46 protein-coding genes, 1 tRNA gene and 1 other annotated feature (1 of these 48 running past the window's edge) are annotated in these 57671 nt (G+C 36.7%); of the genes, 7 read left to right on the plus strand and 40 right to left on the minus strand.

What is annotated here, in order from left to right:
• The 10 genes from RTW14_RS04120 to RTW14_RS04165 all read right to left on the minus strand — a co-directional run.
• Positions 1-4633: DUF6531 domain-containing protein (locus RTW14_RS04120; protein ID WP_312648431.1), on the minus strand; the 4633-nt coding region annotated here is incomplete at its 3' end.
• Between the two features lie 51 nt (positions 4634-4684).
• Positions 4685-6706 (minus strand): S-layer homology domain-containing protein, encoded by a 2022-nt coding sequence (locus RTW14_RS04125; protein WP_312648432.1) that lies wholly within the window; start codon positions 6704-6706, stop codon positions 4685-4687.
• A gap of 137 nt (positions 6707-6843) precedes the next feature.
• Positions 6844-7539, minus strand: coding sequence for a hypothetical protein (locus RTW14_RS04130; protein ID WP_312648433.1), 696 nt, complete (start codon positions 7537-7539; stop codon positions 6844-6846).
• Between the two features lie 85 nt (positions 7540-7624).
• On the minus strand, positions 7625-8626 hold the full coding sequence (locus tag RTW14_RS04135; RefSeq protein ID WP_312648434.1) for an AIR synthase family protein: 1002 nt from the start codon (positions 8624-8626) through the stop codon (positions 7625-7627).
• A complete protein-coding gene (ligA, locus tag RTW14_RS04140; RefSeq protein ID WP_312648435.1) occupies positions 8619-10616 on the minus strand; it encodes an NAD-dependent DNA ligase LigA in 1998 nt (665 codons plus the stop codon). The genes RTW14_RS04135 and ligA overlap by 8 nt, the downstream gene beginning before the upstream one ends.
• 17 nt (positions 10617-10633) lie before the next feature.
• A complete protein-coding gene (locus RTW14_RS04145; protein WP_312648436.1) occupies positions 10634-12964 on the minus strand; it encodes an ATP-dependent helicase in 2331 nt (776 codons plus the stop codon).
• 176 nt (positions 12965-13140) lie between these two features.
• The gene (locus tag RTW14_RS04150; RefSeq protein WP_312648437.1) at positions 13141-14628 is read right to left on the minus strand and encodes a sigma-54 interaction domain-containing protein; all 1488 of its coding nucleotides are present in this window, start codon (positions 14626-14628) and stop codon (positions 13141-13143) included.
• A gap of 14 nt (positions 14629-14642) precedes the next feature.
• Positions 14643-16064, minus strand: a complete 1422-nt coding sequence (locus tag RTW14_RS04155; protein ID WP_312648438.1) for an MFS transporter — start codon at positions 16062-16064, stop codon at positions 14643-14645.
• Between the two features lie 47 nt (positions 16065-16111).
• The gene (locus RTW14_RS04160) at positions 16112-17230 is read right to left on the minus strand and encodes an alanine dehydrogenase (protein WP_312648439.1); all 1119 of its coding nucleotides are present in this window, start codon (positions 17228-17230) and stop codon (positions 16112-16114) included.
• A 53-nt stretch (positions 17231-17283) separates the two neighbouring features.
• The gene (locus tag RTW14_RS04165) at positions 17284-18690 is read right to left on the minus strand and encodes a Na+/H+ antiporter NhaC family protein (protein ID WP_312648440.1); all 1407 of its coding nucleotides are present in this window, start codon (positions 18688-18690) and stop codon (positions 17284-17286) included.
• A gap of 377 nt (positions 18691-19067) precedes the next feature.
• On the opposite strand from RTW14_RS04165, the gene RTW14_RS04170 reads away from it, so the two are divergent.
• Entirely contained in the window at positions 19068-19193 is a 126-nt protein-coding gene (locus tag RTW14_RS04170) for a hypothetical protein (protein WP_312648441.1), read from the plus strand.
• Positions 19194-19256: 63 nt separating this feature from the next.
• Here the strand turns inward: RTW14_RS04170 and RTW14_RS04175 are convergent, their stop codons facing one another.
• The 4 genes from RTW14_RS04175 to RTW14_RS04190 are packed head-to-tail and all read right to left on the minus strand — an operon-like array spanning position 19257 to position 24556.
• On the minus strand, positions 19257-21176 hold the full coding sequence (locus RTW14_RS04175; protein ID WP_312648442.1) for a Xaa-Pro dipeptidyl-peptidase: 1920 nt from the start codon (positions 21174-21176) through the stop codon (positions 19257-19259).
• Positions 21176-22426 carry an MFS transporter gene (locus RTW14_RS04180; protein ID WP_312648443.1) on the minus strand — a complete coding sequence of 417 codons (1251 nt, stop codon included), beginning with the start codon at positions 22424-22426 and terminating at the stop codon, positions 21176-21178. The genes RTW14_RS04175 and RTW14_RS04180 overlap by 1 nt, the downstream gene beginning before the upstream one ends.
• A 21-nt stretch (positions 22427-22447) precedes the next feature.
• Positions 22448-23971 (minus strand): carboxypeptidase M32, encoded by a 1524-nt coding sequence (locus RTW14_RS04185; protein ID WP_312648444.1) that lies wholly within the window; start codon positions 23969-23971, stop codon positions 22448-22450.
• A 33-nt stretch (positions 23972-24004) separates the two neighbouring features.
• Positions 24005-24556, minus strand: a complete 552-nt coding sequence (locus RTW14_RS04190) for a LuxR C-terminal-related transcriptional regulator (RefSeq protein ID WP_312648445.1) — start codon at positions 24554-24556, stop codon at positions 24005-24007.
• A gap of 218 nt (positions 24557-24774) precedes the next feature.
• Between RTW14_RS04190 and RTW14_RS04195 the strand changes: the two genes are divergently transcribed.
• The 4 genes from RTW14_RS04195 (at position 24775) to bioD (ending at position 28163) form a co-directional block, all read left to right on the plus strand.
• Positions 24775-25638, plus strand: coding sequence for a YitT family protein (locus tag RTW14_RS04195; protein ID WP_312648446.1), 864 nt, complete (start codon positions 24775-24777; stop codon positions 25636-25638).
• A 209-nt stretch (positions 25639-25847) separates the two neighbouring features.
• Positions 25848-26438 (plus strand): biotin transporter BioY, encoded by a 591-nt coding sequence (locus RTW14_RS04200; protein ID WP_331654395.1) that lies wholly within the window; start codon positions 25848-25850, stop codon positions 26436-26438.
• 2 nt (positions 26439-26440) lie between these two features.
• The gene (gene bioB / locus RTW14_RS04205; RefSeq protein ID WP_312648447.1) at positions 26441-27418 is read left to right on the plus strand and encodes a biotin synthase BioB; all 978 of its coding nucleotides are present in this window, start codon (positions 26441-26443) and stop codon (positions 27416-27418) included.
• Between the two features lie 46 nt (positions 27419-27464).
• Positions 27465-28163 carry a dethiobiotin synthase gene (gene bioD, locus RTW14_RS04210; RefSeq protein ID WP_312648448.1) on the plus strand — a complete coding sequence of 233 codons (699 nt, stop codon included), beginning with the start codon at positions 27465-27467 and terminating at the stop codon, positions 28161-28163.
• Positions 28164-28166: 3 nt separating this feature from the next.
• On the opposite strand, the gene RTW14_RS04215 is transcribed toward bioD, so the two are convergent.
• The 24 genes from RTW14_RS04215 to RTW14_RS04330 form a co-directional block, all read right to left on the minus strand.
• Entirely contained in the window at positions 28167-29087 is a 921-nt protein-coding gene (locus RTW14_RS04215; RefSeq protein ID WP_312648449.1) for a pseudouridine-5'-phosphate glycosidase, read from the minus strand.
• A 36-nt stretch (positions 29088-29123) separates the two neighbouring features.
• Entirely contained in the window at positions 29124-29684 is a 561-nt protein-coding gene (gene yfcE, locus RTW14_RS04220; protein ID WP_312648450.1) for a phosphodiesterase, read from the minus strand.
• A 303-nt stretch (positions 29685-29987) separates the two neighbouring features.
• A complete protein-coding gene (gene tuf / locus RTW14_RS04225; protein WP_312648451.1) occupies positions 29988-31181 on the minus strand; it encodes an elongation factor Tu in 1194 nt (397 codons plus the stop codon).
• A gap of 29 nt (positions 31182-31210) precedes the next feature.
• A complete protein-coding gene (gene fusA, locus RTW14_RS04230; RefSeq protein WP_312648452.1) occupies positions 31211-33274 on the minus strand; it encodes an elongation factor G in 2064 nt (687 codons plus the stop codon).
• Positions 33275-33322: 48 nt separating this feature from the next.
• Complete coding sequence (gene rpsG / locus RTW14_RS04235; protein ID WP_312648453.1) at positions 33323-33793, minus strand: 30S ribosomal protein S7; 471 nt, start codon at positions 33791-33793, stop codon at positions 33323-33325.
• Positions 33794-33995: 202 nt separating this feature from the next.
• Entirely contained in the window at positions 33996-34418 is a 423-nt protein-coding gene (gene rpsL / locus RTW14_RS04240) for a 30S ribosomal protein S12 (RefSeq protein WP_312648454.1), read from the minus strand.
• 177 nt (positions 34419-34595) lie between these two features.
• Positions 34596-38252, minus strand: coding sequence for a DNA-directed RNA polymerase subunit beta' (gene rpoC, locus RTW14_RS04245; RefSeq protein ID WP_312648455.1), 3657 nt, complete (start codon positions 38250-38252; stop codon positions 34596-34598).
• A gap of 17 nt (positions 38253-38269) precedes the next feature.
• Positions 38270-41965 (minus strand): DNA-directed RNA polymerase subunit beta, encoded by a 3696-nt coding sequence (gene rpoB / locus RTW14_RS04250; RefSeq protein WP_312648456.1) that lies wholly within the window; start codon positions 41963-41965, stop codon positions 38270-38272.
• Positions 41966-42297: 332 nt separating this feature from the next.
• Positions 42298-42666, minus strand: coding sequence for a 50S ribosomal protein L7/L12 (rplL, locus tag RTW14_RS04255; protein ID WP_312648457.1), 369 nt, complete (start codon positions 42664-42666; stop codon positions 42298-42300).
• A 173-nt stretch (positions 42667-42839) separates the two neighbouring features.
• On the minus strand, positions 42840-43337 hold the full coding sequence (rplJ, locus tag RTW14_RS04260) for a 50S ribosomal protein L10 (protein ID WP_312648458.1): 498 nt from the start codon (positions 43335-43337) through the stop codon (positions 42840-42842).
• 52 nt (positions 43338-43389) lie between these two features.
• Positions 43390-43507, minus strand: a sequence feature (ribosomal protein L10 leader region).
• 14 nt (positions 43508-43521) lie between these two features.
• Positions 43522-44220: a 50S ribosomal protein L1 gene (rplA, locus tag RTW14_RS04265; RefSeq protein WP_312648459.1), complete on the minus strand. Its 699-nt coding sequence runs from the start codon at positions 44218-44220 to the stop codon at positions 43522-43524.
• A 67-nt stretch (positions 44221-44287) separates the two neighbouring features.
• Entirely contained in the window at positions 44288-44713 is a 426-nt protein-coding gene (gene rplK, locus RTW14_RS04270; RefSeq protein ID WP_312648460.1) for a 50S ribosomal protein L11, read from the minus strand.
• An 18-nt stretch (positions 44714-44731) separates the two neighbouring features.
• Positions 44732-45286: a transcription termination/antitermination protein NusG gene (nusG, locus tag RTW14_RS04275; RefSeq protein ID WP_312648769.1), complete on the minus strand. Its 555-nt coding sequence runs from the start codon at positions 45284-45286 to the stop codon at positions 44732-44734.
• 124 nt (positions 45287-45410) lie between these two features.
• Positions 45411-45653, minus strand: coding sequence for a preprotein translocase subunit SecE (gene secE, locus RTW14_RS04280; RefSeq protein ID WP_312648461.1), 243 nt, complete (start codon positions 45651-45653; stop codon positions 45411-45413).
• A gap of 12 nt (positions 45654-45665) precedes the next feature.
• Positions 45666-45827, minus strand: coding sequence for a 50S ribosomal protein L33 (gene rpmG, locus RTW14_RS04285; protein ID WP_162362592.1), 162 nt, complete (start codon positions 45825-45827; stop codon positions 45666-45668).
• Between the two features lie 303 nt (positions 45828-46130).
• Positions 46131-47183, minus strand: a complete 1053-nt coding sequence (locus tag RTW14_RS04290; protein WP_312648462.1) for a DUF4179 domain-containing protein — start codon at positions 47181-47183, stop codon at positions 46131-46133.
• A complete protein-coding gene (locus RTW14_RS04295; protein ID WP_312648463.1) occupies positions 47180-47740 on the minus strand; it encodes a sigma-70 family RNA polymerase sigma factor in 561 nt (186 codons plus the stop codon). The genes RTW14_RS04290 and RTW14_RS04295 overlap by 4 nt, the downstream gene beginning before the upstream one ends.
• 178 nt (positions 47741-47918) lie before the next feature.
• The gene (locus RTW14_RS04300; RefSeq protein WP_312648464.1) at positions 47919-48422 is read right to left on the minus strand and encodes a PaaI family thioesterase; all 504 of its coding nucleotides are present in this window, start codon (positions 48420-48422) and stop codon (positions 47919-47921) included.
• A 136-nt stretch (positions 48423-48558) separates the two neighbouring features.
• A complete protein-coding gene (locus RTW14_RS04305) occupies positions 48559-49701 on the minus strand; it encodes a DHHW family protein (protein ID WP_312648465.1) in 1143 nt (380 codons plus the stop codon).
• A 12-nt stretch (positions 49702-49713) separates the two neighbouring features.
• Positions 49714-51162, minus strand: coding sequence for an MBOAT family O-acyltransferase (locus RTW14_RS04310; RefSeq protein ID WP_312648466.1), 1449 nt, complete (start codon positions 51160-51162; stop codon positions 49714-49716).
• Between the two features lie 7 nt (positions 51163-51169).
• Positions 51170-51673, minus strand: coding sequence for a DUF4358 domain-containing protein (locus RTW14_RS04315; protein ID WP_312648467.1), 504 nt, complete (start codon positions 51671-51673; stop codon positions 51170-51172).
• A 21-nt stretch (positions 51674-51694) separates the two neighbouring features.
• Positions 51695-52618 (minus strand): GDSL-type esterase/lipase family protein, encoded by a 924-nt coding sequence (locus tag RTW14_RS04320; RefSeq protein ID WP_312648468.1) that lies wholly within the window; start codon positions 52616-52618, stop codon positions 51695-51697.
• Positions 52619-52766: 148 nt separating this feature from the next.
• The gene (gene tuf / locus RTW14_RS04325; RefSeq protein WP_312648451.1) at positions 52767-53960 is read right to left on the minus strand and encodes an elongation factor Tu; all 1194 of its coding nucleotides are present in this window, start codon (positions 53958-53960) and stop codon (positions 52767-52769) included.
• A gap of 61 nt (positions 53961-54021) precedes the next feature.
• Positions 54022-54098, minus strand: a tRNA-Thr gene (locus RTW14_RS04330).
• A gap of 328 nt (positions 54099-54426) precedes the next feature.
• Between RTW14_RS04330 and RTW14_RS04335 the strand changes: the two genes are divergently transcribed.
• Positions 54427-55587, plus strand: a complete 1161-nt coding sequence (locus RTW14_RS04335) for a tyrosine-type recombinase/integrase (protein WP_312648469.1) — start codon at positions 54427-54429, stop codon at positions 55585-55587.
• 185 nt (positions 55588-55772) lie between these two features.
• Positions 55773-56414, plus strand: a complete 642-nt coding sequence (locus RTW14_RS04340; RefSeq protein WP_312648470.1) for an HD-GYP domain-containing protein — start codon at positions 55773-55775, stop codon at positions 56412-56414.
• A gap of 88 nt (positions 56415-56502) precedes the next feature.
• On the opposite strand, the gene RTW14_RS04345 is transcribed toward RTW14_RS04340, so the two are convergent.
• Positions 56503-56766: a hypothetical protein gene (locus RTW14_RS04345; RefSeq protein WP_312648471.1), complete on the minus strand. Its 264-nt coding sequence runs from the start codon at positions 56764-56766 to the stop codon at positions 56503-56505.
• 4 nt (positions 56767-56770) lie between these two features.
• Positions 56771-57671 carry the 3' portion of a hypothetical protein gene (locus tag RTW14_RS04350; RefSeq protein WP_312648472.1) on the minus strand. The gene runs 194 nt beyond the window's last position, so only the last 901 of its 1095 coding nucleotides appear in the window; its start codon lies beyond the right edge, outside the window; it ends in the stop codon at positions 56771-56773.

Consider the following 57671-nt stretch of genomic DNA (forward strand, 5'->3'; position numbering starts at 1 on the left):
GCTCGCTCTTCAGGTTGCCGTTATCATCATACCCATAGATAATCTCTCTTCTTGTAGAGTTGTCCGCCTTAACTTCTTTTTGCTGAACCAATACCCCGGCAGCGTTGTAATCGTACTCCGTGGTGGAGCCGTCGCTATGCTGCTCCTTGATGAGCCGTTCTTCTGCATCACGGGTGTAGATAATCCCTTTTCCGTCGTGATCAGTAAGGGTTTTCGGCTGTCCAAGGATATCATAGGTGGTTGCGACTGTCTTCCCTTCAGGATAGGTGATGGAAGTCCTGTTTCCTGCAGCATCATAAGTATAGCCTGTAGTTCTTCCATTTCCGTCAGTAACTAACGTGGTTCTGTAAAGCGCATCATAAGCAAAGGTTACTGTACCTGCACTGTTCTTTGCAGTCAATAGGTTTCCAACGGGATCATAAGTGAATTCTGCCTTACCGTCTACATCAGTCCTCTCAATGAGACGGTAAAGTTTATCATATTCAAAGGAGGTTTCCTTTTTATTCTCATCGATTTTTGTAAGGACATTGCCCTCCTTGTCGTAGGTATACTCGGTTACAAATCCAAGTGGCGATACTTCTTGCAGGCGGTTTCCTTCTGGATCAAGAGTATACCTTGTGGTCGCTCGCCGACCTCCTGCCGCATCAATATTCATTTCAGATAGATTTCCGAATGCGTCATAGGCGTATCCCTTGACGCTGCCGTTTGGATTGGTCTCTGAAACAATCCGGTTCAGACCATCGTAAGCGTAGGTAGTTACTTTCTTGTTCCTGTCAGTGTAGGAGATCTTGTTTCCTGCAAGATCATAACCATATTCAAAGCTATGATTAAGCTCGTTAGTTTCCTTGACAAGTCGGTTCATGGAATCGTAGGCAAAGTATTTCTTTTCATTATTCCGATTCGTACTCTTTATTACATTTCCGTTGGAATCAAATACATAAGACGTCTCGTTCCCAAAAGCATCGGTCTCTAACGTGGCATGACCCCCATCGTCATAAGTATAGCTTGTCACCGTCCCCAGTTTGTCTGTCTTTGTGAGTATGTTTCCCACAGCATCATAGGTATAGGTTAACACTCCCCCCACCGAATCGGTTTCCGTAAGCATTCTTCCATTCTTGTCAAAAGCATAGGAAGTGCTGTGCCCCGATTCATCTGTTTTGGCAACGGTTCTTCCCAGAGCATCATAAACGTAGGAATATCCTCCCTCCAGAGCGTTCTTTTTTGTCAGTATTCGATAGTTGTCATCATAGGTGTAGGAAGTCACATTTCCTTCTCTATCAATATATTTGGTCGTCATTCCTACCTTGTTGTATTCAAAACCTGCCGGGTTTCCATGGGAATCACGAGTCTTTAAAACACGGTTTAAAAGGTCATATTCGTTTTCCTCTACCAAGGTTCCATCAATGTACTTCTTTGCCAGATTTCCAAGTGCGTCATAAGTGTAACTTGTCTCAATTCCTTCACCGTCTGTCATGGTGCTTGTTCTTCCAAGGGAATCATAGGTATATTCTGTCTTGTTTCCAAGCTGATCCACTATGCTTTCCGGTTTTCCAGTTGATGTGTAGGTATAGGAAATCAGGCCTCCGTCAGCATAGGTCACGGAAGCAGTCTGGTTGTTCTGATCATAGGTGAAGGTCGTTACATTGTTTTTGGGATCAGTCTGTGTTAGACGATTTCCCATAAGGTCATAGGTGAAGCTGGTCTTGCCGTTTAGTTCGTCGTAACTTTCTATGAGATTTGAAATTGCATCGTAAACATATGTCTTTGCCTTACCGTTGGCATTGATTTCTTTCACCTTTCGGCTTAGGGCATCGTAAACATATGTGGTCGTGCTCCCTTCCGGATCAGTCATGGTCAGCATGTTACCCACTGCATCATAGGTATATGAAGTGATTCCACCTGCCGGATTAGTTACGGTCTTTATCCTGCCTGCCCTGTCATAGTCGTAGGAGGTTGCGTTTCCTTCTCCGTCTGTCTCTGTCAGCACTCGGTTCAGCCTGTCGTAGGTACTTGACGTGACGTTCCCCTCCGCGTCGGTGGTGGAAAGCAGATTACTGTTCGGGTCATAGGCATACCTTGTTATCCCGCCTTCTGCATCGGTCACGGTTACATTACGACCCAAACCATCATAGCTATAGCTTGTGACTCCTCCATTGGCATCGGTAATTTCTTTAATGCGTCCCATGGAATCGTATTGATTTATGGTCTCATTTCCATCAGCATCAGTGGTCTTTTCAAGGCGGCCGAGGGTATCGTAGGAATACTTTGTAGTATTGCCCTCCGCATCTGTTTCAGAGACAACCTTGCCTTCATTATCATATTCGAAGCTTCTACTGTTTCCAAGTGGATCAGTTACTCTTTCCAGCAATCCGTCGCTATCATAAGAATATGTGGTGACATTACCATTGGCATCGGTATTTGTCAGTGGCTGTCCGTTGGTTCCGTAGGTAATGGAGGTAACCCCTCCCTTTGGATCGGTGGTGCTCTCGGTAAAGCCATTCTTATTGTAGGTGTAGCTTATCACGTTTAAAAGGGCATCGGTCACGGATAATAACTTTCCTGCAGGAGAATAGGAATAAGCCGTTTTGCTTCCAATGGGGTCTGTTACAGCTGTGATTCTTCCCACGTCATCATATTCATAGGTGAATACGCTGTTCTCAGGATCTGTGACGGAAAGCATATGACCCGCGCTGTCGTAGGTGTACGAGGTTGTATTTCCATATGGGCCAGTCTCCGATGTTAAAAGACCGTTTCCGTCATAGCTGTAGCTAGTGGTATTACCGTTCTTGTCAGTATAGCTTTGCAGCCGACCAGCATTATAGCTGTAGATTTCCGTTTCACCTTCCTGGTCAGTTACTGTTTCAATCAGATTATCTCCACTGTATTCAATACTTTCTTCGCTGCCGTCGGGATAATTAGTCTTTGTAATGCTTCCACTGCTATTGACAACATTATGTGTTGAATTGCCTTGATTGTCTGTATATGAACTGGGTATGAAGCCCCCATATTCTCCATTTGTTGTTCCGTCTTCATCAACTATTTTTATCAGCTGACGATACTGGTTGTAATAGTATTTGGTTTCTCTTCCCTGCGGATTAATGTAGGTATTGATAAGATTTTCATCATCGTATGAGAAAGAAGCCCTTGTTTCCACATCTGCGTTGATGAATACCTGTTCTGTAACCCTTCCCTTGCTGTCATAAGTATTTCTTAAATATTCGTCACCTTCAAAATCCCTGACAGCAGCAAGATATCCATTAGAGTCATAAGAATAGCTAAGACTGTCGCCATCAGGGTTGGTAACGGATGTAAGGTTATCTCCGTTATACCCATAGTTCACGCTTCTTCCCGCGCTGTCAGTAACTTTCGATATATGCCCCCCATCCCAAGTAAATGTCAGGTTTCCTGCAAGTCCAGATACAGTTTCAAGCTTATTGCCTGAATAGGTAAGAGTATATATTGTCTGTCCTGTTTCATTTCGGATTTCGCTAAGTTTTCCGGAAGAATCAAACTCATACTCGTCTCCCCGTTTATACTTCAATTTCCATCCGCCAGTTGAAGTATCCCAAAGTTCAAATTCGTCATTTTCTACTGCATAATAATCCTTTGTTTCAAAATCTCTCAATTTTAAAAAGAGCAGTTTTTCTCCTCCTGGAAGGTAGATGTTTATAAAGCCTTTTTTCTCCGTTAAAGAATAGTCGAAGCTATGGGTAAAGCCTTTTCCAAGGGAATCACTAAATCCTCTTGAGTTGTATGCCCGCTTTAATGTCAAGGGGTATTGCCCCTCAAGCCTCAGATCCGTATAGGCAAAAATGAAGCTGCCGTCAATCATGGCTACAGGATCGTTCTCACATACATTAAGATACTTGGCCATCTCTTCTCTTGTAGTATAGGTACTGTACAATCTGTCAAAGTTGATAAAATTGGAAACTTCCGCCATCTGCTCTGTCATTAATTCATGGGAAAAACCTCCTACAAGAGAAAGAACATCGTCCCAAAGCCCCGCTTCTGCTAAAATCGTACTATAATCGAAATTAACATCAGTTTTTGCCGTAAACTGCCTTGGCCAGCCGTACTCTTCGCCGTGTACGTGGTTTCCTTCCGAATCCGTTGAACAATCAGAATTTTTTTCTGGGCATCCCTGTGGTTGAATGGAAATTGTCAGAGCATACTGATCAGTTTCTGGATTTGCACCTACCACAGGCTTTCCGTCAATACTGCCTGTCCATTCCAAAATGTAATATCCGTCGCCCTTCTCTACATCTGGTTTAATGGTCAGCTCAATCCCCGTATCCTCCAGATTATTGCCTTCCGCCGCGATTCCTGCGGTATGGCTTGTATCGGACGAAGCGGGAATCGTATAGGTCTGTTCTGGGATATGTGCAGGCACATCCCCATCATAGCCAATAAATTGTCTTTCCTTAACCAGCCATCCGAAATGCTCGTTGCCTACAAGCACTTCAATATTCACCGGCTGCGTGTATTGAATGCCGAATCTGATTTCAACCTTATGATTTGGATTAAAGGTACCGTCCTCCAGTTCCAGAGCACTTGCCGTACATGGTACAATACCAACCACAAGACAGACCAACAGCAGAATTGATATAAATCTATTCCAAATATGCTTTTTCATATTTTGTTTCTCCATTTCCGTGTTTTTTTATTTGTTAATATTTCTCTTCGTTCAGTGCTGATGCATAAGCCCAGCCTCAAGAATCTGAAGATATGCCCAATAGCTTTTATCAATATCCTTATACGGATTTGTAGCCGTCTTAAGCGCTTCACAGGTTTCGGGATTTCTTCCCATCATCCGGTTAATCATAGTTACCGCTTCTGCTCTGCTTACACTCTTTCCTGGTCTGAAGTTGTTGTCTTCATAGCCTGTAACAAGACCTAGAGCCACCGCCTTGGCCACATATTCTGTATACCATTCATTCACGCCTACGTCAGAAAAGGCAAGTTTTGCTTCTGGTGCAGTTATGCCTCCGCTTTCCGCGATTCGGACAAGGCAGGCTGCTAGTTCTGCACGGTTCATAGACCTACCTGGGCGGAAAGTTTTATCCTCATAACCCTTCAGGTAGGAAAGGTCGTTTGTCTTTTGTATATATCTGTATGACCAGCGGCCCAGTTCCACATCAGTATAGTTCATGGCAACTGCTGCTGCCGATGTTGTCTCTGCTTCTTTTTTAAATGCCGTAACAATCATCTTTGCGATTTCTTCTCTTGTCACATTGTTTCCCGGACAGAATGTTCCGTCTTCATAACCGTTAACATAGGGTTCATGGGTTACAGCGGGCTCCGTGGTCACAGAACCTCCCCCTCCTCCAAAACCACCGCCTCCACTGCTAATCTCGTCGGTTGTCAGCACCATGGAAACCTTGGAATAGTCAGAGCCTATATTATCCTTGATCATGATTACCACCTGAAGGTTATCGCTTTGAGGAACAAGGGTATTTGCCAGAACATAGATTCCTTTTTCATCTGAGGTCAGTGTCACCTTTCCCGATGTATCATTCAGAAGTGACGCGGTATAGCATTTAGTGTTAAGAATCGGTTTTCCCATGGTTGTTCCTGTTGTGAGAAGCTTGTTTTTTAGAAGTGGATATACATTGACCGCTGACGTAGAAGTAATCCTTACAGGAGATGAACCAATCAATTGATACTGAGCGGTCGTCACACCATCACAGAAATTCCCTTGATTGTTTGCGATTCCTTTGAGAACATTTCCCGTCAGGTAATTGTTTTCCATATATACTTCATGGATTGTCGCAAGCTGGGCGGAAACAACTCCACGAAGACGGTTGTTGGACAAATCGATTGCAGAAAGACTTGTAAGGCTGTCAAGTGATGTGGGGATTGTTCCCTCAAGATAATTCCTCCCAAGAGAAAGAAGTTGGAGCTTTGACAAACTTGAAATACCAGTAGGAATTTCTCCTGTGAAATCATTATCTGCCAAATCAAGGATCTGCAGGTTTGTCAATGTAAAGACACTCGGTGGTATTGTCCCAGTCATATTGCATCCCCACATGGAAAGAGTTTTCAGATTTGTAAGAGCAGAAAAATCCAACATCGCTCCGGCTGTCCAGCCGTTATCCGATAGGTTAAGGTATGTAAGCGAGGTCATCTGATTAAGCGTCGCAGGAATTGGTCCGGAAAGTTTGTTTCCCGAAACGTCAAGAGCAGATATCATTGTATTCGCAAGAATAGTGTTCGGAATCACTCCAGTAAAGTTGTTTCCAGAAAGACTCAGTACCTTCAGGGACGGCATGGTCCCAAAACTTGATGGAATTGCGTTCTGATAGCTGTTGCCAGTAAGATCAATATTAGAAATCTTGGTTAGGGTAAAAAGTTCACTGGGAATATTCCCTGAAAGCTTGTTTCCGGATAGGAACAGGTTTTGCAGATTAATCAATTGTCCAATTGCACGGGGAATTCTTCCAGTGATTCCAGCATCCTTCAGCCCAATGGATGTTATATTCTTAAAGTCAGCGTTGCTCGTGACAGTATCCAGTGTCTTCTGCTCCTGATTCAGAATCCGTTCTATTTCATTGATAAACCACTGCTGCCCGTCACACAGGCTGATAAAGGTTTGCGCATAAGCCGTCCTTGGGTGGGGTGTGAAACTGCTGTCTGCTTGGACGCTAATTGGTAAAATAAGCTGCACGGAAAGTGCAATTAGTATAAGAAAACTTGTTACTCGTTTCATGAAATGCCTCCTCATATTACAGTAAGTATTGCTTTATTTTTAAAAACTTCTTTTCTCGAATTATAATTTACTCTTAATTACAAAAAAAAGCCGAGAGTTTTTTCCTCCCAGCTTATATCATATTATTTTATTCTACATTAGACCAAAGCATTAAAATAACTTCCAGACGATTTTCTGTTAGTAGTGCTTGAAGAACCCGACCCCAATACAAGTAAATTTTCTTTTAACTTCTTTTTAACATTTTCTTCAATATCTGAACTTAATTTTGTCACTTTATCTGCAAAAGAGTCTTTTCCATTAAATACTTTTTTCAAATTTTCTAAAGAAGCTGCATTCATTTCCTTCTTATTCATGGTTAGGCTTCCATCTGTCAACACTGTTATTCCCGCGTTTTTAAGTGCATCTTTATTATCTTCTGCGTATTTTTTAAGTTCTGAACCAAATTTTTTATTTTCTGTGCCCCCAAGCTTTGTAATGCTTGAAAGTATATTATTATAGTTATTTACAAAATCAGTGGCTGTACTTACAACATCCTTTGTACTTTTTGATTTCTCTGCTTTGCCAAATAGTGAATTTTCTCCTGTTGCAGTAAGCCTCTCCCCACTTTTCTGAAGATCATCAGCACTATTTTCTGCAATTTTACTATATGTTTTTAGCTGAGTTGCTAGAACTGCATTGCTTGAACTAGATGTTCCTGTACTACTTGATGAAGTCTTCGATGTGTTCGTATTTTTATAATTTGAAGCAGACGAGCTTCTAAGCTGACTGACTACACCTCTACCTCCCGAAAAGCTTTTTATACTTCTATAATTAGTTCCTGTTGTATAACTCATATTATTTCCCCCTTTAATTGAATTAAATTCTTTTATCCGATTTCCTTAAACTAATTAGTGTACCCTATTTTAATATATCGTCAAATTATCCAATTACTTTATACAATTCATCACTTTCTGGTGGAAATATTTCGCATAATTTTCCATTTCCACAATCAGAAGACATAATTCCATATTGTTTTTCCTTAATTTGGCCAATGCAGCTTATTTCCACATTAGCTTCATTCATGGCCTCTTCAAGCAGTTGTTTATTTTCAGGACGTACTATAATTAGCATACATCCACTTGAAATTAGTCTCAAATAATTTATATGAAAAACATCACAAATTTTCTTTGTTATCCCTTTTACTGGAATTTTGTCAATCCACAGTTCACATCCAGTTCCCGATATCTGGCACATTTCCCAAACTGCTCCAAGAACGCCCCCTTCAGTGATATCATGCATACCAGAAGTTCCTATACTTCCTGCTACAATACCATCTTTAACAACGCTTACTTGACTTAACATTTTTTTAGCTTCCAGTAATTCCTCATTTGTACAAAATTCTTCAAGCTGATTTTCAAAATCAGAAGCGATTATTCCAGTGCCTTCAATACCTGCAGATTTAGTCATCATAATAAAGTCTCCCGGCTTCATCTCCTTGGCCTGTTGGGATTTGCCTTTTTTACCTTTCCCAATTGCAGTAGATACGATAACCGGAGTATTGACGGCTGAGGTAATTTCTGTATGTCCCCCTATGATTTCTACGCCAAGTTCCGCCGCAGTCTGCCCAGCCTGCTCCATCATCAAACTAATGTCTGCTTCTGTAGTTCCCACTGGCAGCATTACAGCCAGCATGATTCCCAAAGGCCGAATGCCGTTTGAAGCGATATCATTGCAAGTGATGTGTATGGCGAGCCTGCCAATTTCATTTATTGCAGCAGTAATAGGGTCCGTAGACATAACACACTCATACTCACCAAAATCAATAACTGCGCAATCCTCACCGATTCCTGGCCTTGTGAGAACCTCCGGGCTTTTATAGGTTATTTTTTCAAAAACTATTTTTTTTAGTAAATCGCTATCCAATTTTCCAGCCTTAAGCATTTATTTTCACCTCGTATTTTTCTAAGAATTCTTCTTCTGTTATTATTTCAACCCCTAGTTCCTTAGCTTTTTTATTTTTAGATGAGCCAGAAAGTGCATCATTATTTATTAGATAATTTGTTTTTGAAGTTACAGATCCTGTTACTTTTCCACCTTTTCTCTCAATCAAGTCTTTTAATTCATCTCTGTTTTCAAAGTGATTTAAAGACCCAGTTATTACAAATACCATACCATCAAGAATCTGCTCCCCTGCATCTTCGCTTTCAATTTGTTCAAAAATTATCTCTGCCAAAATATCTTTTATTACTTTTCCCTTCTTCTCATCTGCAAAAAACTTTACATAAGCTTCCGCCATAACCCCGCCTATTCCATCAATTTCCACCAGTTCGTCTACAGATAGGTTTTGTATCTTTTCCCAATTATAGTTACAATTCTTACAGATAATCTTAGCATTTGCCACTCCAATATTAGGAATTCCTAAACTATAAAGCAGCCTTACTGGCGTTGTAGTACTTGCTTTCTTCACAGAAGCTACCAGATTATTAAAAGATTTTTCTCCAAACCCTTCCATCTCAATAATTTCCGTCTTAAATCTTTCCACATGGAACAAATCTGCTAATTCTTTTATTAATCCTTGAGCAATTAACTTCTCAATGGTCGCCTCAGAAAGTCCATCAATATTCATAGCATCACGACTGACAAAATGGGTAAATGCTTTAATTTGTTTTGCCAAGCACTCAGGATTAATGCAAAAAAGAACTTCTACTCCGTTATCATTTTTGATTTCCGTCGTTCCGCCACAAACTGGGCATTTCTCAGGGATATCCTTTACTCCGCTACGAGTCAGGTTCTCCGCAATCTGAGGAATAATCATATTCGCCTTATATACCTCAATTGTATCTCCTACACCTATCTCCAGCTGACGCATAATACTGATATTGTGTACACTGGCACGACTGACAGTGGTTCCTTCCAGTTCTACAGGTTCAAATATAGCAACAGGATTAATCAATCCTGTTCTTGAGGCACTCCATTCAATTTCCTGTAACGTAGTCTCCTTTAGCTCATCACGCCACTTAAACGCCATGGCATTTCTAGGGAACTTTGCTGTATTACCTAGACTTTCTCCGTATTGTATATCGTCTATTAACAATACTAGCCCGTCTGAAGGAAAATCATTGCTTTCTATCTGAGCTGCAAACCATTCTACATCTTGGTGAATAGATTCAGCTGTAGTCATCCTATATTGTACCACATCAAATCCCTGTGATTTCAACCAGTCAAGCTGCTCATGACGGGAATTGGTATTAATTCCACCCTGCGCCTGTACTAATGAAAATGCAAAGAACTGTACGTTTCTTTCTTTGGTAATCTGATTATTCAATTGTCTTACACTGCCACTACATAAATTTCTTGGATTTTTATACTTTGCGCCTGCTTCACTAATTTGAGCATTAATCTTGTCGAATTCAGAATAAGTGATTATAGCTTCCCCCCTAAGCGTGAGCCTTCCCTTGAAAGGTATGCTTACAGGCATATTAGCGAATACTTTAGCATTATTGGTTATTACTTCACCAATCTCGCCGTTACCTCTAGTAACAGCTTTTACCATCTTTCCATCTTCATACGTAAGAACTATAGTAAGCCCGTCCAGCTTCCACGAAAGTACGCCTTCTTTCTCTCTTAGAAATGCACCCAAAGCATCCACATCCTTAGTTTTATCAAGAGATAACATTCTCGATGAGTGAGCTTCCTTTGGTAGATTACTCAGTACTTCATACCCCACATTTACTGTCGGACTATTGGCTAAGGTTACTCCTGTTTCCTTTTCTAAGTCCACAAGTTCGTCATAAAGCCTATCATACTCTATGTTTGGTATAATCTCTCTGCTCTCTTGATAATAAGCCTTTCCGGCTTCATTTAAAAGTGTAATCTTAGCTTTCATTTCTTCTATTCGTTTATCCGCACTTTTTTCAACTGGATTTTCCATCTATGTTCCCCTTAAATTTATATTTTTTTAATTGGCGCAATATCTTTGGCCAGCTTTTTAAGTCCCACTGAATCAAACATTACACTTATAGTCTTTCCATCTACAGAAACGACCATTCCTTCTCCAAATTTTGCATGATTTACTCTATCTCCAGATTCAAAATTTGCATTGCTCTTTGATGATGCACTCTGTTTTGACTCTCTCTTTGCTGCTGCCAGTGGATCAAAAGGCATGCTTGGATTATCTTTAGCAAATCCATCATTTCCACCTCTTAAATTAGCTGCACCCGGTCTGCTTCCGGCATTGCCCCAGCTGCTGCCTACTCTTGAAGCCGGCGGTTGCTGTACAGCTGTGCCTCCAAACCCAGAGCCGCTTCCCCAGCTGTTGCCAAATCCATTATCAAAACCTGAAGATTTTTTTTCATAAACTCCATCACCATCAAGAAGTTTTTTATCGACTTCTCTCATAAACTGTGATTCTCTGGTGTACTCTGTCTTACCATACAAAGTACGCATCTGTGCGCTGGTCATAAACAGACGTTCCTTGGCCCGAGTCATACCTACATAGCAAAGTCTTCTTTCCTCTTCAAGTCCCGTAGGTTTTTCCAGAGCTCTCCATCCAGGGAATAAACCATCCTCCATACCTGGCAGGAATACAACAGGAAACTCTAAGCCTTTGGCACTATGCATAGTCATAAGCACTACAGCATTTTCATTTTCATCATGGTTGTCCACTTCTGCCACAAGCGCAATCTTTTCCATAAACTCTAATAAGGATAATTGAGGGTTATCTTTTTCATAATCATATATTACAGATTTAAATTCCATGATATTCTCGATACGGCTTTCTGCCTCCACTGTGTTTGCATTCTCTAAAGCCTTTAAATATCCTGTGTTTACAAGCAACCCATCATATATATCAGAAACCCTTAGATTATCCTTTTCCTGACTATATTTAAGTATGGTATCCACCATTGTATGCACGCTGGCTACTGCTTTGGAAGGCAATCCCATAACCACTTCATCATCCGTAAGAGTCATAAAGAGACTTTCCCCTCTGACTTCAGCCAAAGTTCTTAACTTCTCAACAGTTTTATCTCCTATTCCTCTCTTAGGTTCATTTATAATTCTTACAAAAGACACATCATCAGATGGGTTCTGCACCAATCTCATGTATGACATGATGTCTTTAATTTCTTTTCTGTCATAGTATCTAAGTCCGCCCAAAACTCTGTAAGGAACTTCTCTAGCAGAAAGTGCTTCTTCAAAGTTTCTGGACTGAGCATTCGTTCTATATAAAATAGCAAAATCTTTATACTGTCTTTCTCCTGTCTTCAATCTGTCAATTTCCTGAGCAATATATCTAGCCTCATCTTTTTCGTCATCCGCTCTGTAATATGTAATCTTTTCTCCCGGTTCTTTGTCTGTCCAGAGTTTCTTGTGCTTTCTCTGCATATTTCTTTCAACAACACTATGTGCTGCTGCTAATATGTTTCCATAAGATCGATAGTTTTGTTCAAGCTTAATAACCTTTGTATTTTTAAAATCTTTTTCAAAGTCTAAAATATTTGTAATATCTGCGCCTCTCCACTGATAAATACACTGGTCATCGTCACCTACTACACAAATATTATTATGTGCTTCAGCTAAAAACTTTATAAATCGATACTGCATGTAGTTCGTATCCTGATATTCGTCTACCATGATGTATTTAAAACGATTCTGATAATGCATTAGTACATCTTCGTTTTCTTCAAATATCCTTACTGTATTTGCAATCAGGTCGTCAAAATCCATAGCATTGTTTTTCTTGAGAATTTTACTGTATTCACTATAAAGCTGGGCTATAATTTTTCCCTTAAAATCACCTTCATTTAATCTCATAAATTCTTGAGGTGTTACAGCTTTCTCCTTATTATCACTTATAATACTTAATACATACGCTGGTGTATATTTCTTATCATCAATATTTGCAGCTTTTATGCAGCTTTTTATTACTGTTTTCTGATCCGTAGGATCATATACAACAAAATCATTTGTATATCCTAAAAGTTCTGCATGTTTACGTAATATTCTAAGACATGCCGAGTGGAAAGTTAAAATCCACATATTTAGACCTTGTCCTATTAAGCTCTCAACCCTGTCCCGCATTTCTTTTGCTGCCTTGTTAGTGAAAGTTACTGCAAAAATATTGTAAGGTGAAATCCCCTCTTCTTTTATAAGATAGGCAATTCTTCTGGTCATGGTACTTGTTTTCCCACTGCCTGCACCTGCAAGTATTAATAAGGGGCCGTCTTTATGTAAGGCAGCCTCACGCTGCTTGTCATTCAATCCTTTTAAATAATCCATTTCCACTCCTATAATGTATTGTTTAATCTCTTTTTAACCTGTTGTTTTACAAAATAACGTAGTTTATAGTATATCATAAAATTACATCTCATTGCCACTCACAGGAAAAAATTTCATCCCCCTTGCTGGATACACCAATATAAAAAATTGAACGCAACAAGTGCGTTCTAATATATCTAAGATTTTATATCAATATTTAGTTTTTTTATTCTGTAATTAAGAGTTTGCCTCGGGATTCCTAGTATTTCAGAAGCTTTTGTTTTGTTACCATTGGTTTCCTTTAGAACATCTTTTATAATATTTTTTTCAGCTTCCTTTAATCTTCCTTTCAAATCAAAATTCTTTTTTATATCTTTACCCCATCCATTTTTACTATTCCTATCACCAATACTTTCCTCTATAGTAAAAGTAATCACTTTCTCATTATGGATTCCCTTTAGTTCTGTTGTATTTTCTTTCTGAGTACAGACAGTATCATATAAATAGGCTGGCAAATGATGAATATCTAACACATCCGACTCGGTTACGCTAACCATTGACTCTATTAAATGCTTTAGTTCCCTGACATTCCCATCCCAAAGGTACTCTTTAAAAAATTCTTTAAGTCCTTGTGTTATGCCCTTAATGTTTCTTCCATATGTCTTATTACAATCTTTGATGTAGTATTCCGTAAAATATTCTATATCATCCTTTCGTTCTCTTAATGGCATCAAATAAATGATACCGCTATTGAGTCGATAAAATAAGTCTTTACGCAATTCTTTATTTTCAATTGCCACTTTAGGGTCAACATTCATTGCTGCAATAATTTTTACATCTACTTTTTTTTCTTTATTTGAGCCAACCGGCCTAAAAGTTCCATCTTGTAAAACCCTGAGCAGTTTTCCTTGAATAGGGAAAGGTAACGAATTTAATTCATCTAAAAAAAATATTCCACCATCTGCCTCTTCAAATAAACCTTTCCTGGTTTCTGCCCCTGTATATGCACCTTTTACAGTTCCAAATAAAATGGATTCAATCAAATTATCCGGTACTGCTGCACAATTTTGAACCACCACCTTCTTTCTGTCAATGCCACTATATGAAATCATAGCCTGAGCAAACAATTCTTTACCGGTTCCAGTCTCTCCGTATATCAGAACAGGATTAGATAATCTGGCCAGAATTTTAGCCCTTTCAATGCATTTTTTCATATAGCTGTTTTGAGTTAGAATGTTGTCAAAAGAAAAATAATCCTCCTGTCTGTCAACCTTCTTCATAATGTTTTTTACTGTAGCGTCAAAATTTTCTAATGAACAATCTTCAATATTTTGTACCGTTGTAACATCATTGCTTAATTCTAATGCTCCCACAATCTGGCCTTTTCTTATTAGTGGAATTGTTATATTGTGGGTACAGAAAAGCTTTCCTGAGAAATCTATAAATTTCTGAAACCTTTTTACTACTACTTCCCCCGTAACAATTGCTGTCACTATAGAGCTGTTTTCTTTTTGCAATGAAGGATATACTTCAAAAAGATTTCTTCCAACATAATCATCAAGATTATATTTTTGTGTTTCATTAACGCTATCATCAAATCTAGAATAATAAACAATTTGGAATTTTCGGTTAACTAGCATAATGTCATCTAAATTATTAAGCTTTAATCCTGCAAAATTAATCATCCTATACCTCTTCTTTACCTTATCATTTTATCTATTTCTTTTATATAGCACTGATAATTTCTTCCTTCTTTTTTTAACATTAAAGTCTTTAAAAGAACCTCGAACCGAGTACGTGTAATAGGAAATATTGAAATTATAATTCCTGCAAAAACCAGATTTATACTTGGAAGTAATATAAATATTAAACTCAAAGTTTTAACCACTAAAGGGCCCTGATTTGAACCATTAAGATTCAGTTGTGCTATTTCTATCAGCATGCCTACTATTTGTACCGTTGCTGCTGTAACCAAAGTTCCAACTACTGATTGAATACAGGATATGTCACCTTCACGCCGTTTATCATAGACAAACTCATCTATTTCTATAATATCGTAAAATATAGCATTACTTAGCTGCCAAAAACTCGTTTGTGCAAAAGAAAAAATCATAACATAGATTATTGTAATGTAATAATTACATATTCCTAGAAGATAAAGTATTATACCACAGACTCCTGAAAACAACATAGCGATTGTTTGTTGCTTTTTCTTTCCCAATTTTATTGCCGTTTTTGTGATAAAAGGTGTTAATGCTAAACTGAAAGCTACTGATATTACATAAATAGTAGCTGTCTTATCATTTTTAAGCTGTAAGTTGAATTGTAAAAAGAAAATCATACTGGTAGAGAAAAAAGTAAACGCACAGGTAAAAAACACTTTATAAATTAATGCTATTTTCATAGGTTTTAGTTTTAAAAGTTCTAAGAAATCATAGAACATGGTCATTATACTGTTTCGGGTAGTATTCTTTTCAATATTTAGTTGTTGAATCTCCCCGTTTCTTGTTAAGTTCCAGCAAAAAAAATAACCACTAAAGCAAACTATTCCTATCATTAAGGCTACCATATGCCATGCAAAACTTTTATTAAATCCTTGTTCTTGCAAGAACTGTAATAAAAGTAAAGGTAAATTAAATCCTAATAAAGTTCCCACTAATCCAAAGCCTCTTGCAAGTGACCGTAATTTTGTTCTATCGTCATAACCTTTGGCAATTTCAGCACCTAATGCAGTATATGGAATATAAAAAACAGCATATAATATCCAAAACGCCATGCCTGCCGTTATATAATAGACCACCTTAAGTGATAACGGGAACCGCACATTATAAAACATTGCAAAAATGGATATTGGAGCTAAAATAGCTGCGACTAATATATAGGGTCTGCGTCTTCCATACTTGCAGCTAGTTTTATCAGAGATTTTTCCTATAACTATACTTGCAACTGTTTCAGTAAGTAATGCTATTGAAGTAATCGTACCGGCAAGCTGTGCATTAATTCCAGCGACGCCAGTGAGATAAATCATAAAAAAAGAGGCCACAAAATTATATATACATGCTTCTGATCCATTGCCAAATGCATATCCTACATATAATTTGCTGCCTCTTTCCCTAATCATTTCACACCTCTATTGCAAAATGCAACTTTTAATTCTTTGATATACTTCTAAAAGTTTTCTACTATTGTGTCAGGAGATACAAATTCTTTTCCAAATTTTAAGGCTGTTTCTTCCAGTGTTAACTGCCCCAGATAAGTAGTTAACCCTCTTCTTAGCCCTGCATTTTCCTTTAAGGCTTTTTTTACGCCCTTGTCTGCTATTTCAATTACATACGGTATTGTAGCATTAGAGAGAGTAGTAGATGCCGTCTGAGCAAAAGCCGATGGAATATTATCTACTGCATAATGTATAATTCCTTCTTCCCTGTAAATGGGATTATCATGTGTCGTAGATCTACAGGTTTGAATAGCTCCCCCATCATCACAGGCTACATCAATTATCATAGCATTCCTCTTCATTAACTTCAAGTCTTCCCTGCTTACAAGATGGTCCGTTCTTGTTTTATCCCAAAGAATGCAATTTATTAATACATCTGTTTCCTTTAAACATTTTACTAAATTCGCTCTGTTTGAAATCATAAAGGAAACATTATTAGGTAGTTCTTTCTTAGCCTCTTCCATTGCCGCCATATTCACATCCAGTATTCTTACATTATTCCCAAAACTTGCCGCAAGTTCTGCCGCACCAAAGCCTGAGCTTCCTGCGCCTATAATTGTAATTGTAGGCGGTTCAACACCGCAAACATTATGAAGTAATTTTCCCGGTCCTCCATTTACGGTCTGACTAAAATGAAGAGCCGCTAAAAACCCTCCCTTTCCTGCAAGCTCACTCATTGGTTTTAATAAAGGAAATTTGCCTTTGCTATCAATAACATCTTCATATGCTATGCTTAAAATATTGCTTTTTAACAACTCTTCCGTCATCTCCCGATGTGCATTTGAATGAATATATGTAAATAGAATTTTATCTTCTTTCATATATTTATATTCTTCCGGAAATATTTCTTTTACTTTATATATTAAGTCTGCTTTTCCATATGCTGTATCTTTATCAACTATTTGTGCCCCACAATCTTTATAATCCTGGTCTGAAAATCCACTTCCTAAGCCGGCACCCCTTTCTACATACACCTCATGACCCCTTCTTGTTAACTCCATAGCTACAGTTGGAATCGCTGCTACTCTATATTCATTAGGCTTAATTTCTTTTGGTACTCCAATAATCATTTTTAATCCCTCCATAATTATCATATCGTAAAATTTTATCTGGTTTTAATTTTTCAGCTGCAGATCATTCCTACAATAAGGAATCCAACACAGGAAATTATCGCAGCCGTTGCCGCATAAGGAAGTTGCGTTTTAACATGATCCACATGATCCGAACCCGCTGCCAGAGAGGATAAGATCGTTGTATCTGATAAAGGTGAGCAATGATCACCAAAACATCCTCCGCCCATTACTGCTCCAATTGCTGCATAAATAATCGGTGTGATTTCTCCTCCTGTTACATTAAATGCAAGTGGAATACAAATAGGTGTCATTATGGCATAGGTTCCCCATGATGTTCCTGTAAAAAATGAAATAAATGCACAAAGGCAGAAAGTCATTACCAGCAACAAAGTTGGTGTCATCCAATCCTCTGTAACACTAATCACATAATTTGCAGTTCCCAGCTGCTTACTAATAGCATTAATGCAATACGCCAATGAAAGAATAAGCATCGCACTCATAACACTTTTTATTCCTTCTACAGCAGTATCCATCAACTCATTTATTCCTCCCATTTTCTGAATGACCATAATGATAAATTGATATGCGACCCCTGTAATTAAAGCTTCTAAAGTTTTTGCACTTCCCAGTACTATATACGTACCTACCGTAACTCCTATAATAATGAATGCCGGCATAAAGAAATTCAGTAATAAACTTGGTTTTATCCCTTCCTTAGGTTTTATTTTTTCCAATTCTCCACTCATTAAAGGTCTTGCTTGATCGGATATTACTTTTCCTTCCTCTCTTGCCCTTATTTCTGCCTTTCTCATTGGTCCAAAATCAGGAATAACTCCAGTACTAATTAATCCAACCATTAAAACAGAAAAGATTCCATAAAAGTTATATGGCACCATATGGAAAACAGCATTTGTAGCTAAGTCAACATTTGTAAAAGCCCCTACGCCTACAAGCAGACCAGCCATATAAATTCCCCATGCCGAAAATGGTATAAGGGATATAACTGGTGCAGACGTAGAATCGCAAATATAAGCCAGTTTTTCCCTTGATACTTTTGCTTTATCTGTGATGCCTCTCATAACAGACCCCACATATAATGGGCTAAAATAATCACTAAAGAAAATAAAGATTCCTAAAAGCCACGATACGACTTGAACTCCTCTGGCCTTTAATTTAAATTTTCCTATAAATTCTGCAAATGCATCAATTGCACCTGATTTTTGGAACAGTGCAACCAAAACACCAATAAATACTTCAATACAAATAATCCATATAAAGTCAGCGTTTCCAAGAGCACTTTGAAAAATACCGGACAAACCCATTATCAGGTTCTGCCCCGTTATAGCTACTCCCACTAGAACTCCTATCAGAATAGATATAAGTGCATTTCTTGTAACAAATGCTAAAACTAAAGCTATTAACGCAGGTGCTAAAGATAAAATTCCGAAATTATCCATTCATTTTCCCTCCTTACATTTTAACAGCGACATTAACGGTTCTGTAATCCGGATTATATTAATTTAGGATTTATATTAATTCTAAATCTTTAAATATAAATAGCAATTTTTATGCCAAAATTACAAGTACTGCTTTTTGAACATTTGTAAGAGTATTAAAAATTACAAAGAAATTAATTGACCAATTTTAGCCGAATTAATTTGTTTTTTTTGATAAGCGCCAAAAAATGGGCGTTTTATATTTAATTTTTATATAAAGCGGCAGGTTTCTGCCATTTTATCTTAATAATCTGATCATGTATAAGTAATTTAGATTACTAAAATTAGAGATGAATATTATATAACAAATCAGTTCATACTTTTAATGAGGTGATAAAATGAATAATACTAATTTAAACAATAAAAAAACAAATCATAAAAATTCAAAAAATACTCCCCACGTTAATAAAGATCGTAAAACAAAGGAGAAAGAATTTGAAGACCAAAATAATGCTCAAGGATAATTTGAGCTAAATTAGAAAAAGCTAATGGATAGAATCCATTAGCTTTTTTATTTAAAACCTACTTTAACATAGCATTATAGGTATTTCAACTACTATACTTTCTTGGTCAATCGTTATATTTGTAACTACAAATGGTCTTTCAGTAGATTCTGGATCAGTACTATATAATATCAAACCAACTTGATGACCCATCTTTACCGTATAATCGGTAGGAATCATGTCAAAGTTATATTTATAAAACATATCACTTTGAATAGCATCTTTGCTCCAATTACACGTTCTATTCTGAGCATTCATCCAGCCCCTTGTTATAATTTTATATTCAGAGGGCTCTTTTTCGCTCATAAATCTCATCTCATCATCTATAGGGGTATTTTTCCCCCAGACAATGCCATCTTTTTCGGCAATTTCCTGAGTTTCAATTAATCTATATTCCCTTCCAAAATCCACAAGCATTGCACTTAAAATCGCAGTATGTTTATCTATGGCCGCATTAAACTCAACATTTGTGGTCCCACAAATGCGAATTTCCTCTTTTGGGTTCCATAGATACTTTAAGGAATAATTATTATCCTCTAAGACAACACCCTTTTGCCATTCTGACAAATTATTCTTTTTTCGGCTATACTTAGTGGCATCCAAATTATCAACAAAAGTTCTTTCGCTCTTATTTGCTATAGGAAATAAAATCTTTTTACAATTATGAGTCCCCCATTCCTCTGATTTAAACCATACCCCCTGGTCAAGATTACTCTGAACAAAAACCTCCGATTTTTTATCTTGTATGCCATTGTCAATTTCATATAACCAATAATCCATCCATTGATGCAAAATTTTATTAAAGTTAGACCCTTCAAGGTTGTGGATATAGACATGCGCTCCTTGGTGAAGCATCATTCTTCTTGGCAGATCTCTTTTAACCAGTTCTTCCCACAAAGGAATGCACTGGTTCATCTTAACGTTCCAATCATTTATTCCATGAACTATAAATACAGAGGCTTTTATATTGTCAACTAAGTTCAGATAATTTCTCTCATCCCAAAACCTATTATAGTTCCCACTAATTCTGTCCTGCTCCTTTGCCATAATCTTTAAGGCAGTTTCATAAGGAACTTTTATTTTTAAATAGTCCGCTTCATCTAAAGCCCTGCTACAGCAATAATTTGATAATATCGTGATATCATCACCTTGCCAGCCTAAAGGCGGTACATTTAAGCCATTGTACCGATCATACGCAAACCAATTGGAGATTGCCGCTTCTGGAATTATAGTTTTTAACCCCTTTACTCCAGTGGTAGCAACACCTATACACATGGTTCCCAGATAGGATTTGCCTGACATGGCAACATTTCCAGTACACCATTCCGCCTTTATCTCAATATTATCAGTTTTATTTGTAAAAGCTCTGCAACGTCCATTTAGCCAGTCTATAACAGATTTAAACCCCAGTATTTCTTCCCTTGATCCTGATAAGGTAATGCCTTCTGAGCCTCTGGTTCCAAGTCCACCACAAAACACAGAAGCATATCCTCTGGAGTTAAAATAGCTGTACCAATCCGTTATGCAATCAAGTTCTATCTCCTCAATTTCAGAAGTTTCAGCAAATCCTTTGGTTTCTCTTGCTTCATAAGCTAATGCTCTTTTATCTACACTAAAATCATATAAAATCTCTTCTTTATTTATATTTTGCTGTGGAAATACTTTTAAGTCCTTATCCACATTATAGGGAGTATACCCCTCTTCATTACATGCCATCATATAAGGGTTAGCCACATAAATAGCTGGTACTTTATAACCCTCAAGAGTTTCTTTTGGCCTCCTGATGTATACTGCAATTAAATCTAGTTTGCCATCGCCATCGGTATCTACAGGTGTTTCCACAAATACTTGCTCAAATAAACATTCTTTATAATCTACAATGGGCTGAGTTTTATTACCCTTTATTAAACCCTGTATGATATTTTTTTCTCTTTTGCTTAACATTATGCCCTCTTTAAATATCTTTTCCATATCATTACAAATACTGCACCTATTAGTAACATTACTATTAGGAATCCAAAGAAGTATCTGAAACCAGTAACTCCAGGGAACCCATCAATCAACACTCCCGCTAGTAAAGAACAGAAAATTTCAGGAAGATAGCCAACCGTTGAAATAACTCCTGCTGCCGTGCCCGAATATTCTTCTGGTATATTGCCCTCATCCATCATTGCCCATGTCATAGCATAGTTTACATTGTAGAAGAAATAGATTATTAAAAATAGGATTGTAAATACTGCTATCATACTGCTATTGGCAGGTAAAATTAATATTCCAGCAGTACCAGCTGCCATTATTAAGAAAGATACTAGCAACAGATTGCCTGTGCCCACTTTATCTGCCAAATACCCACCACCAACGTTGGAAATTGGACTAATCCATCTTTTAGCAGCTGCTAAAGCAGCACCAAAGGTAACTGTAGCACCTAAAATGCCTGTAGCATATGGAGTAAAGTAATATAATGATAATGTAAATACGTAATTACAGAAGGTAATCAATCCAATAATCCATACTGCTGGTAATCTTAATACCTTTCCAATATCATGAAAGGAAATTCTTTCCCCTCCTCCAATTTTTTCATTTCCCATCTTAAAGAAAACTAATAATCCACATAAAATAGTTAGTATAGAATAGAAAATAATTACATATTTCATTCCAGTCTGATCATCCAAATGCTTAACACCAATTTGGAAAGTTATCACTGCTAAAGGTGCCATAATAGCTGCTACAACACCTCTGCCCCCTTCGAACCAACCAAAAGCTTTTCCTTGATTATCTGAATCAGAAAGTATACGAACAGCTTTTACACATGCAGGCCAAAAGGCAAATAATGAAGTTATTCCCCAAAAAGCATATAAACAAACCAGCGCGGTAAAATTCAATGGTAATAAATGAACGAATCCACCGAGACCAGTCCCTACTAGAGACAAGGTTAAAATTGTTTTAATTGAAAACCTGTCGGCAATAATTCCACCAAACAGGTAAGAAATCATGCCAAAAATCCCAAGAACACTTCCAAATACGCCCATCTGGGTATTGGTTAAATGATACGCCTCTAAATACGCATCATAATAGTCATATCTGAAATATGGCAGACCATAAATAATGGATCCACTTGCTGCTACTAATAAAATTACTAAAAAGTTTTTGGACATTTTTTCTCCAAGTCCAAGCTTAGAAAATATCTTTTTCATACTGTTTCTCCTTATCACGTTCTACAAATCATATAATTCATAATATTTTCTTCTAAGATAACTAATATAATATTTTGAAGAGACACCACCTCCTGTTACTTTTTTTATTAGGTCTGAAGCACTATATACCGCTCCACATTTATGAACATTTTCAGCTAACCAATTATGTATTTTTTTAAATTGCCCTGTAAAAATCAGTTCTTCTAATGAACCAATTTCATTCTCCATCATAGCAGCGAACTGCGCAGCCATAAGGTTAGCTAAAAAGTAACTTGGAAAGAATCCGAAATATCCTGCTGCCCACTGTATATCCTGAAGGACACCCTGGCTATTATTAGGAGGATCTATTCCTAGGTATTCTTTATATTTTTTATTCCAAACTTCGGGTAATTGGCTGACACTTATTTGTCCATTAATAAGCTCTTTTTCAAGTTCATATCGAATAATAATATGGAGTGTATAGGTAAGCTCATCAGCATCAATTCTAATTAATGAAGGTTCAACCTTATTTATATTTTTATAAAATTCCTCAGGCTTTAATTTCTCAAACTGGGGAGAAAGTCTCTTCAACTTACTGCATATTGAATCACTAAATCCTCTGCTTCTTCCTACAATATTTTCATAAAATCTTCCTATAGCTTCTTCCACCCCAAAAGAAGCAACCTCTGCGAGCAATGTACTCATAAGATTCTTATCAATGTCCTGCTCATACAAGCCTTTGCCCCCCTCATGCAGGGTGTTGAAAATACCAGTTTTTATATTATTTTCATTATAAGATGTGACAATTCTTACATCCTCAGGAGAGCTAGCTAATGTTGTAGGATGCGCTCCTTGGTCTAATCGTCCAGAATTAAAATCAAATCCAATAGTAGATAATATCCATTCAGATAATTCCTTTTGTTTTTCAATTGTTAATGATATTCTGTCAGGCTCATTGTTCTTTGCCGCATTTCCTTCTTTTTCCCTTATTTGGTTTAATAGCTCTATAATAGAATCTCTTAGTTCACTAGAAAGCTTGTCTATCTCCTTTACGGTCATACCTTCTTCATAATACCCAATGAGTGCATCATACGGATTTTCTTCATATCCCCAGTATTCTGCGAAATATTTAAAGTATTCTACAATTTTCTCTAAATAAGGGCTAAAAAGTTTAAAGTCATCCTTCCCTTTAGCCTTTTCCCAGATTTGTTCTGCGTTGGCAATCAGTGATATATATTGCCCATACTCTCTTTCTGGAATTTTATTTACATAAGAGTTATTTTTTTTAATCCTGATTACCATACCATTTACTATTTTATCGTTTCGCTTATTTCCATCAAAATACTCTACATACTTTTTTAACTGACTATCAGAAAGAGCTTTATATAATTCTTCTGCTAAAAAACCCATAACCTGACTACGATACTCAATGCCATTCATAGGCATATAGGTGATTTTATCCCAATAAATCAGAGAATTCAGCGTATATTTAAGATATTCTATTCTCCTAACTTTTTCTTTAAATTCAAATAGCATTTTTCCGTATTTGTCACTTTGTTTATTCATAACTACTAACCTCATTTTAGTTTGATTTTATTTTTACTTGTATTTATATTGAGTAAAAAATGGATGCAATGAATTCCCTGTAAATAATTCTTTAGGTTCTTTAGGTATATGATTATCTCCTGTAGGCTTTGTCCGTATTAAAAGGTTTTCATCTTCTACAGTTTCAATTAATGCCAAAAGTATCTTGGCTTCTCTTTTTGCTTTCTGTAAATTAAACTTATGCGTTCTCACTGTTGCAGCACTGATTCCCATCTTCTCACATATCATTTTGTTATCCATCTGCTCATACATATTTGTTAAAATATTTTTTTGTATGTCCGTTAGCCCACAGATTTGCTTATCAAGATTCAAGAGCGCATGAAATGAGCCCCCATGCTCCTCTTTAATATGCTCTATTGCTGCTTTTTCTGCTGTAAACATCCTTCCGTGATTAGAATAGATTATACCCTCTTCAAACACTTCTCCACAAAATATACAAGTATACTCTTGAGTTTCTTCTTTTATAACATATCCATTTATTAATTCTGCAATTGAAAGATCCTTAAAGTCTGCATAACTTTCATTTCCTTCTATTTTTCCGTTCATTTTCGCTCCTACTTTGTAAACAAATTTAAATAACGTTTATATATAACCAAACATTACCACATTTCATTTATATTTTCAATTACTATTTTGTTAACAGGTAATTTATTCTAAAAAAAGGTAATATTATGAATAATTTTGTGTTATGATAATTGTTGGTATTTTTAACATCATATAATATATTGGGAACTTTATTTACATTAAAAGGAGATTTTAATAAAATGAAAAAGTATCAACAGCTGCTATCAACTTCTTTAATCATTTTTGTTGCAAACATTGTTTTGGCTTTTGCAGTAGCCTGCTTTATAAGGCCTCATGGAATCATTATGGGAGGCGCAACAGGGTTATCATTAACACTTGAACATTATCTGGGCGTAAATCTTTCCATTACTCTTACCATTTTAAATGTATGCCTATTTCTTCTAGGTTTCTTTTTCCTAGGGAAAAGATTTGCACTTACTACAATATTGAGTACGTTTCTTTATCCACTTTTTGTCAGTATATTCTTGTCCATTAAACCATTGTCAAAGCTTACAGAAGATGTACTGCTTTCCACTATTTTAGGTGGAATACTTTTGGGGGTTGGTATGGGTTTAATCTTAAGGATGGGAGCATCTACAGGCGGCATGGATATCCCTCCACTGATTCTAAATAAAAAATTTCATATTCCTGTGGCATTATCCTTATACACCTTTGACACCTGCATACTACTGACACAAATTGGCTTTTCAACAACTGAACAAGTTTTATATGGTGTACTATTCACTATACTCACCAGCTCTATCGTAAATAAAGTTATACTTTCGGGTACACAACGTTCCCAGCTGTTTATTATTTCAAAAGAATATAACAAAATAAGAGATGCACTTCTTCACGACTTAAATTTGGGAGTCTCTTTGATTTGTATGGAAACGGCTATGACCCAGAACCCCCAAATGGCGGTACTTTGTGTGACTACAAGTAGAAAAGTATATAGTGTTAACGCAGTGGTTCAACAAATTGATCCTAGCGCATTTATAACAATAAGCAGTATTAATGAGGTTAAAGGCAGAGGTTTTAGTTTTGACAGAGACCCTACTAATTAATAAATAAACAGCACCGCAGATTAGAATATAATTTGTCGGTGCTATTTTTTGCGCGCATTGTAAACCTGTATCATTTTTTCAGTTTACATTCATAACACCTTGTGTTATACTAGCCCTAGATTAGCAAAGTTTTACATTTGTTTAATTACGATTCATTTTGTAATCTAATTAGTAAAACAAATGCTAAATTTTATGGCAAGGAGTTTATTATGAACATAGAAAATACCACTATTTTAACTGCAAAAAGAAAAATCACTACCAGTCAAATGGTTTTATGCGCCTTATTCACTGCTTTAACTGCTGTCGGTGCTTTCATTCAAATTCCAGTACCTTTTATGGACTATTTTACCTTACAATTCTTGTTTGTTACACTTGCGGGTATGATTCTTGGGTCACGTCTGGGGAGTATTGCTATAGGTACTTATGTTCTAATGGGCCTGTTGGGCATTCCTATCTTCGCTGCTGGAGGCGGGATACAATACATATTCAGGCCAAGCTTCGGATATTTAATAGGTTTTATTCTAACTGCCTTGTTCGTAGGTCTTTTATGTGAAAATTTTAAAAATGCTACTTTAAAACATTATTTAACTGCTGCCTATATTGGCATGTTTATTACTTACGCTATTGGTTTTGCCTATAAATACTTTATGCTAAATTTCTATATGCACGAACCTACTGCTATTTGGGCTGTTATTACAGCCTCTCTTCCTCTTGATATTCCAGGGGATGCTCTTTTATGTGTATTGGCTTCGCTGTTAGCTGTACGTATCTGTAAAGCGTTAAAAAGATTGGGGATTTAGAAATGATAAAAAAATTAAAGGATAAAATCACTAATGGGTATAAAATCACAAAAGAGGAAGCGTTAAGTCTATATGAGATATCATTATACTCCAAGGAGAAATTGGATGCTCTTTGTCATGCCGCTAATGAAATTCGAAAGCAGTACTGCGGAAATGATTTTGATATTTGCACTATTATAAATGGAAAATGTGGACGTTGTTCTGAAGACTGTAAATATTGTGCCCAGTCTGTACATTACCCAGTAGATACAGAAAATCACCCTCTGCTTGATACAGAACCATTGCTAGACGGAGCAAAATATAATAGAGATAAAGGCATCCTGCGTTATTCCATAGTTACCTCAGGCAGAACACTTACAGGCAATGAATTAGAACAGTTGTGTGAAAGTTATAATAAGATTCATGCCAACTCGGATATAGCACTATGTGCTTCCCATGGGCTTTTAACTTATGAACAGTTCATAAAATTAAAGAATGCTGGAGTAGTTCGTTATCATAATAACTTAGAGACTTCCAAAAGGAATTTTCCCTATATCTGCACCACCCATACCTACGAGGATAAAATATCTGCAATTAAAGCTGCCCAAAAGGCTGGGCTTACAGTCTGTAGTGGTGGAATAATGGGACTTGGAGAAACTATGGAGGACAGGATTAGTATGGCTTTTGATCTAAGAGAATTAGATATAAAGTCTGTGCCAATAAATATTTTAAATCCTATACCTCATACACCTTTTGAAAATAATACAATTTTAAGTATTGAAGAAGTAAAAACAATTGTCGCTGTCTTTCGCTTTATTCTTCCAGATGCAGCCCTCAGACTGGCAGGTGGAAGAGGCCTTTTAGCCGATAAAGGACGTAGTGTATTTACATCAGGTGCAAATGCGGCTATATCCGGAGATATGCTTACCACCTCTGGTATCAGTATTAGCTATGATATGGATATGATAAAAGACTTGGGATTTAAAACCTCTAAACTTTAACATTTCAATGCTGTGCAAAATTTTTATCATCAACTTAGGAGTCAAAATGGAAACCAATATATTTAACAATAAAAAAGGAATTTTTATAACTGGAACTGGTACCGATATAGGTAAAACCTACGTAAGCGGCCTAATTGTAAAAGTGTTGCGTGATAAGCATATAAATGCTGGTTATTATAAGCCTGCATTAAGTGGGGCATACATGAGAAATGGTAAATTAATTCCTGGGGATGCAGAATATGTCTGTGAAATATCAGGATTAACAGAACCTTATGAGAATTTGGTATCCTACATGTTTGAAACTGCAGTCTCCCCCCACTTGGCATCCCAAATGGAATCTGATTGCGAGATTGATAGGAACGTCATTTGGGAGGATTATAATAAATTGAGCCAAAAGTACGACTTCATGGTTGTAGAGGGTTGTGGGGGCATTTTGTGTCCTTTAAACACCCCTAAATCTTTATCCCCTGTTATTAACCACGATAAATCAAATTTACTTCTGCTGCCTGATATAATCAAACTCCTTAATCTTGACATAATCATTGTTGCAGATGCGGGTCTGGGTACTATAAATCTTGTTCTGCTTACAGTAGAATATGCAAAACAAAGTCATATAGGAATCGCAGGCATTATACTGAATCATTTTGAGGAACATAACTTTCTACATCAAGACAATAAAAAACAGATAGAGTTTCTTACAGCTCTACCTGTTTTAGCCTGTATCCCTACGAAAGCAGAAATTTAAATATTATTTAAACATTTCACATGCAATCTGGGATGCAAGTTTTGCATTATTGTATACTAACTGAATATTTGAATCAAGGCTTTCTCCACCTGTAATCTCCTTAATCTTAGCAAGTAAAAATGGAGTTGTTTCTTTTCCCTTAATTCCTTTAGTCTGCGCTTCTTCTATAGCATCCTCTATAGACTTATTGATATATGCTGGGTTCATAGCATACTGCTCTGGAATCGGATTAGTTACAAGCATTCCGCCTTTAAGTCCCAATTCAAGTTTTGCAGTCCATGCATCCGCAATTTCTTTAGGTGTATCCATACGATAGTCTACATTAAAGTCACTTTCTCTAGTATAGAAAGCTGGAAGTGTCTTTGTCTGGTATCCAATAACAGGTACGCCCTTTGTTTCTAAGTATTCTAACGTAAGCCCTAAATCGAGAATTGATTTTGCCCCTGCACAGACAACCATTACTGGTGTCATTCCTAGTTCTTCAAGGTCAGCAGAAATATCCATAGTAACTTCAGCTCCTCTATGCACTCCACCAATACCACCCGTAGCAAAGACTTTAACACCAGCCATTGCCGCTAAAATCATAGTCGTAGCTACAGTTGTTGCTCCATCAGCTTTCGCAGCTACTAAAACAGGAACATCTCTTCTGCTGGCTTTCGTAACCTCAAGACCCTTTTTTCCTAGATAGTCTATTTCTTCTGGAGAAATGCCTACCTTTAATCTGCCTTTTATTATTGCAATAGTCGCTGGTATTGCACCATTTTCACGTATAATTTTTTCTACCTGCAATGCTGTTTCAACATTCTGAGGATAAGGCATTCCATGAGAAATAATTGTAGATTCAAGAGCAACAACAGGCTTTCCTGTTTTTAATGCTTCTTTCACTTCTACTGCAACATCTAAATATCTATTAAATTCATTCATTGTTTTTTACCTTCCTTTTTGCTAGTTATTCAGCCTTTATTTTATATTATATTCCATGAAAGCATTTCCATCAAAATCCTTCCACGTAAATGTATTATCTTCTAAAATCATGTAGCTATGGGTGCTATTCTCTTTAGGAATAGAAACCGACCCAGGGTTCATATATATATAATCTATCTGTCCACATTGTCCATAACCTTTGCATTTAGGCACATGTGTATGACCATTTAAGAGTATATCACCTTTCTTAAGCGGTGGTAAATTTTCAGGATTTAACTTATGTCCGTGAGTTATAAACATCATACGATGCCCCAGGTATAATATACAATATTCCGCTAAAACTGGAAAATTCAGCACCATCTGGTCCACTTCTGCCTCACAGTTGCCTCTTACACACAATATTTCTTCACTTATATTATTAAGCATTTCTATGACTCTTTTAGGCTCGTAATCTTTTGGCAAATCATTTCTGGGTCCATGATAAAGAATATCTCCAAGTAATAATAATTTTTCTGCTTTTTCTTCCTTAAAAACTTCTATCATTTTATTACAGTAATAAGCAGAACCATGTATATCTGATGCTATCATTACTTTCATATTAACCCCCCCTTAAGTATCTGGTTATAAAGCAATACCGTATTCTTTATTTTACCACAAAACACCTTTTATTGCATATAACATATATTATTTAAAAAATGTGGCTTCGCCACTCCGCTAGGGAACCCCTTTGTTCCCTTCGGCGCTCATTTTATTCGCTGAGTCCCCTCCTTAATGGACAAAGAGGCTTCCCCCTCTGCACTTCCTTTTTTATATGATAGGAAAATCTATCGATATTTCCTATCATATAAAAAAGACGGTTTCGTAAGAAACCGTCTTTAAAAACTATTTTGCTAAATATAATTATTCAACAACTGTAGCAACTACGCCAGAACCTACTGTTCTTCCGCCTTCTCTAATAGCGAATCGAAGTCCTTCTTCGATTGCGATTGGGTGGATTAGTGTAATTGTCATTGTAATGTTATCTCCAGGCATACACATTTCTGTTCCTTCTGGTAACTGAAGATCTCCTGTTACGTCTGTTGTTCTGAAATAGAACTGTGGTCTGTATCCGTTGAAGAATGGAGTATGTCTTCCACCTTCTTCCTTCTTTAGTACGTATACCTCTGAAGTGAATTTTGTATGTGGGTGGATTGTTCCTGGTGCGCAAAGTACCTGTCCTCTTTCGATTTCAGTTCTCTGAATACCTCTTAGTAGTGCTCCGATGTTATCTCCTGTTTCAGCGTGATCTAATAACTTTCTGAACATTTCGATTCCTGTTACTACTACTTTTCTTCTTTCCTCTACTAGTCCGATGATTTCTACTTCGTCTCCAACCTTTAGAGTTCCTCTTTCTACTCTTCCTGTAGCTACTGTACCTCTTCCTGTGATTGAGAATACGTCTTCTACTGGCATGATGAATGGTTTGTCATTGTCTCTTTCTGGTTCAGGAATGTATGAATCTACTGCTTCGAATAATTCAACAATCTTGTCTCCCCATGGACCTTCTGGATTTTCTAATGCTCCTAATGCGGATCCTCTGATGATTGGTGTATCATCTCCTGGGAATTCATATTCGTCTAGTAATTCTCTGATTTCCATTTCTACTAAGTCAAGTAATTCTTCGTCGTCTACCATATCGCACTTGTTTAAGAATACGATGATATATGGTACGCCTACCTGTCTTGAAAGTAGAATGTGTTCTCTTGTCTGAGGCATTGGTCCATCAGTTGCTGCGCATACTAGGATTGCTCCATCCATCTGTGCTGCTCCTGTAATCATGTTCTTTACATAGTCAGCATGTCCTGGGCAGTCTACGTGAGCGTAGTGTCTGTTTGGTGTTTCATATTCAACGTGAGCTGTTGAAATAGTAATACCTCTTTCTCTTTCTTCTGGTGCTTTATCAATCATGTCGAAGTCAACCTTCTGACCTAGACCATATCTCTGGTGAAGAGTCTTTGTGATTGCTGCTGTAAGAGTTGTCTTACCATGGTCAACGTGACCAATTGTTCCGATATTTACGTGTGGCTTATTTCTTTCAAATTTCTGCTTTGCCATTTTAATAATCTCCTTTATACAAATCTATACTATTTGTTAATTTTTTCAATTAAGCTATCAGGTAACTTTTCGAAGTGGTCCATCTGCATTACATATACACCACGTCCCTGAGTCTTTGAACGAAGATCAGTTGCATAACCAAACATCTCTGATAGAGGAACGAAACCTCTTACTGCAACTGCACCAGCATTCATGTCAGAACCTTCGATTCTGCCTCTTCTTGAACTGATATCACCAATTACATCTCCCATGTAGTCTTCAGGAACTGTAACTTCAACCTTAAAGATTGGTTCAAGAAGTACTGGTTTAGCCTTTTTGCAAGCTTCTCTGAATGCCATTGAAGCAGCGATCTTAAATGCCATTTCGTTCGAGTCAACTTCATGATATGAACCATCATAAAGTTCAACACCAACGTCTACAACGTTATATCCTGCAATAGGACCAGCATTCATAGCTTCTCTAACACCTTCTTCAATCTTAGGAATGTATTCTCTAGGAATAGCACCACCAACGATTGAATTTTTGAATTCAAAGCCTTCGCCTGGCTGTCTTGGATAAACCCTAATCTTAACATGACCGTACTGACCACGACCACCAGACTGCTTAGCATACTTGTTGTCAATATCTGCAAGTTCTGTGATAGTTTCCTTATATGAAACCTGAGGCTTACCAACGTTAGCCTCTACCTTAAATTCTCTTAGAAGTCTGTCTACGATAATTTCAAGGTGAAGTTCTCCCATACCTGCAATAATTGTCTGTCCAGTTTCTGTATTTGTATAAGTCTTAAAAGTTGGATCTTCTTCAGCAAGTTTTGCTAAAGCAATACCCATCTTTTCCTGTCCTGCCTTAGTTTTAGGTTCAATAGCAATTTCAATAACTGGATCAGGGAATTCCATGGATTCTAAGATGATTTCGTGCTTTTCATCACAAATAGTATCACCTGTAGTAGTATCCTTGAAACCTACAGCTGCTGCAATATCCCCTGAATAAACTTCAGTGATATCTTCTCTCTTGTTTGCATGCATCTGAAGGATTCTTCCGATTCTTTCCTTCTTTCCCTTAGTTGAGTTATATACATATGAACCTGAAGTGATACTACCAGAGTATACTCTGAAGAAAGCTAGCTTACCAACAAATGGGTCAGCCATAATCTTAAATGCTAACGCTGAGAATGGTGCGTTATCATCAGCAGGTCTTTCATCTTCTTCTTCAGTACCAGGGATAATACCCTTAATTGCTGGTATATCAAGTGGTGATGGCATATAATCAACAACAGCATCCAGCATCATCTGAACGCCCTTGTTTCTGTATGCAGAACCGCAAGTTACAGGAACCATTTGTCCAGCAATAGTTGCTTTTCTAATCGTATCCTTGATTTCCTTCTTTGTAAGTTCTTCACCTTCTAAGAATTTCATTGTAAGTTCTTCATCACACTCAGCAACAGCTTCAATCATTTTTTCACGCCATTCAGCTGCTTGGTCCATCATATCTGCTGGAATATCTGTAATATCAAATTCCTTACCTAAATCATCCTTATATATCTCTGCTTTCATCTCTACTAAGTCGATAATTCCAATGAAACTATCTTCAAGCCCAATTGGTAGCTGAATGGGAACTGCGTTCGCTTTCAATCTGTCTTTAACCATGCCAACAACTCTGTAGAAGTTTGCACCTAAAATGTCCATCTTATTAATAAAGATCATTCTAGGAACTTCATACTTATCAGCCTGTCTCCAAACCGTTTCAGACTGTGGTTCTACTCCGCCTTTAGCGCAAAGTACTGTTACAGCTCCGTCAAGAACTCTTAGAGATCTTTCTACTTCCACTGTAAAGTCCACGTGTCCTGGTGTGTCGATTATGTTAATTCTATGACCCTTCCATTGTGCTGTAGTAGCAGCAGAGGTTATTGTGATACCACGTTCCTGTTCCTGTTCCATCCAGTCCATTGTAGCTGCACCTTCATGAGTTTCCCCAATCTTGTGAGTTTTTCCTGTGTAGAACAAAATTCTTTCTGTTGTAGTGGTCTTACCAGCGTCAATATGCGCCATAATACCAATATTTCTTGTATTTTCTAACGAAAAAGCTCTAGGCATATAAAATAACCCTCCCTTCTACTATTCTTTCTAAAATCTTTAATGGAATTACCATCTGTAATGTGCGAAAGCCTTATTAGCTTCTGCCATCTTGTGAGTATCTTCCTTCTTCTTTACTGATCCACCAGTACTGTTAGCTGCATCCATAAGTTCCTTAGCAAGTCTTTCATACATAGTCTTTTCGCCTCTAGCTCTAGTGTACTTTGTAAGCCATCTTAATCCTAGAGTCTGACGTCTTTCAGTTCTTACTTCAACTGGAACTTGGTAGTTAGCACCACCAACTCTTCTAGCTCTAACTTCTACTACTGGCATGATATTATTCATTGCCTTTTCAAATACTTCAATCGGTTCTTCACCAGTCTGCTGCTTAATCATGTCAAATGCATCATAGACGATTGACTGAGCTACACCCTTCTTACCATCTAACATGATACTGTTGATAAGCTTTGCAACAACTAGATTTCCATAAACCGGATCTGGAAGTACTTCTCTCTTTGGTGTATTACCTTTTCTTGGCACTTCTCTTCCCTCCTGTTAATCTTCGCTTTTTACATTAATTTTTTTCGCAAAAAGTTACTCTGTCATTACCCAAAAGCACAGGCAAGACAGTTTTGCTTTGTCGGTACTCGACATCCCGTAGAATGCCGCGGCGCACTTGATATATGTTTAAAAATAATTACATACTATTAACATTTATATCATGGCCTTTAAAATCCGATTATTATTTCTTTCCTGCTTTAGGTCTCTTTGCACCGTACTTTGAACGAGCCTGTAATCTGTTGTTTACTCCAGCAGTATCTAGAGTTCCTCTAACAATATGGTATCTTACACCTGGAAGGTCTTTTACTCTTCCGCCTCTGATAAGTACAACACTATGTTCCTGTAGGTTATGACCAATACCAGGAATATAAGCTGTTACTTCGATACCGTTTGTTAAACGTACTCTGGCAACCTTTCTAAGCGCTGAGTTAGGCTTCTTAGGTGTAACAGTCTTAACTGAAGTACAAACGCCTCTCTTCTGAGGAGCAGCAATATCAGTAGGTACTCTCTTAATTGAGTTTAAGCCCTTTAATAATGCTGGTGAATTTGACTTCTTAACTGCAGATTTTCTGCCATCACGTACTAATTGGTTAATAGTAGGCATTATTTTCTCCTTTCTTTAAACACTTTAAACTTGTGCACTTGGGTATTATTTCCCAAATGCACAAGTTTATTCGCAAGTTATATATTCTTATGCCTAAATCTTACAAAAAATCTCATAAAAACTAGGCCCAGAATCGATAAATATTTTATCACACTCACAGAATTCATGTCAAGCTAATTATTCTACATCTTCAAGCTCAACTATATCTGCTCCTGCAAAATCTGTATCAACTACGGATTCCATATCAGCAAGATCTGCAAAATCTTCCTCTTCTTCTTCCTCATTATTTGTAGAGAAAGATTCCATAAGTTCTGTATTCACACCATAGTCAAGTTCTATACCTTTATATCTCTTCATTCCTGTACCGGCAGGTATCAACTTACCGATAATAACATTCTCTTTAAGTCCAAGAAGACAATCCTTCTTGCCCTTGATTGCTGCATCTGTAAGAACTCTTGTAGTTTCCTGGAAAGATGCCGCTGATAAGAATGAGTTGGTAGCAAGTGATGCCTTTGTAATTCCAAGAAGCACTCTCTTGCCTACTGCAGGTTCTCCACCATTTTGAACAGCAACAGCATTGGCTTCTTCAATTTCAAATACACTGTAAAGGCCACCTGGAAGCAGTGTTGTATCTCCTGCTTCTTCAATTTTACACTTTGAAAGCATCTGACTTACAATAACTTCTACGTGCTTATCATTGATATCTACACCCTGTTGCTTATATACACGCTGTACTTCTTTTAGAAGATACTGATATACACCTTCAACACCATTTAGTCTTAAGATATCATGAGGATTTAATGGCCCCCTAGTGATTGAACCACCCGCAAGAACATAATCGCCTTCCTTAACATTCAATCTAGCACCGTAAGGAATGATATATGATCTTTCTTCTTCTCCTCTTACCTTAACCTCAGTCTTGTTATCTTTTCTAGATTCTATAGAAACTACTGTACCATCTGCTTCACAGATTTCTGCAAGTCCCTTAGGTTTTCTAGCTTCGAAAAGTTCTTCAACTCTTGGAAGACCCTGTGTAATATCGCTACCTGCTACACCACCAGTATGGAATGTTCTCATTGTTAACTGAGTACCTGGTTCACCGATAGATTGAGCAGCAGTAATACCAACTGCTTCTCCAATATTTACATTTTCACCTGTTGCAAGGTTTCTGCCATAACACTTAGCACAAATACCTGATGTACTGTGACAAGTCATAACAGATCGGATTGCTACTGCCTCAATACCACAGTTTTCAACATGTTCAGCTGCTGCTTCTGAAATTTCTTCATTCTGCTCAACAATTAATTCTCCAGTATTCGGATCATATATATCAGTAAGTGAAGTTCTTCCAACAATACGTAGTTTAAGTGCTTCGATAACTTCCTTACCATCAGTAAAGGCTCTTACCTCAATACCCTCATCTGTACCGCAGTCCACTTCCCTAACGATAACGTTATGAGATACGTCAACAAGTCTTCTTGTCAAGTAACCTGAGTCGGCTGTTCTAAGGGCTGTATCGGCTAGACCCTTTCTGGCACCATTCGTTGAAATAAAGTATTCCAGTACAGATAGTCCTTCACGGAAATTAGCCTTAATAGGAATTTCAATAGTCTTACCTGATGCATTAGCCATAAGTCCACGCATACCGCCGACCTGCTTAATCTGGTTTTTACTACCTCTTGCACCGGAGTGAGCCATGATGAACAAATTATTTAATGTTCCAAGTGAATTCATTAGTGCATCTGCAATCTCATCTGTTGTTCTATTCCAAATGCTGATAACTTTTTCATATCTTTCCTGGTTTGATACAAGACCTGCTCTGTAAGCCTTTTCATACTTATCAACTTGTGCTTCTGCTTTTGCAAGGATTTCTGGCTTTTCCTTCGGAATCTCCATGTCAGAAATACTGATTGTAACAGCACCCTTCGTTGAATAATGGAATCCCATATCCTTGATGGCATCCAGCATAATTGCAGTTCCTGTATTACCATGTACCCTGTAACACTTGTCAATAATCTGTCCTAGCTTTTTCTTGTCACACAGGAAGTCTACTTCAAGTGCATATTTATCAACTTTTCTATCAATGTATCCTAAATCCTGAGGAATATTTGAGTTAAAGATAAATCTACCAATTGTTGATTCTACCAGCTTACCTCTTTCATCATTCTCATCAAGATACCTTCTTACTTTAACTTTAGCATGAATTCCAACAACACCGTTCTGGTATGCCATCATCATTTCATCAAAGTCTGTAAAGACTTTTCCGTCTCCCTTTTCCGCATCAGTACTTCTGTCTTCGATGCCTGGGTGAGTCAAATAATAACTTCCAAGAATCATATCCTGCGTAGGAGTCGTAATTGGAGAACCATCCTTTGGCGCAAGAATATTGTTAACTGACAGCATCAAGAATCTTGCTTCTGCCTGAGCTTCAACGGATAAAGGAACATGAACCGCCATCTGGTCACCGTCAAAGTCAGCGTTAAACGCGGTACACACTAATGGGTGAAGCTTAATAGCCTTACCTTCTACTAGTACAGGCTCAAATGCCTGTATGCCTAGTCTGTGAAGAGTAGGGGCACGGTTAAGCATTACCGGATGCTCCTTAATAACACTTTCTAAAACATCCCAAACTTCAGGTTTTATTTTTTCAACCATTCTCTTAGCACTCTTAATGTTATGTGCGTGTCCGTTTTGAACAAGCTTCTTCATAATAAATGGTTTGAATAATTCAAGCGCCATTTTCTTAGGAAGACCACACTGATAGAATCTAAGTTCTGGTCCTACTACGATTACTGAACGTCCAGAGTAGTCTACACGCTTACCAAGAAGGTTCTGTCTAAATCTACCCTGCTTACCTTTCAGCATATCTGATAGGGATTTTAAAGGTCGTGAGCCAGGGCCTGTTACAGGTCTGCCTCTTCTACCATTATCGATAAGAGCATCAACAGCTTCTTGAAGCATTCTCTTTTCATTTCTTACGATAATGTCAGGAGCTCCAAGTTCCAAAAGTCTTTTTAATCTGTTATTTCTGTTAATAACTCTTCTATATAAATCATTTAAATCAGAAGTGGCAAATCTGCCACCGTCTAACTGAACCATAGGTCTTAAATCTGGTGGAATAACTGGAATAACTTCAAGTATCATCCATTCAGGCTTATTATTTGAAAGTCTTAAAGCTTCTATTACTTCAAGTCTTCTAACAATTCTTATTTTCTTCTGACCTGATGCATCTTTAAGTTTCCTTCTTAAATCGTCTGCCAGTTCAGGTAAATTAATCTGTGCAAGAAGTTCTCTGATGGCTTCTGCACCCATACCTGCCCTAAAATCATTACCAAACTTTTCTCTAGCTTCTCTATACTGCTGTTCAGTAAGAATTTCTTTATAACCAAAGCTTGTATTGCCTGGGTCTGTTACGATATACGCTGCAAAATAAAGTACTTTTTCAAGATTCCTAGGAGAAATATCTAATACAAGACCTATTCTGCTTGGAATGCCTTTAAAATACCAAATATGAGAAACTGGAGCTGCCAGAGCAATATGACCCATTCTTTCTCTTCTTACTTTTGCTTTTGTTACTTCTACACCACAACGGTCACATACAATCCCCTTGTATCTGATTCTCTTATACTTACCACAATGACACTCCCAGTCCTTTGTAGGTCCGAAAATCCTTTCGCAGAACAGTCCCTCTTTTTCAGGTTTTAAAGTTCTGTAGTTAATTGTTTCAGGTTTCTTAACTTCGCCATGTGACCAGCTAAGAATTTTTTCTGTAGAAGCAAGATTAATCTGTAATGCTTCAAAATTGTTTAATTCGTAGTTATTATTATCACTCAAGGAGTCCCTCCCCCTTTCTATAACTCATCATCAAGCTCTTCGCTTACTCCAAGGTCTATAATGTCTAAATCTTCATCGTCATCTTCTGATTCGTCAATATCTTCCTCTAAAAACTCTTCTTCAAATACTTCAGGCTCTCCTTCAGCATCTAAATCTATAATATTTTCAAGACTTGAAATACCTTCAAATTCAGTTGATTCCTTTATTTCAATTTCCTCATTGTCTTCAGTCAAGACTTTAACATCAAGGCCTAAACTCTGCATCTCCTTAATAAGAACCTTAAATGATTCAGGAATACCTGGTTCAGGAATATTTTCGCCCTTTACAATAGCTTCATAAGTCTTTACACGACCTACAACATCATCGGATTTTACAGTTAGGATTTCCTGTAATACATGAGCTGCACCATAAGCTTCAAGAGCCCATACTTCCATTTCTCCGAAACGCTGTCCGCCGAACTGAGCTTTACCTCCAAGAGGCTGCTGAGTTACAAGTGAATAAGGACCCGTACTTCTTGCATGAATCTTATCATCTACAAGGTGATGTAGTTTCAGCATATACATATATCCAACTGTAACCGGATTGTCAAATGGCATACCAGATCTACCATCACGTAGTTTTAACTTACCAGTTTCAGGATATCCACATTCACCAAGAAGTTTAATAATATCTTTTTCGTTTGCGCCATCAAATACTGGGGTTGCAATATACCAGTCCTTAAATTTAGCTGCTAGACCTAAGTGCACTTCTAATACCTGCCCAACGTTCATACGGGAAGGTACACCTAGAGGATTAAGCATTACCTGAATTGGCTCACCATTTTCCATAAATGGCATATCTTCTTCAGGAAGGATTCTTGAAATTACACCCTTATTACCATGACGTCCGGCCATCTTGTCACCAACGCTAATTTTTCTCTTTGTAATGATATAACATCTAACCAGTTTATTTACTCCTGGTGGAAGTTCATCTCCATTTTCTCTTGAGAAAATCTTAACGTCCACAACAATACCTGTTTCGCCGTGAGGTACTTTAAGTGAAGTGTCTCTTACTTCTCTCGCTTTTTCACCGAAGATTGCACGAAGCAGTCTTTCTTCTGCTGTAAGTTCCGTTTCACCCTTAGGTGTTACTTTACCTACAAGTATATCGCCTGGATTAACTTCAGCACCAATTCTAATGATGCCTTCTTCATCAAGGTCTCTTAATGCTTCCTCACTTACGTTCGGAATGTCTCTTGTTATTTCTTCAGGTCCAAGTTTTGTGTCTCTGGCTTCAGCTTCATACTCTTCAATGTGAAGAGTTGTAAGCTTATCTTCCATTACAAGACGTTCATTTAAGATGATAGCATCTTCATAGTTGTAACCTTCCCAAGTCATGAATCCAATTAGAAGGTTTCTTCCAAGTGCAATTTCACCCAAGTCCGTTGAAGGTCCATCCGCAATTACTTCACCCTGCTCTATGTGCTCACCATGGTTTACAATCGGTCTCTGATTTATACAAGTGCTTTGGTTAGCACGTTTAAACTTTAGTAATGTATATTCATCCGTACCCGTAGCATCGTCTCTCTTGATTCTAATCTTTGTTGCATCAACAAATTCAACTGTTCCGGCATTCTTAGCAAGAATGACAACACCTGAATCTCTAGCCGCCTTATATTCCATACCTGTACCAACATATGGTGCATCTGGAATTAGAAGAGGAACTGCCTGACGCTGCATGTTAGATCCCATCAAGGCTCTGTTCGCATCGTCGTTTTCAAGGAATGGAATCATAGCTGTAGCAACAGATACAACCTGCTTAGGTGATACGTCCATATAGTCAATCAGTTCTCTAGGTACAAGGTCGATTTCACCGCCAACTCCTCTAGATGCAACTTTATAATTTACAAATTTGCTTTCTGAGTCAAGAGGTTCGTTAGCCTGTGCAATAATTAACATTTCTTCTTCATCTGCTGTTACGTATTCAATATAATCCTGAACCACACCTGTTTTTTTATCAACTGGTCTGTATGGTGCTTCAATAAAACCATATTCGTTAATCTTACCATAGGTTGTAAGTGAACCGATAAGTCCGATATTAGGACCTTCAGGAGTTTCAATAGGACACATTCTGCCATAGTGGGAATGGTGTACATCTCTAACTTCAAAGCCAGCTCTTTCTCTTGACAAACCACCTGGTCCCAATGCAGATAATCTTCTCTTATGAGTTAATTCAGCAAGAGGGTTAGTCTGGTCCATAAACTGTGATAACTGGGAGCTTCCAAAGAACTCCTTTATAGCTGCTGTAACAGGCCTGATATTCATAAGAGCCTGAGGCGTAGTAACCTCAATGTCCTGAATAGTCATTCTTTCCTTAACAACTCTTTCCATACGAGCAAGACCTATTCTGAATTGGTTCTGTAAAAGTTCACCAACCGTTCTAAGTCTTCTGTTACCTAAATGGTCTATATCGTCTACGCTGCCAATACCATAACTTAAGTTAAGAATATAACTTACTGAAGCAATAATATCATCTATAATAATGTGCTTAGGTGATAAGTCATTCTTTCTCATTACCAAAGCTTCTTTTATCTCATCTTCTGTAGAACACTCTTCAAGAATTTCCATTAGTACAGGATAATATACTTTTTCCTCTACTTTAAGTCCTTTAATATCGAAGTCTACATATAATTTTAAGTCAACAAATCTGTTACCAATAATCTTTGTAACAAATTCTTCGTCATTCTTACCGTAAGCATAAATTTCCTTTACACCTGCGTTCTCAATCTGGAAGCCTAATTCTCTTGATATTTTCTGGTCTTTTTCCACCAAAATCTCACCTGTATTAGGATCAAATATGTCTTCAGCTGCCACTACGCCGATGATTCTATTTGATAATCCAAGCTTTTTATTATATTTATATCTGCCAACTTTTGCAAGATCGTATCTTTTTGGATCAAAGAACAAGGCATCTAAGAAAGACTTAGCGCTATCCACAGTTGGAGGCTCACCAGGTCTAAGTTTTTTGTAAATTTCCTTAAGACCATCCTCATAATTGTCTGTTGGGTCCTTGTCCAAAGATTTTCGTAGTCTTGGGTCTTCACCAAAAATATCAACAATTTCCTGGTCTGTTCCAAAACCTAAAGCTCTTAGTAAAGTTGTAACCGGTTGTTTTCTAGTTCTGTCGACTCTTACTGAAATAATTTCATTCGAGTCTGTTTCATATTCAAGCCATGCTCCTCTATTAGGAATTATAGTCGTTGAGAACAGCTTATTGTTTGACTTGTCTACAGTTACATCATAATAAGGTCCAGGGGAACGAACTAGCTGAGTTACAACTACTCTCTCTGCACCATTGTATATAAATGTACCTTTTTCAGTCATCAGAGGGAAGTCTCCCATAAATACTTCTTGCTCTTTAACTTCTCCCGTTTCTTTATTAACTAATCTAACTTTTACTTTTAGTGGAGCTGCATATGTTACATCTCGTTCTTTACACTCCTCCTGTCCATATTTCGGAGGATCACTTAGCGAGTAATCGATAAATTCTAATACTAAGTTTCCTGCATAATCCTTAATCGGTGAGATGTCTTCAAAAACTTCATATAGACCTTCCTTTATGAACCAGTCATAAGATTCGGTCTGAATTTCGATAAGATTAGGCATTTCTGCTACTTCATTAATTTTTGAGAAGCTCATGCGCTTTTTTCTACCTACTGTAACGGGTGTTGGCATATTCATCACTCCTTATATCATGAATCTTCCTTAAAAGACTCACTCAAACTCAGATTCTTTGATCCAATGAACGCTTCACATTTAATAGCCATAGTCAATAGTGCGTTCATTATATCTTTAACAAATAACATTGTATGGCAGTCTACTATGATATCACAGCACACAATTCATGTCAAGATATTTTTTCTAGTTTTTACATAATTATTATTAACTTTCCATGAGTATTTAATTCAAATCTGGGCATAATTTATAAATTATGTTTTTAACTCAGCCTCATCTCTAAAAAAAGACGGCGAAATTCGCCGTCTTAAAATTAGATACTTCGTTTAAGCTTATTTCATTTCTACAGTTGCGCCAACTTCTTCTAACTGCTTCTTAATAGCTTCTGCTTCTGCCTTTTCAATGCCTTCTTTAATGTTTGAAGGAGCTCCGTCTACTAATTCCTTAGCTTCCTTTAAGCCTAAGCCAGTAAGTTCTCTAACAACCTTGATAACCTTAATCTTTTCTGCACCAGCACTTGTAAGTACTACTGTGAATTCTGTCTGTTCTTCAGCTGCTTCTGCACCAGCACCTGCTGCACCTGCTACTGCTACTGGAGCTGCTGCTGATACTCCAAATTCTTCTTCACATGCTTTTACTAATTCATTTAATTCTAAAACTGTCATCGCTTTGATAGCTTCGATAATCTGATCTTTATTCATTTTTGTTCTCCTTTTTATTATTATTTTTCATCTTATTTTTAAACTAATATTGTACATTTTGCTTTACAACTATATTCGGAAACTACGTCGTAGAATTCTGCAAGCTAAAGCTTGTGAATTCCTGACGGGACACTTTCCATACATTTTGTTTCACAAAATGTGGATAAGTGTTCCTATGCTTCCGCCTTAGCGTCTGCAATAGCCTGGAATGTTCTAACTGCCTTAGATACAGGTGATTGAATACTACCCATAAACTTAGCAATAAGTTCTTCTCTAGATGGAAGAGTAGCGATTGCTTCAATACCCTGTGCATCAAAGAAAGTTCCTTCAACAACACCAGCCTTAAAAGACATTTTCTTGTATTCTTTAATTACTCCGTTGATTACTCTTGCAGGAGCAACTGCATCTTCGTAACTGATAGCTACAGCACTTGGGCCCTCCAATACTTCAGCAAGACCTTCATACTTAGTTCCTTCGATAGCTCTCTTTACAAGAGTATTCTTGTAAACTGTATAATCTACATTAGCATCACGAAGTTTCTTTCTCATAGCATCAGCCTGTGCAACTGTAGTTCCAAGATAGTCAATTACTACTGCTGACTGAGCTTTTTCTAGCTTTTCTTTTATCTCGTCAATTATTAATTGTTTTTCTTTCTGTGCTTCTATTGACATTTACGACTCCTTTCTCCATCTGTCTCTTTGACAAATGATAATAAATCAGGGGTACTCCATAAAAAAATCCCTGCTAATCATAGACTAGCAAGGACAATATATTTATATTGTACCTCGGCGGGAAATTAAGCAAGCGCCCCCGCTGTCTACGGTTATAATTCTATTTAATTCTTCCAATCTTAGATTAATTTGAAAGCTTCATAGGGTTTAGTTTGATTCCAGGACCCATAGTTGAAGCAACTGTTACGCTTCTTAGGTACTGTCCCTTTGCTGCTGCTGGCTTTGCCTTTACAACTGCTTCCATTAAAGCCTTAAAGTTTTCTTCTAGCTTTTGAGTTCCAAAAGAAGCCTTTCCGATTGGAGTATGGATAATATTTGTCTTATCAAGACGATATTCAACTTTACCAGCTTTGATTTCTTCAAGAGCTTTTGTAATATCCATAGTTACTGTTCCTGACTTAGGGTTTGGCATTAATCCTTTAGGACCTAAAACCTTACCAAGTCTACCAACAACACCCATCATATCTGGAGTTGCTACTACTACATCAAAGTCAAACCAGTTTTCAGTCTGAATCTTCTGAGCTAATTCTTCAGCTCCTACATAATCTGCACCCGCTGCTTCAGCTTCCTGAACTTTAGGGCCCTTAGCAAATACTAGAACTTTCTTTGTTTTACCAGTTCCATGAGGAAGTACAATAGCACCTCTTACCTGCTGGTCAGCGTGTCTGCCGTCAACACCAAGCTTAATGTGAACTTCAACAGTTTCATCAAACTTAGCTTTTGCAGTCTTTGTAATTAAATCCATAGCTTCACTAGTTTCATATAAATTTGTTTTATCAACTAATTTAGCTGATTCTTTGTAAGTTTTGCCTCTCTTTGGCATAATGTTTACCTCCTTGTGGTACTAACGATTTGCTTGAAATTCTATCAGCATAATCTCCCATCTTCAATTAACCTTCTACAATAATACCCATACTTCTTGCAGTGCCCTTAACCATTGATGCTGCTGCATCTAAGTCTGCTGCGTTTAAGTCAGGCATCTTAATCTTTGCAATTTCTCTTACCTGTTCTTCTGTTAAAGTAGCTACCTTCTTCTTGTTAGGTTCGCCAGATGCTGATTTTAGTCCAGCGGCTTTCTTTAACAATACTGCTGCAGGAGGAGTCTTTGTAATAAATGTAAATGATCTGTCTGCATAAACAGTAATTACAACTGGAATAATCATTCCTGGCTGATCCTGAGTTCTAGCATTGAATTGCTTACAGAAGTCCATAATATTTACGCCCTTCTGACCTAATGCTGGACCTACTGGAGGTGCTGGAGTAGCATTACCTGCTGCAATCTGAAGTTTAATAAGACCTTCAACTTTCTTTGCCATTTTTATTTCTCCTTTCTACTAAATTTTATCTACTTGTCCGAATTCAAGTTCTACAGGCGTGTCTCTGCCAAACATAGAAATCTTTACCTTAAGAGTTTCCTTTTCCATGTTTACTTCTTCAACAACCCCCATAAAGCTTTCAAAAGGACCATTGATAACTTTTACATTGTCGCCCACTTCTACATCAATTTCAATGTGGACCTTTTCTATTCCCATTCTTCTTACTTCTTCATTAGTTAGAGGAATCGGCTCTGAACCATGCCCTACAAATCCAGTAACACCTTGAGTGTTTCTAACAAGATACCAAGATTCGTTGGTTACAATCATCTTCACCAAAACATAACCTGGAAATATTTTTCTAGTCTTAACCTTACGCTGTCCATTCTTAATTTCCACGCTGTCTTCAGTAGGAACAATGATATCAAGAACTAAGTCCTGCATACCTCTGTTTTCGACAATTTTCTCAATATTTACTTTTACCTTGTTTTCATGCCCGGAATAAGTATGAACAACATACCATTTTGCAGGGCTATCTGAATTGTTTACATATCCCTGATTTTCATCGTATGCAATTCCAGAACTCGAAGAAATATTCTGAGCTTCAACTGTAGGTTCTTCTACAGCAGCTTCTTCCTTAAGTTCTTCCTTATCTAGGTCTAAGTTGTTTTCAAAATCTGACATCTTATACCTCTACTTATTATAAAGAAATGCCTAATATTGCTTTAAGCGCAGAAAGAACGCCCATATCAATTAGCCAAAATCCAACTGCAAAAAACGCGCAAGTAAATAACACAACGGCTGTATATGATCCAAGTTCTTTCTTAGTAGGCCAGATAACCTTTTTCATTTCAGTTTTAATGCCCTTGAAATACTCTCCCATACTAGCTCTCTGCTTTTTAGGAGCAGCTGCTGGCTTTTTTTTAGCCTTTTCGTTTTCCATATTACTCACTCCTTATTTTGTTTCCTTATGAAGAGTGTGCTTTTTACAGAATTTACAATACTTATCTAACTCAATACGATCAGGATCGTTTTTTTTGTTTTTAATAGTATTGTAGTTTCTCTGCTTGCACTCTGTACATGCTAATGTAACCTTAACTCTAGCTGATGATGCCATCGACTCCACCTCCTATTTTTGTGCATTCTGCTTTCAATGTAAATTCAGAGCACTCTTTCAGGCTCCGTATTTTTTCTCATATTTTTGTAACGTAATCACATATATTTCCACATTATATACACGATTATATCATACCAAATATCATAAAGTCGCTCATTAAGGATATCACTTGCCCTTGTCTATGTCAAGTTTTTTTTAATTTTTGCTAAGTATAATGCCGAGCATTACAACTAGCATTGTATCACAAACCAATCTGCCCGGCAATTTTTTCTTGTCACTAAAAGCTCACTTCTTGCTTTAATTTTATTTTTCCAATAGGTCTATAGTAAAACTGTCGCCTATTTCCACATAATCGTGGCTCATTTTTCCACTTTGTTTAGGCATTTCCACTGCATAAGCCTTTAACCTGATCCATTTTGCTTGCTCCGGTACTACTCCATCTATCCTTCGTACATTTAATCTTCCTCTTTTTTCTTTACCATCAAAACAACTCATGTCAAAAGCAATTGTGCTGCCCTGGCTGTCTTGCCCTTCCAGTTTCAAATCATACATAGGATTTTTTTCATACTCCCAGTCTTCCACTTTATAGTAAATCTTTTGCCCCAAATCATTTGAAGTATATTCTGTCAAAACTAATTTACTCCCATTAGGCAGTGGGAAACTATTATTTAAAGCAATGCGAGTTGTGTCCATCGCCAGCTTTGCACCATCTGCTTCAAAATGAAAACCCCATTTTCCTCTTGTTTCTTTATTATCTTTCAATATTCCTGTATAGATTAGTTCAATATCAAGTCTGCCATTAGTATCTATACCTTCCAGTTCATAGTCTAAAACAGATTCTTCAGTATAATCATCTATAAACTTGCTGCCGCCGCCCGCCGCTACTGACACTTTTTTTCCATTTACATAAACCTCAGCAAAAGGCATCAATCCTCCTACTGATAACTTTTCTTGTGACCTAACAGCGGAAGATACGATAAGCTGATTTTCATCAAGAATGATTTCATTTAATTTTATTGTATACCCTTTATCCGTTTTCTCCGTACCTATGACCGTAGTATAATCTTGTAAATCTTTTCCCACTCCTAAGAAATCCCCAATCTGCCAAGCTATATTTTTAGCTGTTGCATAAACTGCATCATTAAAGTTTATAGTTCCTGCAATCAGTATAATTGTTGCTGCACAGGCAGCAATAGCTGCATAATTTCTTCTTTTAGTTGTACTTCCTTTATCATTACCTAATATTTGATTAATTTTCTTTAGCATTTTTCTTTTTTCCCCGTCTGTTAATTCTTCTACAGCATAAGAACTTATATTTGTTTCCACATCATTTAATAATGAGTAAATATCTTTCATAAACTACTCCTCCTTCTTGCCAAAGGCAAATACTCCCTAAGCTTTTTTCTACCTCTTGAAACATGATTATATACCGCCGTTTCTTTCATTCCCATTGATGCGGATATGGATTTGATAGATTCATCTTTCCAAAATAACCGTTCAAAAATCCCCCTGTCCTCTAAACTTAAACAAGATAACATTTGTTGCATTTCTTCAGTGATTTCTTCTTGTAATAAGTTTAAACTGCTTTTCATATCTGCAATATTTTCCGCTGCCTCTAATGGTTCTTCATTAAAGCGTTTCAAATATTTTCGTTTGCAATCTATGGCTTTGTATCGGCTTACTCCTGCCAGCCAATTCTGAAAAGTACTCCTATTTATATCAAAAGAATCAATGTTCTGCCACACAGCAAACAGCACATCATTCAAACATTCATCTACTAATTCAGGTGTTTGCTGTAGATGTTTTCTAGCAACGGATTTTATAATCCAACCATAGTTTTCAATAGTAAATTCCAAAGCTTTTTCATTTTTCATCCTTAACTGTAAAATAAAATTTTCTTCTGTAATTTTCAACCTGCTACTCCCTCCTTTCACGATTTCAGACATACACATAGGAACTATGTGTTCTGTATTTAATATCTTTGTATTGGCCTTTACATCTATTAATTCGTAAGCTGACTCTGTATTTCTATCATCTTTTTAAAAAAACCCCCGAAAAAATTCGGAGGTTTCTATGTATTATCCTATTGTCCTATAAATCTATTTCAGCGGGATCATTTTCTTCTTCCAGTAAATACCATTCACTATTTACAAAGTCTCCATCAGAAATTTGGCTGACAGGCATTTTCATGTATTTACCCGTTGCTTCTACAGCAACACTTCCATCAGGAAGCAATATTTGCCCAATGCCCTCAAAAATTTTTCTAGTGTTTCTCGTAATATGTGCAATTCCTTTTAAATTAGCCTCTGTAGGCACTGGCTTTTTATATTTCATATTCAATTCCACTGTAACGCCCCAGCAGTCAGGCTCTTCAATGCATACAGCCCTGCCTATAAGCTCATCCAAAACAGCTGCCGAAATCCCCCCATGCGTTCGCCCCGGGTAGCTTTGATGCCAGTCTTCAGTTCTAAATGTACAAGTCAACTGTCCATTTTCGACTTCATAGAATCTCGTGTTTAAACTAAACTTATTTTTTGTTCCACAAACCAAGCATCTGTCACTATTGTTTTGTTTTTTGGTCACCTTATAATTCATATTGCCACCTATTAATTCCTTCAATTTAAAAGTTGCGAACATCAAGCCCGCAACTCTGATAGTCTATTTTCATTTTATTACTAATTTAAAAAGCCGTCAATAGATTGACTTATAAAATTCACGCATGCTCCGGATTTTACTCTTTTAACAAATATACTAAATTTCTGTCATTTGAATACTGTACTGCGTTGTATAAAAACAATACATCTGTTATGCCTTTTTCTTTTATTAGTTTTAACAGGCTCTCTTTATAATATCTTAAGTCTACCACATATACATTTTCAAAATTCTCAGTAATAAATGGCACAAAACAGTTGGCATAAGAATCCTTCACTACTAGAATACTGCGATTATTATGGCCAGTTCCTTCTATAAGAGTCATTGGGTTATTTCCACTTAAAAAGTATGAATATTTATCTTTTGTTTTTAGATATTTTTCATCATAAAGGCTGTCCAAGTGCTTTATTTGTTTTAGGTTTTCTATTTTCATTCCAACACTATCCATCGCATTATTTGAAAATTTCTCAATATAATCAGGTTGCACCCTAAATCCTGCTGCTTTTGAATAGGTTGTTCCGTAAAATTCATCACTTACAACCTCTATATGAAACTCATCCTTATTTACCGGCTTTACGTTATTTTGCTCTGCCCATACTTTATAAGAATAATATGCTCCTAATGTAGTCCAGTGATGATCTGTTTTATAATATATATATTCATCTTTGTGGGCAAGGAGCATTGAACTTGGGTTTACCAGCATACTGCCAAAGCGCTTTTCAGCTTTCTTTAGGATTTCTCCTTGATCCGGCACAGGTGCATATTGAGGCAATTTTTCTTTCAAAATTTCAGAAGAAGTTGGTGCAATTAAGACAGAAATATTTATACTATGGTCTTGATCATGTACATTCTCAATAAACGTCTTTACATAAGTAAGATTTTTCTCAAGCTGGTTTTCATCAATATTGTCTATGGGAAATAGATATCCATCTCTACCAAAATAAGCACTTCCATTATCTTTTTTTCCTGAAATTATATCAGTAATATTTTTAATTCTTACCCATCCATCCCTGTCCACGATATTATCTGAAGCATATACTTCGAATTTTTTCATATAATCACCACTAGCTACAGTCAAAGCTTCTAAGTCAGGCATTTGTTGTAGTTGCCTATTTTCATTATCTGAAAAGAGCTTATCCGGCGTAATAATACACAATAACAGAAGGCAGATTAAAAGCATTACAAAGCCGACACTTGTAACGATTGCCCTTTTATCTCTCATAATGCCTCCTCGTTAAAATCTAAAATACAAAAATGGATTATATGTTGATGCAACTATATAAGCAAAGCTTACTATAAATAACAATAATAAACCAAAATTCTCTATAATTAACACTGCTAACGGCTTGTCACGCAATATGACATTATAAAAACTCCCCCATACCTTTGCAGGAATATCAGTGGCTGCAATGATACATATAATTAGTAATACCAGATTGCTGCTTAGTAAATACCATGTATATTCATTGGCAATCCCTGTATTTTGAAGTCCAATTAAGCTTGCCGTATATGCTTTTACAGCATTCAAATCCTCTATTGCAAATATTACCCAGCTAATAGTTACAAGAATCATAGTATAAATACTTGCCACAATAGCTCCTAATATGCCATATTTCTTCTGAAGCTTTTCCAGGGCAATGCCTAGTGCAAGTTTCTCTATTATAAGTATACCTGCAAAATATATCCCCCATATAACAAAATTCCAACTTGCTCCATGCCATAGTCCGGTTAAAGCCCAAACAATAAATATGTTCAGCATTTGCCGTTTCATTCCATAGCGGTTTCCACCTAAGGGTATATAGACATATTCTTTAAACCAACTGCTCAAAGAGATATGCCATCTACGCCAGAATTCTGTTATGGACTTAGAGACATAAGGGTAATCAAAATTCTCCAGGAAGTGGAATCCAAACATTTTACCTAGCCCAATAGCCATATCTGAATAACCTGAAAAATCAAAGTATATCTGTAACGTAAATGCAATAGCCCCAAGCCATGCAGTACCTGCTGGTAATTCAGCCGGATTAATTTTCATTACACTTTCCCAAAGTAGTCCTACATTATTTGCCAGAAGTACTTTTTTTGCCAAACCTATAGTAAATCTCCTGACCCCTGAAGCAAACATTTCCATATCTACATGTCTATGTGTCAATTGCTCCTCTATAGATTCAAAACGAACAATAGGACCTGCTATCAATTGTGGAAATAAAGCCACATAAGTTCCAAATGCAATAAGGTTTTTCTGTACCTGTACCTTTCTTTTGTAAAGATCAATAATGTACGACATTGCTTGGAATGTATAGAAAGAAATCCCTATTGGAAGAGGCAACTCCATAGTTGGAATATTTGTTCCTAAAAGTAGATTAATATTTTCAACTACAAAATCTGCATACTTAAAAAATCCTAATATTCCCAGATTCACAGCAACATTAATTAGTATCACCAATTTTGTTTTTATTGTTTGTCCTTCAGTTCTTATGAATTTATCCAGCAAAACACCAAAACAGTAATTAAATACTATAGAAAAAATCATGAGGGAAACGTATATAGGCTCTCCCCAAGCGTAAAAAAATAGGCTCGTAACAAGCAAAACTGGGTTTTTCAAGCCTGCTGGAGCCAAGTAATATAAACACATTACAATGGGTAAAAAATATATTAAAAATGAGATACTACTAAAAACCATTTAACCTTTATATCTCCTTATTATCATAATTTGTAATCAATTTTTCAGCTGCATCACTATCATCACATACAACATATATTACTGTATTATCAAAAGTCAGAATAACTGGTTTCGACAATTTCTCAAGTTCTTCAGGCACATAATTTTCAAAACCTTCTTTTTGTGCTTGAATTCTTCCTTCACAAGCCTTTACCACATCCTCTGCTTTACCATCTGCAGCCTTTATTACTGCAACTTCTTCTGCGGTAGCTCCTGTACTGGAATACAAAACAGCATCGTCCACCATTTGTTCATCTAAATTAAATAGACTAAAAAATATGTCATTATCAACTTTGCTCATATAATCTTTAAATTCAATATTATCTGCTAAATAAGATCCTAAAGTCTCCACATCTGTCTGCTCTAAAACCTGTTCATTTCCTAAAGTTTGTGTAGATTCATTATTATTACAGCCTGTAAAAACAAAACACGCTATTATTAACATTATTAAACATACTTTTAAGTTTCTCATCTTCTATCTTCCACCTATCTTTTACACTAATTCTGCTAAATATTTTGCCCAAACTTTACAGTAATCTGAGTTCAAGTGCACTCCATCCGTAGTAGCCTCTGTTACCAGATATCCGTCTGCATCCACTAAAGCAGCAGCAGGGTTTACAAACTGCACCCCTTTATCTGAAGCTAATTTAATAATATTTTCATTATACCAATATATTTGCGCATTATTATGCACTTTATCACTATCACTTTTCGATTTTGATACAGGCAAAACTGCCTGAAGATAAATTGTAGCATTTGGTTGCTTTTCCTTAATGTTATCAATCAATTGTCCGTAATCATCCAAAAAAGTTTCTATGTGATTCCACCCCAATTCATTTAAGCCAACACCTACTATAACCTTATCATACGTTTTTGCACCAAGCATATCATAAACCGAAACAGATTGCCCATCAATAGTTACTTGTTTTCCCTCCACAATTTTATCTATAGTCATAGCTTTCATACAAAAATACGATGCATTTTTTACCCCTGAATATAGCTTAAATCCTTCTGTTCTAGAGTCTCCTATAATTAAAGTACTATTATAGACCGCATAAGCTTCATCATTAGGTAAGTTTTCAGGAACCACTATTGGCTTTGTACTATTTGTTTCATTTACAGCACCATTAGATTTATCCGTGGATTTGCCATCTTCATTTTCTGCCTTTGCCCCGTCTTTTTCATTTTCTGATTTTTTTTCAACCACACCTTTATCCACTTCATTATCATTTTTTAGATTCTCTACTTTTCCTTCCATGTTGGCTGATTTTTCATCTACTGCCAAACCTCCTGAATTCGTTTTATTTTCACCATTTGCTATATTTATCCAAATCATACACCAAATTAAAACAACCAGCCCTGTTACGCTGATTATTATAAATATTTTGAATCTTCTTTGATTTTTAATTTTAACCAAAACTGTCTTCCACCCATCTAAAATCTATACTAAATTGCCTATAATTAACATTTTTTCTTAATATATTTGTCACTGTACTCATATATTCTAAATCCTGAAACAAAAAAAGGCAATGGGAATTTTCCCATTGCCTAAAATTTCTTTTTAATTATTCAACAACTGTAGCAACTACGCCAGAACCTACTGTTCTTCCGCCTTCTCTAATAGCGAATCGAAGTCCTTCTTCGATTGCGATTGGGTGGATTAGTGTAATTGTCATTGTAATGTTATCTCCAGGCATACACATTTCTGTTCCTTCTGGTAACTGAAGATCTCCTGTTACGTCTGTTGTTCTGAAATAGAACTGTGGTCTGTATCCGTTGAAGAATGGAGTATGTCTTCCACCTTCTTCCTTCTTTAGTACGTATACCTCTGAAGTGAATTTTGTATGTGGGTGGATTGTTCCTGGTGCGCAAAGTACCTGTCCTCTTTCGATTTCAGTTCTCTGAATACCTCTTAGTAGTGCTCCGATGTTATCTCCTGTTTCAGCGTGATCTAATAACTTTCTGAACATTTCGATTCCTGTTACTACTACTTTTCTTCTTTCCTCTACTAGTCCGATGATTTCTACTTCGTCTCCAACCTTTAGAGTTCCTCTTTCTACTCTTCCTGTAGCTACTGTACCTCTTCCTGTGATTGAGAATACGTCTTCTACTGGCATGATGAATGGTTTGTCATTGTCTCTTTCTGGTTCAGGAATGTATGAATCTACTGCTTCGAATAATTCAACAATCTTGTCTCCCCATGGACCTTCTGGATTTTCTAATGCTCCTAATGCGGATCCTCTGATGATTGGTGTATCATCTCCTGGGAATTCATATTCGTCTAGTAATTCTCTGATTTCCATTTCTACTAAGTCAAGTAATTCTTCGTCGTCTACCATATCGCACTTGTTTAAGAATACGATGATATATGGTACGCCTACCTGTCTTGAAAGTAGAATGTGTTCTCTTGTCTGAGGCATTGGTCCATCAGTTGCTGCGCATACTAGGATTGCTCCATCCATCTGTGCTGCTCCTGTAATCATGTTCTTTACATAGTCAGCATGTCCTGGGCAGTCTACGTGAGCGTAGTGTCTGTTTGGTGTTTCATATTCAACGTGAGCTGTTGAAATAGTAATACCTCTTTCTCTTTCTTCTGGTGCTTTATCAATCATGTCGAAGTCAACCTTCTGACCTAGACCATATCTCTGGTGAAGAGTCTTTGTGATTGCTGCTGTAAGAGTTGTCTTACCATGGTCAACGTGACCAATTGTTCCGATATTTACGTGTGGCTTATTTCTTTCAAATTTCTGCTTTGCCATTTTAATTTTCCTCCCCTTTGCATTTTAATCTTGCAAATAAATTCTTTTTTATTATTTTTGTTGGAGCTGTTGAGCAGGCTTGAACTGCCGAACCTCTTCCTTACCAAGGAAGTGCTCTACCTACTGAGCTACAACAGCACGTTATCCCTATTTTACAACATAGTACTATTATAGTCAACAGTTGAATTACAATAGTCCCAAGTAATCACTCTTACGCGTCTAAAATGTGTTTTTTTCATATTTAAACATAAACCCAGACCGCAGTTTATTATGAACTGCGGTCTGGGTTATCGCTATATTTCGACTTATTTTGATTATAATACGGTTCAATTATACTTTCAAGTTAAAAAAAATAGCAATAGAACAGTTTATGATATGTTTTATACTGGTAAATATTGGTGAATATATAATGATTATTATTCATTCATCGTCAATTTGATAGTCAATTTTGAAAGGAAGTGATACTATGCCTCGAAGAGGTGAGAATATTTATAAACGTAAAGATGGGCGTTGGGAAGGCCGAATATTAAAAGATGATGGAAAATATATGTATGTCTATGCTAAAACATATAAGGAAGTAAGAGAAAAAAAGAAGAATTTACAGAAAAATGTCAGATTTCTTGAAAAAGATACACTTAATCCAGAAAAAAGTACATCAGAATTATTTAAAGAGTGGTTAACAGGTGACCTTTCTGAACATGTAAAGCCCTCTACTTATGAGAATTATTACGTTTGTATACAAAAATATGTTATTCCTTTTTTTGAATTAACTGATAGTAATCACATTACCGAATTTCAGATTAGTCAATTTGTAAAAACTATATATAAGAATTCTTCTATTTCCGAATCATACAAAAAGAAAATACTTTCAATCTTCAAAACAGCACTTAAAGGTATTCTTAAAGATTATGATAACTATATATCTATTATAAATGCAGTTAAATTACCCAAAAACGGAAATCCTGTAGTACAAGTATTTTCGATAAAAGAGCAACGGCTTGTGGAAAATGCTGTACTTCATTCTACAGACAAACGTATGCTTGGAATACTGTTGTGTTTTTATACCGGTATACGGCTTGGAGAGCTCTGCGCACTAAGATGGGATGATATTGACTTTGAAGCAGGAACCATGTCAATTGTCAGAACGGTCTCACGTACTAAAACATTTCAACAGAATGGACCGAAGACCAATTTGCTTATTGGTATACCTAAAAGTGAAAAATCAGTAAGAAAAATTCCTCTTCCATATTTTTTATTAAAACTCTCAAGTGCATTGAAAATGCATATTAAAGCTGAAAATTGCTATGTTATCTCAGACTCAGATATACCAATTGATCCTCGAACATATCAGAAACTGTTTAAACAAATCCTAAAAAATGCTGATGTAAAAGACCGTAAATTTCATGCAATTAGGCATACCTTTGCCACACGTGCTTTAGAATTAGGTGTTGATATTAAAACCCTCAGTGAAATTTTAGGACATTCTAATGTATCAATTACCCTTAATGTATATACTCACTCTCTCATGGAGCAGAAAAAAATAGCAGTTAATAAATTGAATGAGATGCATATGAGCTATATGGAAAATCCTCCATTCTCCGTCAGTAAATCCGTCATACCTTTTTAGAACAGCAGAAAGTATAGCCTTATACAACCCAGACCGCAGTTCATAATAAACTGCGGTCTGGAAATCCAATGCATTAATTATTATCTTTCCCCACAAAAACTTATTTATTCATATCAAACAATAAATTTCTAATGAACATACCAATCACATATGTACAAATAGACCAAATAAAAAAAGGAGAAAAAATGGAAGTTTCAATTTATTCGAAAACAGATATAGAAAAGATTATCCAGTCACTTCCTAAAGATACAGTTGAGCACATGCATCGTGTTGGGATTCTTGTAAGTATGATTGCCTTAAAGCTTTATGATCTTAACTTTTATACAAAAAATTTCAATAAAGATGAATATAAATACTTTGGTGAAGCAGCCACCTATCATGACATTGGGAAGGCATGGATACCAAAAAATATTCTTATAAAGCCTGGAAAACTTACAAAAGAAGAAGCAATAAATATATACAAACATCCAGAATTTGCCAGGAGATTGTTTCATCAAATCAATGATGGCTCCATTTCAGGAATGCCAAAGCATCTCACCAAATTGGCTTTTAATTCAGCTGTATTCCACCATGAATGGTGGAATGGAAAAGGATATCCATATAGAATTAGTCTTGATAATATTCCTCTTATTGCAAGGATAACCTCTATATGTGATGCTTATGATGCCATAACCAATCCAAGAAGCTATAGGAAAGCCAACACCCATCTATATGCCTGCCACGAGTTAGAATCTAACGCAGGAACTCAATTTGATCCTTCACTTGTCCAAATTTTTTTAGATAGCCAGCAAGAACTTTCAGTAATAAAAGGAACTGCCCCAAAATAAACTAGAAACTATGTGCTAATTTATTTTGAGGCAGTCCTTTTTATTATTAATTTAAGAAGTTTGCATTATATATAAATCTACTATATATTTATTTAATATATGAATTTATTGTATCCGCACCTTCTTTATGTGCGTGATAAAAAACTCTTAATTCTTTATTCTGATCAAACTCATATCTGGTTTCTTCCAAAAGGCCATTTGCTTCTGCAGTCATTAAAGCTTCAACTACTGCTGGTTTTCTTAAAGCTTTAAAATTACCATATTGTGCCTTTAAAGCTTCAATAACGTCGTCTGCACTGGCTTCTTTTATAGTCGTAAAGTATTTTAAAATAGCATAATTTAATGGTTTCATACAATTAAGCCTCCTTTTTTCTTAATAAATCTAATGGATTTACTGCCATTACAAGTATTCCGAAAGACATAACTACAGCTGCAATCCAAGCGATTGGAGCTAAAGCCCATCCATCCTGTCCAACAATTAAGCCAAGGATAATCCATGCACATAATGGTGAAAAGAATGAATAAGTAGCATTAGTAGCCATACCAAGTGCTGTACCGCACATACTGTTACCTTTATACCATAAGTTATAACAGTAAACTGATAAAAATCCACTGATAGCAAACCAAATCATAGCTCCGCCATCTGTTGCTGCCTTAGCAAGAAGATCAAGTGAAAAACCTAAGCTTCCACTTGAAATAATTCCAAATAAAGGCACTAAGATTATTAAATTTGTAAGTCCAGAAGTAATCTGTCTTATAGTAATACCGATTTCATAATCAACCATACAAGTTGCATATCCAGCTACACAGCCTTCAATACCCCATCCTAAAGCAGCAACAAACGCTACAATCATACCTAGTACAAGGCCTTCTGGAGCTTCTCCACCAAACCCAGTACTTGCAATCATAAAGCTTGCTCCAAAACAAATAGCAATACCAAGCATAGTACGTGCAGTAAGCTTCTGCTTATATAATATTCTACTTAAGATTGCACCAACTGCAGGGCATAATGCAGTGATTGGTACGACAATCGTACCTGCAAGCTGTAAACTTACAACATAGGCAGTTGAAGCAATTGGTCCTCCAGCAAGTGCTGCAATTGCGATTAATGCTCCTGGTTTTGTTTTTACACTTCTAAAGAAGTCGCCAAGCTTTCCTTTATATGCTGCAATTAGTACTGCCCAAACAGCACTAATCGTATCATTAATAGCCGCACCTAAAGCTCCCAACAAATAAGTAATTGCTATTGCTGGCAAA

Origin of the sequence: Aminipila sp., from assembly GCF_032051575.1 — a bacterium.
Lineage (GTDB): Bacteria > Bacillota > Clostridia > Peptostreptococcales > Anaerovoracaceae > Aminipila.

Bases quoted from the DNA above. Each gene is read 5' to 3' on its own strand.
- RTW14_RS04125 (WP_312648432.1), bottom strand. From the start codon at position 6,706: ATGAAACGAGTAACAAGTTTTCTTATACTAATTGCACTTTCCGTGCAG.
- RTW14_RS04130 (WP_312648433.1), bottom strand. From the start codon at position 7,539: ATGAGTTATACAACAGGAACTAATTATAGAAGTATAAAAAGCTTTTCG.
- RTW14_RS04135 (WP_312648434.1), bottom strand. From the start codon at position 8,626: ATGCTTAAGGCTGGAAAATTGGATAGCGATTTACTAAAAAAAATAGTT.
- ligA (WP_312648435.1), bottom strand. From the start codon at position 10,616: ATGGAAAATCCAGTTGAAAAAAGTGCGGATAAACGAATAGAAGAAATG.
- RTW14_RS04145 (WP_312648436.1), bottom strand. From the start codon at position 12,964: ATGGATTATTTAAAAGGATTGAATGACAAGCAGCGTGAGGCTGCCTTA.
- RTW14_RS04150 (WP_312648437.1), bottom strand. From the start codon at position 14,628: ATGATTAATTTTGCAGGATTAAAGCTTAATAATTTAGATGACATTATG.
- RTW14_RS04155 (WP_312648438.1), bottom strand. From the start codon at position 16,064: ATGATTAGGGAAAGAGGCAGCAAATTATATGTAGGATATGCATTTGGC.
- RTW14_RS04160 (WP_312648439.1), bottom strand. From the start codon at position 17,230: ATGATTATTGGAGTACCAAAAGAAATTAAGCCTAATGAATATAGAGTA.
- RTW14_RS04165 (WP_312648440.1), bottom strand. From the start codon at position 18,690: ATGGATAATTTCGGAATTTTATCTTTAGCACCTGCGTTAATAGCTTTA.
- RTW14_RS04170 (WP_312648441.1), top strand. From the start codon at position 19,068: ATGAATAATACTAATTTAAACAATAAAAAAACAAATCATAAAAATTCA.
- RTW14_RS04175 (WP_312648442.1), bottom strand. From the start codon at position 21,176: ATGTTAAGCAAAAGAGAAAAAAATATCATACAGGGTTTAATAAAGGGT.
- RTW14_RS04180 (WP_312648443.1), bottom strand. From the start codon at position 22,426: ATGAAAAAGATATTTTCTAAGCTTGGACTTGGAGAAAAAATGTCCAAA.
- RTW14_RS04185 (WP_312648444.1), bottom strand. From the start codon at position 23,971: ATGAATAAACAAAGTGACAAATACGGAAAAATGCTATTTGAATTTAAA.
- RTW14_RS04190 (WP_312648445.1), bottom strand. From the start codon at position 24,556: ATGAACGGAAAAATAGAAGGAAATGAAAGTTATGCAGACTTTAAGGAT.
- RTW14_RS04195 (WP_312648446.1), top strand. From the start codon at position 24,775: ATGAAAAAGTATCAACAGCTGCTATCAACTTCTTTAATCATTTTTGTT.
- RTW14_RS04200 (WP_331654395.1), top strand. From the start codon at position 25,848: ATGAACATAGAAAATACCACTATTTTAACTGCAAAAAGAAAAATCACT.
- bioB (WP_312648447.1), top strand. From the start codon at position 26,441: ATGATAAAAAAATTAAAGGATAAAATCACTAATGGGTATAAAATCACA.
- bioD (WP_312648448.1), top strand. From the start codon at position 27,465: ATGGAAACCAATATATTTAACAATAAAAAAGGAATTTTTATAACTGGA.
- RTW14_RS04215 (WP_312648449.1), bottom strand. From the start codon at position 29,087: ATGAATGAATTTAATAGATATTTAGATGTTGCAGTAGAAGTGAAAGAA.
- yfcE (WP_312648450.1), bottom strand. From the start codon at position 29,684: ATGAAAGTAATGATAGCATCAGATATACATGGTTCTGCTTATTACTGT.
- tuf (WP_312648451.1), bottom strand. From the start codon at position 31,181: ATGGCAAAGCAGAAATTTGAAAGAAATAAGCCACACGTAAATATCGGA.
- fusA (WP_312648452.1), bottom strand. From the start codon at position 33,274: ATGCCTAGAGCTTTTTCGTTAGAAAATACAAGAAATATTGGTATTATG.
- rpsL (WP_312648454.1), bottom strand. From the start codon at position 34,418: ATGCCTACTATTAACCAATTAGTACGTGATGGCAGAAAATCTGCAGTT.
- rpoB (WP_312648456.1), bottom strand. From the start codon at position 41,965: ATGCCAACACCCGTTACAGTAGGTAGAAAAAAGCGCATGAGCTTCTCA.
- rplL (WP_312648457.1), bottom strand. From the start codon at position 42,666: ATGAATAAAGATCAGATTATCGAAGCTATCAAAGCGATGACAGTTTTA.
- rplJ (WP_312648458.1), bottom strand. From the start codon at position 43,337: ATGTCAATAGAAGCACAGAAAGAAAAACAATTAATAATTGACGAGATA.
- rplA (WP_312648459.1), bottom strand. From the start codon at position 44,220: ATGCCAAAGAGAGGCAAAACTTACAAAGAATCAGCTAAATTAGTTGAT.
- rplK (WP_312648460.1), bottom strand. From the start codon at position 44,713: ATGGCAAAGAAAGTTGAAGGTCTTATTAAACTTCAGATTGCAGCAGGT.
- secE (WP_312648461.1), bottom strand. From the start codon at position 45,653: ATGGAAAACGAAAAGGCTAAAAAAAAGCCAGCAGCTGCTCCTAAAAAG.
- rpmG (WP_162362592.1), bottom strand. From the start codon at position 45,827: ATGGCATCATCAGCTAGAGTTAAGGTTACATTAGCATGTACAGAGTGC.
- RTW14_RS04290 (WP_312648462.1), bottom strand. From the start codon at position 47,183: ATGAAAGATATTTACTCATTATTAAATGATGTGGAAACAAATATAAGT.
- RTW14_RS04300 (WP_312648464.1), bottom strand. From the start codon at position 48,422: ATGAATTATAAGGTGACCAAAAAACAAAACAATAGTGACAGATGCTTG.
- RTW14_RS04305 (WP_312648465.1), bottom strand. From the start codon at position 49,701: ATGAGAGATAAAAGGGCAATCGTTACAAGTGTCGGCTTTGTAATGCTT.
- RTW14_RS04310 (WP_312648466.1), bottom strand. From the start codon at position 51,162: ATGGTTTTTAGTAGTATCTCATTTTTAATATATTTTTTACCCATTGTA.
- RTW14_RS04315 (WP_312648467.1), bottom strand. From the start codon at position 51,673: ATGAGAAACTTAAAAGTATGTTTAATAATGTTAATAATAGCGTGTTTT.
- tuf (WP_312648451.1), bottom strand. From the start codon at position 53,960: ATGGCAAAGCAGAAATTTGAAAGAAATAAGCCACACGTAAATATCGGA.
- RTW14_RS04335 (WP_312648469.1), top strand. From the start codon at position 54,427: ATGCCTCGAAGAGGTGAGAATATTTATAAACGTAAAGATGGGCGTTGG.
- RTW14_RS04340 (WP_312648470.1), top strand. From the start codon at position 55,773: ATGGAAGTTTCAATTTATTCGAAAACAGATATAGAAAAGATTATCCAG.
- RTW14_RS04345 (WP_312648471.1), bottom strand. From the start codon at position 56,766: ATGAAACCATTAAATTATGCTATTTTAAAATACTTTACGACTATAAAA.